At 67.8% G+C, this 56,629-nt stretch carries 53 protein-coding genes (2 of these 53 running past the window's edge); 29 read left to right on the top strand and 24 right to left on the bottom strand.

Features of this window, described 5'->3' with window-relative positions:
• The 5 genes from CHB86_RS15060 to CHB86_RS15040 all read right to left on the bottom strand — a co-directional run.
• Positions 1–483: the 5' portion of an LON peptidase substrate-binding domain-containing protein gene (locus CHB86_RS15060; RefSeq protein ID WP_089233877.1), read on the bottom strand. It extends 150 nt beyond the left edge of the window; 483 of the gene's 633 nt are visible here — the first part of the coding sequence; it begins with the start codon at positions 481–483; its stop codon lies beyond the left edge, outside the window.
• Positions 484–509: 26 nt separating this feature from the next.
• Positions 510–1,433 carry a tetratricopeptide repeat protein gene (locus tag CHB86_RS15055; protein ID WP_089233876.1) on the bottom strand — a complete coding sequence of 308 codons (924 nt, stop codon included), beginning with the start codon at positions 1,431–1,433 and terminating at the stop codon, positions 510–512.
• Positions 1,434–1,501: 68 nt separating this feature from the next.
• Positions 1,502–2,290, bottom strand: a complete 789-nt coding sequence (locus CHB86_RS15050; protein ID WP_089233875.1) for an exodeoxyribonuclease III — start codon at positions 2,288–2,290, stop codon at positions 1,502–1,504.
• A gap of 91 nt (positions 2,291–2,381) precedes the next feature.
• A complete protein-coding gene (locus tag CHB86_RS15045; protein ID WP_089233874.1) occupies positions 2,382–2,834 on the bottom strand; it encodes a hypothetical protein in 453 nt (150 codons plus the stop codon).
• Between the two features lie 376 nt (positions 2,835–3,210).
• Entirely contained in the window at positions 3,211–3,897 is a 687-nt protein-coding gene (locus CHB86_RS15040) for a response regulator transcription factor (RefSeq protein WP_089233873.1), read from the bottom strand.
• A 164-nt stretch (positions 3,898–4,061) separates the two neighbouring features.
• On the opposite strand from CHB86_RS15040, the gene ribA reads away from it, so the two are divergent.
• A complete protein-coding gene (gene ribA, locus CHB86_RS15035) occupies positions 4,062–5,144 on the top strand; it encodes a GTP cyclohydrolase II (RefSeq protein ID WP_089233872.1) in 1,083 nt (360 codons plus the stop codon).
• A complete protein-coding gene (locus tag CHB86_RS15030; protein WP_089233871.1) occupies positions 5,141–5,635 on the top strand; it encodes a L,D-transpeptidase family protein in 495 nt (164 codons plus the stop codon). Before ribA ends, CHB86_RS15030 begins: the two co-directional genes overlap by 4 nt.
• A gap of 29 nt (positions 5,636–5,664) precedes the next feature.
• Here the strand turns inward: CHB86_RS15030 and CHB86_RS15025 are convergent, their stop codons facing one another.
• The 3 genes from CHB86_RS15025 to CHB86_RS15015 all read right to left on the bottom strand — a co-directional run bounded on the left by CHB86_RS15025 (position 5,665) and on the right by CHB86_RS15015 (position 8,974).
• Positions 5,665–6,318 (bottom strand): YggS family pyridoxal phosphate-dependent enzyme, encoded by a 654-nt coding sequence (locus CHB86_RS15025; RefSeq protein WP_089233870.1) that lies wholly within the window; start codon positions 6,316–6,318, stop codon positions 5,665–5,667.
• Position 6,319: 1 nt separating this feature from the next.
• Positions 6,320–7,792 (bottom strand): tetratricopeptide repeat-containing sulfotransferase family protein, encoded by a 1,473-nt coding sequence (locus CHB86_RS25230; protein WP_089233869.1) that lies wholly within the window; start codon positions 7,790–7,792, stop codon positions 6,320–6,322.
• 105 nt (positions 7,793–7,897) lie between these two features.
• Complete coding sequence (locus CHB86_RS15015; RefSeq protein ID WP_089233868.1) at positions 7,898–8,974, bottom strand: porin; 1,077 nt, start codon at positions 8,972–8,974, stop codon at positions 7,898–7,900.
• A gap of 239 nt (positions 8,975–9,213) precedes the next feature.
• Here CHB86_RS15015 and CHB86_RS15010 point away from each other — a divergent pair, with 239 nt between their 5' ends.
• From CHB86_RS15010 to CHB86_RS14990, 5 genes are all read left to right on the top strand, one after another.
• Positions 9,214–9,705: a DUF3576 domain-containing protein gene (locus CHB86_RS15010; RefSeq protein ID WP_089233867.1), complete on the top strand. Its 492-nt coding sequence runs from the start codon at positions 9,214–9,216 to the stop codon at positions 9,703–9,705.
• An 88-nt stretch (positions 9,706–9,793) separates the two neighbouring features.
• Positions 9,794–12,370, top strand: coding sequence for a leucine--tRNA ligase (leuS, locus tag CHB86_RS15005; protein ID WP_089233866.1), 2,577 nt, complete (start codon positions 9,794–9,796; stop codon positions 12,368–12,370).
• Entirely contained in the window at positions 12,357–12,857 is a 501-nt protein-coding gene (lptE, locus tag CHB86_RS15000) for an LPS assembly lipoprotein LptE (RefSeq protein WP_089233865.1), read from the top strand. The genes leuS and lptE overlap by 14 nt, the downstream gene beginning before the upstream one ends.
• A complete protein-coding gene (gene holA, locus CHB86_RS14995) occupies positions 12,854–13,885 on the top strand; it encodes a DNA polymerase III subunit delta (RefSeq protein ID WP_089233864.1) in 1,032 nt (343 codons plus the stop codon). Before lptE ends, holA begins: the two co-directional genes overlap by 4 nt.
• An 81-nt stretch (positions 13,886–13,966) precedes the next feature.
• Complete coding sequence (locus tag CHB86_RS14990) at positions 13,967–14,554, top strand: glutathione S-transferase family protein (RefSeq protein WP_089233863.1); 588 nt, start codon at positions 13,967–13,969, stop codon at positions 14,552–14,554.
• 15 nt (positions 14,555–14,569) lie between these two features.
• Here CHB86_RS14990 and CHB86_RS14985 read toward each other — a convergent pair whose 3' ends face one another.
• Complete coding sequence (locus CHB86_RS14985) at positions 14,570–15,745, bottom strand: TIGR03862 family flavoprotein (RefSeq protein ID WP_089233862.1); 1,176 nt, start codon at positions 15,743–15,745, stop codon at positions 14,570–14,572.
• 106 nt (positions 15,746–15,851) lie between these two features.
• Here CHB86_RS14985 and CHB86_RS14980 point away from each other — a divergent pair, with 106 nt between their 5' ends.
• Together CHB86_RS14980 and mscL are read left to right on the top strand one after the other, a co-directional pair.
• Positions 15,852–16,181, top strand: a complete 330-nt coding sequence (locus CHB86_RS14980) for an HNH endonuclease family protein (protein ID WP_089233861.1) — start codon at positions 15,852–15,854, stop codon at positions 16,179–16,181.
• A gap of 88 nt (positions 16,182–16,269) precedes the next feature.
• A complete protein-coding gene (mscL, locus tag CHB86_RS14975; RefSeq protein ID WP_089233860.1) occupies positions 16,270–16,668 on the top strand; it encodes a large-conductance mechanosensitive channel protein MscL in 399 nt (132 codons plus the stop codon).
• 28 nt (positions 16,669–16,696) lie between these two features.
• On the opposite strand, the gene CHB86_RS14970 is transcribed toward mscL, so the two are convergent.
• Entirely contained in the window at positions 16,697–17,314 is a 618-nt protein-coding gene (locus CHB86_RS14970; protein WP_089233859.1) for an enoyl-CoA hydratase/isomerase family protein, read from the bottom strand.
• Positions 17,311–18,066 (bottom strand): SDR family oxidoreductase, encoded by a 756-nt coding sequence (locus tag CHB86_RS14965; RefSeq protein WP_089233858.1) that lies wholly within the window; start codon positions 18,064–18,066, stop codon positions 17,311–17,313. Before CHB86_RS14965 ends, CHB86_RS14970 begins: the two co-directional genes overlap by 4 nt.
• Before the next feature lie 312 nt (positions 18,067–18,378).
• On the opposite strand from CHB86_RS14965, the gene CHB86_RS14960 reads away from it, so the two are divergent.
• Positions 18,379–19,881, top strand: coding sequence for a DUF2125 domain-containing protein (locus CHB86_RS14960; protein WP_089233857.1), 1,503 nt, complete (start codon positions 18,379–18,381; stop codon positions 19,879–19,881).
• Between the two features lie 79 nt (positions 19,882–19,960).
• Here the strand turns inward: CHB86_RS14960 and CHB86_RS14955 are convergent, their stop codons facing one another.
• From CHB86_RS14955 to CHB86_RS14945, 3 genes are all read right to left on the bottom strand, one after another.
• A complete protein-coding gene (locus CHB86_RS14955; RefSeq protein ID WP_089233856.1) occupies positions 19,961–21,640 on the bottom strand; it encodes an ABC1 kinase family protein in 1,680 nt (559 codons plus the stop codon).
• A 148-nt stretch (positions 21,641–21,788) separates the two neighbouring features.
• Positions 21,789–22,421, bottom strand: coding sequence for a PA14 domain-containing protein (locus CHB86_RS14950; protein WP_089233855.1), 633 nt, complete (start codon positions 22,419–22,421; stop codon positions 21,789–21,791).
• 98 nt (positions 22,422–22,519) lie between these two features.
• Entirely contained in the window at positions 22,520–23,920 is a 1,401-nt protein-coding gene (locus CHB86_RS14945; RefSeq protein WP_245837988.1) for a trypsin-like peptidase domain-containing protein, read from the bottom strand.
• A 150-nt stretch (positions 23,921–24,070) separates the two neighbouring features.
• Here CHB86_RS14945 and CHB86_RS14940 point away from each other — a divergent pair, with 150 nt between their 5' ends.
• The 5 genes from CHB86_RS14940 (at position 24,071) to lpxK (ending at position 28,796) form a co-directional block, all read left to right on the top strand.
• Positions 24,071–25,417 (top strand): TldD/PmbA family protein, encoded by a 1,347-nt coding sequence (locus tag CHB86_RS14940; protein WP_089233854.1) that lies wholly within the window; start codon positions 24,071–24,073, stop codon positions 25,415–25,417.
• Complete coding sequence (locus tag CHB86_RS14935) at positions 25,404–26,195, top strand: inositol monophosphatase family protein (RefSeq protein WP_089233853.1); 792 nt, start codon at positions 25,404–25,406, stop codon at positions 26,193–26,195. The genes CHB86_RS14940 and CHB86_RS14935 overlap by 14 nt, the downstream gene beginning before the upstream one ends.
• Positions 26,196–26,291: 96 nt before the next feature.
• Positions 26,292–26,534: a DUF4170 domain-containing protein gene (locus tag CHB86_RS14930; protein WP_089233852.1), complete on the top strand. Its 243-nt coding sequence runs from the start codon at positions 26,292–26,294 to the stop codon at positions 26,532–26,534.
• Positions 26,535–26,544: 10 nt separating this feature from the next.
• Complete coding sequence (locus tag CHB86_RS14925) at positions 26,545–27,807, top strand: 3-deoxy-D-manno-octulosonic acid transferase (protein WP_176442891.1); 1,263 nt, start codon at positions 26,545–26,547, stop codon at positions 27,805–27,807.
• Positions 27,807–28,796 (top strand): tetraacyldisaccharide 4'-kinase, encoded by a 990-nt coding sequence (gene lpxK / locus CHB86_RS14920; protein WP_089233850.1) that lies wholly within the window; start codon positions 27,807–27,809, stop codon positions 28,794–28,796. The genes CHB86_RS14925 and lpxK overlap by 1 nt, the downstream gene beginning before the upstream one ends.
• An 8-nt stretch (positions 28,797–28,804) precedes the next feature.
• On the opposite strand, the gene CHB86_RS14915 is transcribed toward lpxK, so the two are convergent.
• Together CHB86_RS14915 and CHB86_RS14910 are read right to left on the bottom strand one after the other, a co-directional pair.
• A complete protein-coding gene (locus CHB86_RS14915) occupies positions 28,805–29,458 on the bottom strand; it encodes a DsbA family protein (RefSeq protein WP_089233849.1) in 654 nt (217 codons plus the stop codon).
• Positions 29,455–30,000, bottom strand: coding sequence for a DUF721 domain-containing protein (locus CHB86_RS14910; protein WP_089233848.1), 546 nt, complete (start codon positions 29,998–30,000; stop codon positions 29,455–29,457). Before CHB86_RS14910 ends, CHB86_RS14915 begins: the two co-directional genes overlap by 4 nt.
• Before the next feature lie 82 nt (positions 30,001–30,082).
• Here CHB86_RS14910 and mutY point away from each other — a divergent pair, with 82 nt between their 5' ends.
• The gene (mutY, locus tag CHB86_RS14905) at positions 30,083–31,150 is read left to right on the top strand and encodes an A/G-specific adenine glycosylase (protein WP_089233847.1); all 1,068 of its coding nucleotides are present in this window, start codon (positions 30,083–30,085) and stop codon (positions 31,148–31,150) included.
• Between the two features lie 63 nt (positions 31,151–31,213).
• Entirely contained in the window at positions 31,214–32,347 is a 1,134-nt protein-coding gene (locus CHB86_RS14900) for an alkane 1-monooxygenase (protein WP_089233846.1), read from the top strand.
• Here CHB86_RS14900 and CHB86_RS14895 read toward each other — a convergent pair.
• Entirely contained in the window at positions 32,344–33,384 is a 1,041-nt protein-coding gene (locus CHB86_RS14895; RefSeq protein ID WP_089233845.1) for an aldo/keto reductase, read from the bottom strand. The two genes, CHB86_RS14900 and CHB86_RS14895, sit on opposite strands and share 4 nt — an antisense overlap.
• A 169-nt stretch (positions 33,385–33,553) precedes the next feature.
• Here CHB86_RS14895 and CHB86_RS14890 point away from each other — a divergent pair, with 169 nt between their 5' ends.
• Positions 33,554–34,459 (top strand): AraC family transcriptional regulator, encoded by a 906-nt coding sequence (locus CHB86_RS14890; protein WP_089233844.1) that lies wholly within the window; start codon positions 33,554–33,556, stop codon positions 34,457–34,459.
• Between the two features lie 109 nt (positions 34,460–34,568).
• Here the strand turns inward: CHB86_RS14890 and CHB86_RS14885 are convergent, their stop codons facing one another.
• The 3 genes from CHB86_RS14885 to CHB86_RS14875 all read right to left on the bottom strand — a co-directional run bounded on the left by CHB86_RS14885 (position 34,569) and on the right by CHB86_RS14875 (position 37,113).
• Positions 34,569–35,678 (bottom strand): site-specific DNA-methyltransferase, encoded by a 1,110-nt coding sequence (locus CHB86_RS14885; RefSeq protein ID WP_089233947.1) that lies wholly within the window; start codon positions 35,676–35,678, stop codon positions 34,569–34,571.
• A gap of 94 nt (positions 35,679–35,772) precedes the next feature.
• Positions 35,773–36,405 (bottom strand): ribonuclease HII, encoded by a 633-nt coding sequence (locus CHB86_RS14880; protein WP_089233843.1) that lies wholly within the window; start codon positions 36,403–36,405, stop codon positions 35,773–35,775.
• A gap of 144 nt (positions 36,406–36,549) precedes the next feature.
• Positions 36,550–37,113 carry a hypothetical protein gene (locus CHB86_RS14875; protein WP_089233842.1) on the bottom strand — a complete coding sequence of 188 codons (564 nt, stop codon included), beginning with the start codon at positions 37,111–37,113 and terminating at the stop codon, positions 36,550–36,552.
• A 179-nt stretch (positions 37,114–37,292) separates the two neighbouring features.
• Here CHB86_RS14875 and CHB86_RS14870 point away from each other — a divergent pair, with 179 nt between their 5' ends.
• The 3 genes from CHB86_RS14870 (at position 37,293) to CHB86_RS14860 (ending at position 38,934) form a co-directional block, all read left to right on the top strand.
• Entirely contained in the window at positions 37,293–37,586 is a 294-nt protein-coding gene (locus CHB86_RS14870; RefSeq protein ID WP_089233841.1) for a hypothetical protein, read from the top strand.
• A complete protein-coding gene (locus tag CHB86_RS14865) occupies positions 37,558–38,262 on the top strand; it encodes a winged helix-turn-helix domain-containing protein (RefSeq protein WP_089233840.1) in 705 nt (234 codons plus the stop codon). The genes CHB86_RS14870 and CHB86_RS14865 overlap by 29 nt, the downstream gene beginning before the upstream one ends.
• Positions 38,263–38,343: 81 nt before the next feature.
• Entirely contained in the window at positions 38,344–38,934 is a 591-nt protein-coding gene (locus CHB86_RS14860) for a 2-hydroxychromene-2-carboxylate isomerase (RefSeq protein WP_089233839.1), read from the top strand.
• Here CHB86_RS14860 and CHB86_RS14855 read toward each other — a convergent pair.
• The gene (locus CHB86_RS14855; RefSeq protein ID WP_089233838.1) at positions 38,924–39,697 is read right to left on the bottom strand and encodes a DeoR/GlpR family DNA-binding transcription regulator; all 774 of its coding nucleotides are present in this window, start codon (positions 39,695–39,697) and stop codon (positions 38,924–38,926) included. The genes CHB86_RS14860 and CHB86_RS14855 overlap by 11 nt on opposite strands.
• Positions 39,698–39,878: 181 nt before the next feature.
• On the opposite strand from CHB86_RS14855, the gene glpD reads away from it, so the two are divergent.
• Positions 39,879–41,474 carry a glycerol-3-phosphate dehydrogenase gene (gene glpD, locus CHB86_RS14850; RefSeq protein WP_089233837.1) on the top strand — a complete coding sequence of 532 codons (1,596 nt, stop codon included), beginning with the start codon at positions 39,879–39,881 and terminating at the stop codon, positions 41,472–41,474.
• Positions 41,475–41,586: 112 nt separating this feature from the next.
• On the top strand, positions 41,587–43,077 hold the full coding sequence (gene glpK, locus CHB86_RS14845; protein ID WP_089233946.1) for a glycerol kinase GlpK: 1,491 nt from the start codon (positions 41,587–41,589) through the stop codon (positions 43,075–43,077).
• A gap of 22 nt (positions 43,078–43,099) precedes the next feature.
• Here the strand turns inward: glpK and CHB86_RS14840 are convergent, their stop codons facing one another.
• The 3 genes from CHB86_RS14840 to CHB86_RS14830 are packed head-to-tail and all read right to left on the bottom strand — an operon-like array spanning position 43,100 to position 46,329.
• A complete protein-coding gene (locus tag CHB86_RS14840; RefSeq protein WP_089233836.1) occupies positions 43,100–44,086 on the bottom strand; it encodes an NAD-dependent epimerase/dehydratase family protein in 987 nt (328 codons plus the stop codon).
• Complete coding sequence (locus tag CHB86_RS14835) at positions 44,067–44,747, bottom strand: ABC transporter ATP-binding protein (RefSeq protein ID WP_089233835.1); 681 nt, start codon at positions 44,745–44,747, stop codon at positions 44,067–44,069. The genes CHB86_RS14840 and CHB86_RS14835 overlap by 20 nt, the downstream gene beginning before the upstream one ends.
• 10 nt (positions 44,748–44,757) lie before the next feature.
• Positions 44,758–46,329, bottom strand: coding sequence for a KpsE/RkpR family capsule polysaccharide export protein (locus tag CHB86_RS14830; protein ID WP_245837986.1), 1,572 nt, complete (start codon positions 46,327–46,329; stop codon positions 44,758–44,760).
• A 282-nt stretch (positions 46,330–46,611) separates the two neighbouring features.
• Between CHB86_RS14830 and CHB86_RS14825 the strand changes: the two genes are divergently transcribed.
• The 6 genes from CHB86_RS14825 to CHB86_RS14800 form a co-directional block, all read left to right on the top strand.
• Positions 46,612–47,439: an ABC transporter permease gene (locus CHB86_RS14825; protein ID WP_089233834.1), complete on the top strand. Its 828-nt coding sequence runs from the start codon at positions 46,612–46,614 to the stop codon at positions 47,437–47,439.
• 60 nt (positions 47,440–47,499) lie between these two features.
• The gene (locus CHB86_RS14820; RefSeq protein ID WP_089233833.1) at positions 47,500–49,017 is read left to right on the top strand and encodes a glycosyltransferase; all 1,518 of its coding nucleotides are present in this window, start codon (positions 47,500–47,502) and stop codon (positions 49,015–49,017) included.
• Positions 49,018–49,165: 148 nt separating this feature from the next.
• Positions 49,166–50,731 carry a glycosyltransferase gene (locus CHB86_RS14815; RefSeq protein ID WP_089233832.1) on the top strand — a complete coding sequence of 522 codons (1,566 nt, stop codon included), beginning with the start codon at positions 49,166–49,168 and terminating at the stop codon, positions 50,729–50,731.
• 77 nt (positions 50,732–50,808) lie between these two features.
• The gene (gene glf, locus CHB86_RS14810) at positions 50,809–51,954 is read left to right on the top strand and encodes a UDP-galactopyranose mutase (protein WP_217898323.1); all 1,146 of its coding nucleotides are present in this window, start codon (positions 50,809–50,811) and stop codon (positions 51,952–51,954) included.
• Between the two features lie 40 nt (positions 51,955–51,994).
• The gene (locus CHB86_RS14805) at positions 51,995–53,404 is read left to right on the top strand and encodes a glycosyltransferase family 2 protein (RefSeq protein ID WP_176442890.1); all 1,410 of its coding nucleotides are present in this window, start codon (positions 51,995–51,997) and stop codon (positions 53,402–53,404) included.
• An 85-nt stretch (positions 53,405–53,489) separates the two neighbouring features.
• Positions 53,490–56,629: the 5' portion of a glycosyltransferase family 2 protein gene (locus CHB86_RS14800; protein ID WP_089233829.1), read on the top strand. 907 nt of this gene lie beyond the right edge of the window; the window shows 3,140 of its 4,047 coding nt (coding positions 1–3,140); it begins with the start codon at positions 53,490–53,492; its stop codon lies off the right edge, out of view.

Below are 56,629 nucleotides of genomic sequence, written 5' to 3'. Positions count from 1 at the left end.
CAGCAGCAACTCGTCATCGGCTTCCTTCAGGCTGTCCCAGTCGGTCGACAGCCCGCGGTCTTCCATGAACCGCGCCAGCAGATCGAGGAACGGCTGACGCCGGAACCCCGCGTCCCGCTCCGTGGCGCCGCTATCGCGGGTGAAATCGCTCCAGTCGACACGGGCCCGGATATAGGGCGTGAAGCCCTCGACCTTCTCGATCAGGCGGAAGCGGGAGATCCCCGTAAGGGTAATCATGTACCGCCCGTCCTCGGTCTCGGAAAAGGCGGTGAGGCGCCCGGCACAGCCGATGGACTGCAGGCCCTCGGTCTCCCGCGGCTGCACCATGCCGATCAGACGATGCTCCGTCTTCATCGTGTCATCGAGCATCGCAAGGTAGCGCGGCTCGAAAATGTGCAGCGGAAGCCGGGAACGCGGCAGGAGCAGCGCCCCCGGCAAGGGGAACAGCGCGATGGTGTCGGGCAGGTCGGTCCTGGAGATCATGCAACCAAGGTAGCCGGATCGCGCCGTCAGGCAAATATCATCGAGCTGAGTTTGCGGCGGCCGTTGAGAACCACCGGGTCGGTCGGCTTGAGCGCATCGAAAATCGTGAAGAGCTGCGCCTTCGCGGCGCCGTCATTCCACTCCCGGTCGCGGCGGAACAGTTCGAGCAATTCGGCCACCGCCTCTTCCACCTCGCCATTGGCATGCAGCGCCTGGGCGAGGTCGAACCGGGCCTGATGGTCGTTGGCGTCGGCCTCCACGGCGGCGCGCAGTTCCGCCACCGGACCGGCGTTGGCCGCCTGCCTGGCCAGTTCGAGCTGGGCGCGGGCGGCTTCGACCTCGGGGGCCTTGGCGATCTCGGGCGCGGCGGAGGCGAGCAGGGCCTCGGCCTTGTCGGTCTCTCCGAGCGCCAGGTGCGACCGCACGAGGCCACCGAACGCAGCCGCATTCAACGGGTCCTCGCCGAGGATCGCCGCAAAGGTCTGAGCCGCGTCGACGACTGCGCCTTCGCTCAGCATGCCTTCGGCCGCCTCGACCGCCTCGGCCAGCCCGCCGTCACCGGCCAGCGCGGCAACGCGGTCGACGAAGGCCTTGACCTCGGACTGCGGCAGCGCGCCCTGGAACATGTCGGCCACCTGGCCCTTGTAGAAGGCGACGACCGTGGGGATCGACTGCAGCGGCAACCCCTGCTGGGCGAGCATCTGCGCCAGCCGCTGGTTCTGATCGACGTCGATCTTGACCATCGTCACCTTGCCGCCGGCCGCGGTGACGGCTGCCTCGAGCGCCGGCCCGAGCGTCTTGCACGGTCCGCACCAAGGCGCCCAGAAATCGACGATGACCGGCACTTCCTGGCTGGCGTCGATCACGTCGGGCATGAAGGTGGCTTCGGTGCCGTCCTTGATCAGGCCGGCAGGGGCGCTCTGCGGGGGGGTCTGGCCAAATTCCAGCATCGGTCTCTTCCTTGCATGTCTTTGGGGTTTAGATGGCGCATCGCCCGACACCTTGCAAGGGCGGCGCCTCAGAGATCGAAGGTCGCGAAGACGGGCGCGTGGTCGGAAGGCTGCTCCCAGCCGCGCACGTCCCGCAGGATCCGGCTGGAATGCGCCGCGTTCGAGATGTCGGGTGTCGCCCAGACGTGATCGAGCCGCCGCCCCTTGTCCGCCGCGTCCCAGTCGGGCGAGCGATAGGACCACCAGGAATAGAGATTGCCAGCGGGAATGTCGGCCCGGGTCACGTCCACCCAGCCGCCGGCATCCTGCGTCTCGGCCAGGTGCTCGACCTCGATCGGCGTATGGCTGACCACCTTCAGAAGCTGCTTGTGGTTCCAGACGTCATCCTCGCGCGGGGCGATGTTCAGATCGCCCACGAGGATGGCCTTTTCCGGGCGCTCGGCATGGAACCAGTCCCGCATCCCGGTCAGGTAGTCGAGCTTCTGGCCGAACTTCTCGTTGATCTCCCGGTCCGGCTTGTCGCCGCCGGCGGGGACGTAGAAGTTGTGGATCACCACCCCGTTCGCCAGCCGCCCGGCGACGTGGCGCGCATGGCCGAGCTCCGCGAAATCCATGTCGCCGACATCCTCCATCGGCAGTTTCGACAGGATCGCCACGCCGTTGTAGCCCTTCTGGCCGCGGGCGATCATGTGGGTGTAGCCGAGCGCGGTGAAGATATCGGCCGGGATCTTGTCCACCGGGCTCTTGCATTCCTGCAAGCACAGGATGTCCGGCGCCTCGTCGCGCAGCAGCCGCGCCACGAGACCGGCGCGCAGGCGCACGGAGTTGATGTTCCAGGTGGCGAGGGTGAAGGGCATGGGGCGTCTCCGGCGTCAAATGCCGCGCGACCCTAGCGCCCCCGCACCGCGGCCTCAAGGGCGGCCGGACCACCGGCCCGCCCCTTTGTCCTCAGCAACGGTTGGTGTTCTTGCCCCCCTGGCACTGCAGCCGCGAATTGGCCGGGTCCCTGTCGAGGCTCTCGCTCGGGAAGGACATCCAGCCGCCATTCTCGAAGTCGGGCGTCTCGCCGCCGTTGCCGATGCCCGAATTGGTATTGCGGGCCTGATCGACGAACGCGGCGTGTTCGTCATTCCATTTCGGGTTCCGGGGACGCGCCTCGCGCGACGACTTCCGAGCCTCGCGCTCGGCCCGCCGCTTCTCCCTCCGCTCGGCCCGGGCTTCCTTCCGTTCGGCCTTGCGTTCCGCCCTGGCGTCGGCGTCCTTCTTCGCGCCCTTGATCTCGACGAGATGCGCCATCGCGCCGGTGGCGTGCGTCCGATCCGGCACCGCCCCCGCCTCTGCTCCCTTTGGCAGAACGACGGCAAGAGCGACAGCGGAAGCCAGAATTGTGAACTTGAACATGTTTCCCCCCATTACAGCCGAACCCGCGCAGGCACCCCGCACACACCGCGACAGCGCCCCGCACTTTCGAACCCCGGAAAGGTATCAGCGCAATCGTCTCGCTCAAAAGAATTTGCCGGAACCGTTCACGCCAGCCGAACAGAAGCCAGCTCGACAGCGGGATCGTTTCCAGTTTCGGGAAATTCGGAGCAAGCCGAACGCGGTACACGGAGCTCCGGCCTGTGAATCCCTGGCCCCGCGCCCACAAGAAAAAGACCCGGGCCGAAGCCCGGGCCAGTCCAACAGGGAGGTGCCGCGCCATCACCCCGACGCGACAAGGGGAGACTATCCAGACAAGGTTAACAACTTCCTTCACGGAAGGTGTTAACGTTGGCGATCACGCAACGAGGCGATATCCGCCGGATTCGGTTACCAGAAGACGGGCGTTCGAGGGATCGGGCTCGATCTTCTGGCGCAACCGGTAGATGTGCGTTTCTAGCGTGTGCGTCGTGACTCCAGCGTTATATCCCCAGACCTCGTGCAGCAGCACGTCGCGCGCCACGACGCCGTCGGTCGCGCGATAGAGGAACTTGAGGATGTTGGTTTCCTTCTCGGTCAGCCGGATCTTGCGCTCGTTCTCGTCGATCAGCATCTTCATCGCCGGCTTGAAAGTATACGGCCCAAGCTGGAACACGGCGTCCTCTGACTGCTCGTGCTGGCGGAGCTGGGCGCGGATACGGGCCAGCAGCACCGGGAACTTGAACGGCTTGGTCACGTAGTCGTTGGCACCGGCATCAAGCCCGAGGATCGTGTCGGCGTCGCTGTCGTGGCCGGTCAGCATCAGGATCGGGCATTTCACGCCCTGCTTGCGCATCAGCCGGCAAAGCTCGCGCCCGTCGGTATCGGGAAGCCCCACGTCGAGGATCACCAGGTCGTAGAGCCCGGCCTTGACCTTTTCCATCGCCTCGTGGCCGTTGCCGGCCTCGAACACGTCGAAATCTTCGGTCATCACGAGTTGCTCGCTCAGCGCCTCGCGCAGGTCGTCCTCGTCGTCTACCAGCAGGATCTTCTTCAGCGTGCCCATGGGGTATGCCTCCTTGTGTTCACCGGGAGATGCGGGCGGGTGACCTTTGCGGCAAGATTTGCTGCAAGGATCTCACGGCGATGTGTCAACACCCGCCCGATTGTTTCAGCTTCCGGGCCTCCGGGGAACGTGCTAACGCTCCGCCCCAGAGAAAACGAGCCGCCATGACCCTTGCCCCCTCCCCCGCCGAACGCCGTGCCCGCGCGCGCGCCGACCTGCGCATCGGGGTTCCGGTCTGCTTGCGGGACGGCGACAGCGTGGCGCTTGTCGCCGCCGTCGAATGCCTCTCGCCGGACCGGTTTGCCATGATGACCGCCGAACCGGGTGCGACCCTCGCCATCACCGCCCGCCGGGCCGAGACCCTCAAGGCGCGCGCCTACGACGGAGACCTGGCGCGGATCGCCCTGCCGCGGGATGCCTCGCTTGCCTGGGCGCAGTCTGTGGCCGATCCGGCCGACGACCTGACCGACCCGTTGAAGGGCCCGTTCCGCACCGAGCGCGACAGCCCGGCCACCCTGCACCGCGCCGCCATCGCGCTGGCCAAGGAAGCACGGCTGCTTCCGGCGGTCCTGGTGCGCCCCCTGCCCGACCTGTCCGTCGCGATCACCTCGAACCTGACCATCCTCGACCTGTTTTCCGACAGCGCCCCTTCGAGCGCCCCGCAATACGAGGAGGTCGTCTCCGCCCGCCTGCCGATGGCGCTGGCCCGGGCCGGGCGGCTGCACATCTTTCGCCCGGGCGACGGCGGCGAGGAACACTATGCCGTGGAGATCGGTCAGCCCGACCGCGCGAAACCGGTCCTCGCCCGGCTGCACTCCGCCTGTTTCACCGGGGACATCCTCGGCTCGCTCAAGTGCGACTGCGGCCCGCAACTCCACGCCGCGCTCGCCGCGATGGGCGAGGAAGGGGCCGGCGTTCTGCTCTATCTCAACCAGGAAGGGCGCGGCATTGGGCTTGCCAACAAGATGCGGGCCTACAGCCTGCAGGACCAGGGGTTCGACACCGTGGAGGCCAACCACCGGCTCGGCTTCGAGGACGATGAGCGCGACTTCCGGATCGGCGCGGCGCTGCTGCGGGAGCTGGGGTTCTCCTCGGTCCGGCTGATGACGAACAACCCCGCCAAGATCGCCATGATGCAGGCCCAGGGGATCGACGTCACCGAGCGTGTGCCGCTCAAGGTCGGACACACCCGCGAGAACGCCGCCTATCTCGCCACCAAGGCCGCGAAGTCGGGCCACCTGCTGTGACCCCTCAGGACCTCGTGCTGACCCCGCGCGGCATCCGCTTCATGGGCCGCACCTTTCCCGCCGCCATCGGTAAGGGCGGGCTCCGCGCCGACAAGCGGGAAGGCGACGGCGCCACGCCGCGGGGCATCCACTGCATTGCGGGACTCTATTATCGCCCCGACCGGCTCCTGCCGCCGGCCCCCTGGGCCAGGCCCATCGGCCCGGACGACCTGTGGTCCGACGATCCCGCGGATCCGGCCTACAACACCCATGTCCGGGCGCCGCACGCTTTCAGCCACGAGCGCCTGCGCCGCGCCGATCCGCTCTACGATATCGTCCTGACGACGGACTGGAACTGGCCGGTGGCCACGCCTGGCCGCGGCTCCGCGATCTTCCTGCACAGCTGGCGCAAGCCGCGCCACCCCACCGAAGGCTGCATCGCCTTTCGCCGCGATCACCTCGCCTGGATCGCCCCCCAGGCCGCGCCCGGCACCCGGCTCATCGTTCCCTGAACTTTCAGGATGGCGCCGGTCGCGGCGACCTAGCCGTAATCGCGCTCGCCGAAGATTGCCGAGCCGACGCGGACATGGGTCGCCCCCTGCGCGATCGCCCGCTCGAAATCGCCGCTCATCCCCATCGACAGCCCGTCGAGCCCGTTGCGGGCGGCGATCTTGGCGAGCAGCGCGAAGTGCAGGCTCGGCTCCTCCTCCACGGGCGGGATGCACATCAGCCCCTGCACAGGCAGGTCCAGAGCCCGCGCCTCGGCCACGAAGGCATCGGCCTCCGCCGGCAGCACGCCGGCCTTCTGCGGCTCCTCGCCGGTGTTGACCTGGATGAAGAGCGGCGGGCAGCGCCCCATCTCCTGCGCCAGCCGCGCCAGCGTGGTGGCGAGCTTGGGGCGGTCGAGCGTATGGATCGCGTCGAACAGCTCGAACGCCACCCGCGCCTTGTTGGTCTGCAGCGGCCCGATCAGGTGCAGCTCGACCCCGTCGAACCTTTCGCGGAAGGCCGGCCACTTGCCCTGCGCCTCCTGCACCCGGTTCTCGCCAAAGACCCGGTGCCCGGCCTCGAGCACCGCCTCCACCCGCTCCAGCGGCTGCACCTTGGAGACCGCGATCAGAGTCGTGCTGCCGGCGGGCCGGCCCGCCTCGGCCTCAGCCTTTGCGATCCGTTTGCGGATGTCGTCCAGCCCCATGTTACAGCACCCCTTCCCGCTCCAGCGCCGCCGTCAGCGGCGCGAGCTCGGTTTCGTATTTCACCCAGGCCCGCGCCGAGGTCGTGTAGATCGGCTGGCGCACCTGGCCAATCGACAAGGTCTTCACCTCGCGTTTCGCGGCGTGGAATTCAAGGCAGGCGTCCTCCCATTCCAGCCCTGCCGCCTCGACGAGCGCCCGGCTTTCGGCCTCGGGATCGGCGACCAGCGCCTCGTAGCTGATCTCGTGGAAGCCGCCGGGCAGCGCCTCGCGCCAGAAATCGAGCATCCGCAGGAAGGTCGCGTAATAGGCGGCGAGGTCCTCCAGGTCGTAGGCATAGCGGTGCGTGCCCGGCTTGAACTGGTTCTTGTAGATCGAGAACAGAAGGTCCCGCGGATCCCGGCGCACCACGACGAATCGGGCCGAGGGAATGGCCTGCTTCAGCAGCCCCATGAACAGATGGGACTGGATGCCCTTGTCGGTGACCACGCGATCGAAGGCGACGGCCTTGCGAATGGCGTCCTGGTAGGCCTGCCCGAGTCCCTCGATCTCGGTGCCGGAGAGTTCCGCCGCCGGGCGAAATCCTGTCTTCGGCATTCCGATCACGCCAAAGCAGAGCCGCGGCGAAATGGACTGCTCGCCCGCGGCGGTGACCTGCGAATGACTGGCAAGCACCTGCTCCACCAGGGTCGTTCCCGACCGCGGAAGACCGGTGACGAAGATCGGCGCGAAGTCTTCGCTGGCCGGCGCGGAGGGCGTGAAATCGTGGCCGGAAAAGGCGTCGATCAGCGCCTCCACCTCGTCCCGCCGTTCCGAGACGTCATACTTGTAGAGCTCCTTCGTCGCCCTGTTGGCCGGCGTCAGATAGGTGAAGACCCGCTTCGTCTGGCCGGTGTCTTCCATCGCCTTGGCCAGCGCGAACTGGAGCTGCACCCGGTTGGCGCCCTTCACCCTGGGGTCGGCGTGGGCCTGCTCCATCATGCGGATCACCGGGTCGTCCGCCTTCACCTTCTTGGGCACCACCAGCATCCGGTAGACGTCGCCGCGGAGCGGGGATTTCTTGAGAACGCGGCGCAGCTCCCTGTCCGCCCTGTCGATCTCTCCCATGCGCTGCAGCAGGAACGCCCGGTCGATGCGGAGGTTCTCCGCCGTCGGATGGGTTGCGAGCGCGTCGTCGTAGAGGGTGATTGCGTCCTTGTCCCGCCCGACCGAGGACAGCACCGCCGTCATCGCCGAGAGGATGGCCGGCTCGGCGGGCTTGAGGCGCCTCGCGCGCTCCAGATGCGCCAGCGCCCCGTCGGTATCACCCTGGTCGAACGCGATCCTGCCGAGGTGGAAGTGAACCTCCGTCAGCCGCGGAGCCACGTCGGCAATGGCCTTGTATATGGCCTTCGCCTTTTCGAACTCGCCACTGCGTTGCAGGTCCTGCGCGCGTTTGAATTCGGTGGGGATCCGGGAAGGGTTCAGGGGGAGCATGGGCGATCCGTTCAGGCTTGACTGGTCAAGCTATCGCGCGTGTGCCCCAAAAAGAAAAGAGCGGGCGAATGCCCGCTCTTCCCTCAATTCTATCCGATCCGGAGATCAGAAGGACATCGACAGACCCAGCGAGTAGGAGTCCCAGTCGATATCGCCATTGCTGGTGGCGTCGTCGTCGGCGAAGCCACGGGCGCTCGCCTCGGAGTTGCCGTAGCCGGCCAGAACCGACAGGCCGCCGCCCAGGTCGTAGCCCATGGCCAGACCCCAGCCGGAGGTTTCCACGTCGCCGCTGCCCCGGACGTCGAAGTCGCGCTCGCCGTAGTTGGCTGCGATGCTGAAGGCATCCCAGCTGAAGCCACCGCCGATGGCCCAGTGCGAACCGGACTTCAGGGCATCGCTGTCCCAATCGGAGTAGACGGCACCGATGGAGAAGCCGTTGTCCATTTCGTAGGCAGCCGACAGACCCCAGACGGAGGCGTCTTCACCGAACCCAACCTGGATGTTCGTGTCGTCCGAACCGAAGGTAACCGAACCGTTGTCGGATTCCTGGTAACCGATGCCGAGCTTCAGGACGCCAGCGCCGAGCTCCGGCGACCACTTGGCGCCAACAGCCCAAGCCGGGTCGTAACGGTCACGGTCAGCGGCATCCAGCTCTGCGTCGTTCGCGTCGTCCATTTCGAGCGACACGGCGAAGCCGAAGTCACCGTAGGTGTAGTCGTAACGCAGCACCTGACCGTCGTAGTCACCGTCGAGGTAGGTGTCTTCACGGCCGAAGTGGGCGGTTTCGTCGTCCGCGATGGAGCCGGGGGAGCCAACAGCTGCCGGGTCCTGCATGGCCCAGTCCAGAGCGCCGTCGGTGTCGCCCATGGTCACGGTGCCGAACTCGCCGGAGACGAAGACGGTGAAGTCGGCGTAGCCGGTCACGTCGCCCAGGCCCTGGGTGGAGGAGTCGGACACGTCGTCCAGGTCGATGGTACCACCGAAGACCAGGCCGCCATCGGTTTCAGCCGACAGCGAGAAGCGGACGTCGATGCTCTGCATGAACTGGGGCTCGCGATCGATGTCGCCACCGCCGCCAACCACACCCAGCTCGGCGGAGCCGGAGAGTGCAATGTTATCGTTCGCAGCCGCGGCGCCGGCGAAGGCGACCAGGGCGGTCGAAGCGAGAAGGATCTTTTTCATCGTTTTCCCTCGTGTATCTCAAGAGTTCACCACAACCCGGAAGTCCGAGTTGGGTATGTGCATCTCTCTCGCTCCGCAGCCCCATGATTGCAAGGCGACGATACGATTGGCTGGGCACGCTTCCGGATTTGGTGCAGCTTTGCCACAGTGCCGAAACCCTGCCTGCCGCCTAAGGACTTGTGAGCCTCGGGCCGCTCGGCTAGACCTTCCGGGAACTGAGAATGAGGGGCAGATACGGCATGACCTTTCAGCGCGTGATACGGACCGCCGCTGCAATGGGCCTTTTGGGCCTTCTGGCAGCCTGCAGCGGCAATCCGCTCGACAATCCCGCGCCCTCCAATCTGCCCGACGAGTTCAACCCCGCGCTCGACGAAGACGGCAACGAACGCGAGACGATCTGGGACCTTTTTGTCGGCGTCGACAATCCCAACACGACGCTGGAGGTGAACCGCTACCTCTGGCAGGCCTCTCTCAATGTCCTGAACTTCCTGCCGATCGAACGAGTCGATCCGTTCTCGGGCATCATCGTCTTCGGCTACGGCACGCCCCCGGGCGGCAGCCGGTCCTATCGCGCGACGGTCTACGTTACCGACCCGGCGCTCGACGCCCGCTCGCTCAAGGTGTCGCTGGTCTCACGGTCCGGTCCGGTCGATGCGGACACCGTCCGCGCCATCGAGGATGCGATCCTGTCGCATGCCCGCCAGATCCGGATCGCCCACTCGGCGCTCTGATCCCCGCACAATCGCGCTCTGGACGATGGGCTGCGCGGCGCTTATCAAGCCGCGCAACGCCAATTGATACGTGAGCCGAGGTAGCGCGATGTCCCGCCTGAACCCGTCCGAGATCGAACCGAAGTGGCAGGCGGCCTGGGACGAGGCCGGCTGCTTCGCAGCGGTCCGCGATCCTGCCAAGCCCAAGTATTACGTGCTGGAGATGTTCCCCTATCCCTCCGGCCGGATCCACATCGGGCACGTGCGCAACTACACCATGGGGGACGTCATCGCGCGCTACAAATCCTCCTGTGGGTTCAGCGTGTTGCACCCGATGGGCTGGGACGCCTTCGGGATGCCGGCAGAGAACGCGGCGATGGCCTCGGGCGGCCACCCGAAGGACTGGACCTATTCCAACATCGCCGACATGCGCGACCAGATGAAGCCCCTGGGGCTGTCGATCGACTGGTCCCGCGAATTCGCGACCTGTGACCCGGAATACTATGCCCAGCAGCAGCGCATGTTCATCGACATGCTGGACGCGGGGCTGATCTACCGCAAGGCCGCCGTGGTCAACTGGGATCCGGTCGACATGACCGTGCTGGCCAACGAGCAGGTCGAGCAGGGGCGCGGCTGGCGTTCCGGCGCGCTGGTGGAGCGGCGGGAGCTGACCCAGTGGTTCTTCCGCATCTCCGATTTCGCCGAGGAACTTCTGGAGGCGCTGGACGGGCTGGAGAACTGGCCCGAGAAGGTGCGCCTGATGCAGGCCAACTGGATCGGCAAGAGCCGCGGCCTGCAGTTCGCCTTTTCGCTGATCGACGGCCCTGCCAGCCACGACCGGGTCGAGGTCTACACCACCCGGCCCGACACGCTGATGGGCGCAAGCTTCGTCGGCATCTCGCCGGATCACCCTCTGGCCAAGGCGCTGGAGAAGGACAATCCCGAGATCGCCGCCTTCTGTGCCGAGTGCCGGCGCATGGGCACCTCGGAGGAGGAGCTGGAGAAGGCCGAGAAGAAGGGATTCGACACCGGCCTCCGGGTCCGTCACCCGTTCGACACCGCCTGGGAGCTGCCGGTCTACATCGCCAACTTCATCCTGTTGGACTACGGCACGGGGGCGATCTTCGGCTGCCCGGCGCATGACGCGCGCGACCTCGAGTTCGCCCGCAAGTACGACCTGCCGGTGACCTCCACCTACGCCCCTGCCGACCCCGCCGCAGAGTTCGTCGCGCCCGAAGCCGGCGGCGAGGCCTACGTGCCGTTGAAGTCCGAAAAGGTTCGCTACGTCAAAGGCTTCGCCGGAGACGAACTGCAGACCGGCGAGCAGGGAATCGACACCGCTATCGCGGCCTGCGAGGAGGCCGGCGTCGGCCGCGGCGTGACCAAGTTCCGCCTGCGCGACTGGGGCCTGTCGCGGCAGCGCTACTGGGGCTGCCCGATCCCGGTGGTGCATTGCTCCGCCTGCGGCGTGGTGCCCGAGAAGCGCGAGAACCTGCCCGTCCGCCTGCCCGACGACGTGAGCTTCGACCTTCCCGGCAACCCGCTGGACCGTCACCCGACCTGGCGGGACGTGCCCTGCCCGAGCTGCGGCGCACCGGCAAAGCGCGAGACCGACACGATGGACACCTTCGTCGATTCGTCCTGGTACTTCGCGCGCTTCACCGCGCCCCATGCCGACACGCCGACCATCGCCGAGGAAGCCGACTACTGGATGAACGTCGACCAGTATATCGGCGGCATCGAGCACGCGATCCTGCACCTGCTCTATTCGCGCTTCTTCGCCCGCGCCATGCACCTGACCGGCCACCTGCCGGAGAAGAGCAAGGAGCCCTTCGAGGCGCTGTTCACGCAGGGCATGGTGACCCACGAGATCTACCTGACCCGCGACGAGAACGGCCGTCCGGTCTATCACCTGCCCGAAGAGGTGGAGCGGACCGAGGCCGGCGTTGTCGTGAAGGCAACGGGGGAAGCGGTCGAGGTCGTCCCCTCCGCCAAGATGTCGAAGTCCAAGAAGAACGTGGTCGACCCGGTCGAGATCGTCGCCAGCTACGGCGCCGACACCGCCCGCTGGTTCGTCATGTCCGACAGCCCGCCGGAGCGCGACGTGGAATGGACGGCCGCCGGCGCCGAAGCCGCGTTCAAGCACCTGGGCCGGGTCTATCGCATCGCCTTCGAGCTGAAGGAGGCCGGTGCGCCGGAGGGCGGGGCCGAGGACACCGCGCTGGAGCGCGCCACGCACCGAGCGATCGCCGACGTGACCGAGGGGATCGAGGGCTTCGCCTTCAACACCTCGATCGCCAAGCTCTACGGTTTCACCAACACCATCGCCAAGTACAAGGCGAGCGCCGGCGCCAGGGCGCAAGCGATGCGCGTCATGGCGCAGCTCATGTCGCCGATGACCCCGCACCTGGCGGAGGAAGTCTGGTCGATGCTGGGCGGCGAGGGGCTGGTGGCCCGCGCGCCCTGGCCCAAGGCCGACCCCGCGATGCTGGTGGAGGACACCGTCACGCTGCCGATCCAGATCAACGGCAAGCGGCGCGGCGAGATCGAGGTCGCCAAGGACGCCGACAAGGCCACGGTGGAGGCGCTTGTCCTGGCGCATGACGCGGTCGTCAAGGCGCTGGACGGCGGCCAGCCCAAGAAGCTGATCGTGGTGCCGGGGCGGATCGTCAATGTGGTCGCCTGATCGCAGGGCCCTGCTGGCCGCGCTCGCCGTCACCGGCGGGCTCGCCGCCTGCGGGTTCACGCCGGCCTATGCGCCCGGCGGCAGCGCCTACGCGCTCCGCAACCAGATCCTCGCCGAGGCGCCGAGCTCGACCGAGGAATACGCCTTCGTCGTCCAGTTCGAGGACCGGCTGGGGCGGACCAGCGATGCCGCACCCTACCTGCTGACCTATTCGATCACGACCGAGACCGACGGGCTGGCGGTGACCTCCGACCAGGAAACGCTGCGCTACAACCTCTCCGGGGAGGTCCGGTTCACCGTGACCGACCGTGCGAGCGGCGCCGTGCTGACCTCCGGGCGGACCGAAAGCTTCACGTCTTATTCCGCGATCGGCACCACTGTCGCGACCCGCGCCTCGGAGAAGAGCGCCAGCGAGCGGCTGATGGTGATCCTCGCCGACCAGACCGTGTCGCAGCTGCTCGCAACAGCCGGAAGCTGGCAGCCGTGAAGCTCTCGCCCCGCGACGCCACAGCCTTTTTCGCCAAGCCCGACCCGCGCCGCGCCGGCATCCTGATCTACGGCAACGACGCCATGCGCGTCGCGCTGAAGCGGCAGGACATGGTCGGCGCGCTGATCGGCCCGGCGGGTGAGGAGGAGATGCGGCTGACCCGGCTCTCCGGCGCAGAGCTCCGGCGCGACCCGGCGGCGCTGATCGACGCGGCCAAGGCCGTCGGCTTCTTTCCCGGCCCGCGCGTGGTGCTGGTCGACGAGGCCGGCGACGGCAATGCCTCGGCCTTCGAGGCGGCGCTCGAGGAATGGCGGGAGGGCGATGCGATGATCGTCGCCACCGCCGGACAGCTTCCGGCCCGCTCGAAGCTGCGCAAGCTGTTCGAAGGCGCGGGCAACGCGTTTTCCGCCGCGATCTACGACGACCCGCCGAGCCGCGCCGAGATCGAGGCGGAGCTGAAGCGCGCCGGGCTGGCGCAGGTGTCTCCCGAGGCGATGGGCGATCTCGAAGCCCTCGCCCGCGCGCTCGATCCCGGCGACTTTCGCCAGACGCTGGAGAAGATCGCGCTCTACAAGATCGACGACAGCGCGCCGCTGTCCAGCGCCGAGGTTGCAGAGCTTGCCCCGGCCACGATCGAGGCCGCGACCGACGACATCCTGCACGCCGTCGCCGAGGGCAAGGCCAACCAGATCGGCCCGCTGATGCAGAAGCTCTCAGGACAGGGCGAGTCCCCTGTCGGCCTGATCATCGCGGCGTCCCGCCATTTCCGCGCCCTGCATGCCGCGTCGGCGGATCCGAAGGGTCCGGCCGCCGGGCTCTCGCGGCAGCGCCCGCCGGTCTTTGGCCCCCGCCGGGACAGGATGATCCGGCAGGCGCAGGACTGGGGCATGCCGCGGCTCGAACGCGCCCTGCCCCTGCTGGTCGATACCGACCTCGCCCTGCGCTCCGCCGGCCAGACCGCGCCGCAGATGGCGCTGGTCGAGCGGCTGTTCATCCGCCTCGCGATGCTGCGCAGCGCCCGCCTCTGACCCTGTCCACCGAGGGCTTTACGCTACAGGCGGGGCGTGCCAGCGTGGCGCGAGGAATGCCCCGGGGGAGGACAAGGCGGAATGTACACGGTGATCGGCAACGTCCGGAGTCGCGCGCTGCGCGTGCTCTGGATGCTGGAGGAACTCGGCCTCGACTATGAGCACGTCGGCGCCCCGCCGCGCTCCGAGGACGTGATCGCGGTGAACCCTGCCGGGAAGGTCCCGGTGCTGGTGGTGGACGGAACGCCGGTGACCGATTCGACTGCGATCCTGGCCTTTCTGGGGGACCGCCACGGCGCGCTGACCTTCCCCGCCGGCACGCTCGACCGGGCGCGGCAGGACAGCATGACCCAGTTCCTGCTCGACGAGTTCGACGCCGCGCTCTGGATGGCCGCCCGCCACAGCTTCATCCTGCCGGAGCAGTTCCGCGAGGGCGCCATCAAGCGCAGCCTGAAATGGGAGTTCGAGCAGAGCCAGAGGACGCTGGTGGCCCGGATGGCGGAGGGGCCGTTCCTGATGGGCGAGACGATGACGGTGCCGGACATCATCCTGACCCATTGCGGCAACTGGGCCGATGCCGCCGGCTTCCCGATCACCGAGCCTCGGCTGGCCGAATACCTCGAGCGACTGCGGCAGCGTCCGGCGCTGAAGCGCGCGATGGCGCGCTGATCCGGTGCGGCGGGGTCACCTCCCGGCCGCGGCGCGCCCGGCCCAGCGGCCGGTCGCGAGGCAGGCCGTGAGCAGGTAGCCACCGGTCGGGGCCTCCCAGTCCAGCATCTCGCCGGCGACATGGACGCCGGGAAGGGCCGTCAGCGCCAGACCCGCGTCGACCGAGGACCAGAGCACGCCACCTGCGGTGGAGATCGCCTCGTCGAGCGGACGCAAACCGGCGTGGCGCACCGGCAGTGCCTTGACCACGCGGGCGAGCGCCTCGGGCGCCTCGGGCAGCGGGCGGGCGAATTCCATCAGAAGCGCCTGGCTCACCGGGTCGAGCCGGAGCGCCTTGCGCAGGTGGTTGCCCATGCTCTGGCGACCACGCGGCCGCGCCAGCCGCTCCGCCACCTTCTCAAGGGTCCAGTCGGGCAAAAGGTCCAGCGTCAGCGCCGCCCCCTCGCGCACCGGCCGGCAGATCGCGTAGACGCCGCTGCCCTCCAGACCGCGGGCCGAAACCACGCATTCGCCGCGGGACCGGACGTCGCCGGCGCTGAGGGCGATGCCCTTGACCGGCGCCCCGAAATGCCGGGCCATCGGCGCCGACCATTCGACCACCAGCCCCGCGTTGGCCGGCGCGAAGGGCGCGAGGCCGACCCCCGCCGCTTCCAGCCAGGGCGCCCAGGCCCCATCGGAGCCGAGCCGGGCCCAACTCGCGCCGCCGAGCGCCAAGACGGTGCGCGCAGCCTTCACCTGCCGGACCCCGTCCGGCGTATCGAACACCGCCACACCGCCCTCCCAGCCGCGCCAGCGCCAGCGGGTGCGCAGCGTCACGCCCTTGCCCGCCAGCCGTGCGGCCCAGGCGCGCAACAACGGAGAGGCCTTCATCGCCACCGGAAAGACCCGGCCGGAAGTGCCGGTGAAGACGGGCTGGCCCAGGGCCTCGGCCCATTCGCAGACGGCGCGAGGACCGAACTCCGCCAGCATCGGCGCCAGACGCGGCGCGGCCGGCCCATAGGCGTCGAGAAAGGTCTCCGGGTCTTCGTCCTTGGTCAGGTTCAGTCCGGATTTCCCGGCCATCAGGAACTTGCGCCCGATCGAGGGCTTGGCCTCGGTCACGATGACGGGCACGCCGCTGTCCGCGATCGCCTCGGCCGCCATCAGCCCCGCGGGGCCCGCGCCCACGACCAGTGCCTGCACCTCTTCCATGTCCCTGCCTTGCCCCGCCCTGCCTTGCGCGCCATCTTCCTGCAGTGCGGCGTCCGCCGCAAGCCGGGGCCAGCGCGCCCGAAGGCCCAGACCAGGAACGACCGCCATGCCGGAGCAAAGCGACACCGACCCGACCACGCCGATCTGCCCGCTCTGCGACCGCCCGATCCCGCCGGGGGTGCGGCAGAGCCTGCACCACCTGACGCCTAAACTGCGCGGCGGCAAGGGCGGACCGACGGTGCTGCTCCACCAGATCTGCCACAACGAGATCCACGCCACGCTGAGCGAGACCGAGCTGGCGCGGACCTATTCGACCATCGCCGCCCTGCGCGCCCATCCCCGGCTCGCCAAGTTCATTTCATGGGTCTCGAAACGCCCGCCAGAGTTCCATTCGCGCACGCCCGGCAAGCGCCGCAGCCGCTTAACGTATAGGTAAATCTAACGAGTGACAGGGCTACGCGCATGGGGCATATGGCGTCCACCCCGCGGAGACGGGGAAACGAGACAAAAAGGACAGCATCCCCATGCTCAACGAATTCAAGACTTTCATCGCCCGCGGCAACGTCATGGACATGGCCGTCGGTATCATCATCGGCGCCGCCTTCACCGCAATCGTCACCTCGCTGGTCGACGACCTGATCAACCCGATCATCAGCCTGTTCACCGGCGGCATGGATTTCTCCGGCCTCGGGTTCCGCCTCGGCGAGGGCGAGGGCGCCGCGACCTTCGCCTACGGCAACTTCATCATGGCCGTGATCAACTTCCTGATCATCGCCTGGGTCGTGTTCCTGCTGGTCAAGGGCGTGAACCGCGTCAAGGAAATGGCAGAGGGCCCGAAAGAAGAAGAAGCCCCCGCCGAGCCCGAGGTGACCGAGAAGGACATCCTGCTCGAGATCCGCGACGCGCTCAAAGCCCAGAACTGAGCCGCTTCATTCCCGGCGTCCCGGACGTTCAGCCCGGGATCATCCCCTTGATGCCGGCGCGGATTTCCGCCGGCGCCGCGCGCACCGCCTCGGTCAGTTCCTCGACCGTGGCGGCCAGCGCCTCCGGCTCGACCAGCCGGTCCACGAGCCCCCAGGCCAGCGCCGTCTCGGCGTCGATCTTCTGGCTGGCCATCAGGATCATGCGGGTGCGGGCCGGCCCGATCAGCGCCGCCATCCGCTGCGGATCCGACGGCTGCGGCAGGAAGCCGAGCTTCATCACCGGATAGAATAACTTTGCCTGCGGCACGGCGATCCGGATGTCGCAGGCCAGCACCATGCCGAAAGCGCCGCCCGCGAGCGTGCCGTTCAGCGCCGCCACGGTCAGGCAGGGCAGGCCGGCGATCCGCGCGCTGACCCGCTCCCACACCCCCGCCGTCGCCAGACCGGCGCGCGCCTCCTCAAGATCGGCGCCAGCGGAAAACACCTTGCCCTCGCCGGTCAGAACCAGCGCGGCGATGCCCGCCTGCTCGGCCTCTGCGGTGATGCTCTCGATCTCGCGCAGCATCTCGCGGGTCAGCGAGTTGGCCTTGTCCGGCCGGTTGAGGCGGAGGGTCCAGACGACATCCTGCTTGTCGAGGGCGATCATTCAACAAGCCCCACGCGGCGGCGGATGTCCTCGTCGCGCAGGCTGACCTCCTGCCCGACGAACTCGTCGGCCTCGACCCCGCACAGCCACAGAAGCGCCTTCGCCGGCCATTCCGGCGGGATGTGGTCCTTCCAGTCGAGCTTGCTGACCGGGTTGACGCCGCTCGCCTTGATCACCCGCTGCATCTCGGTCTGCACGGTTCCCGGCGAAAGGCCGAGCGCGCGGATGCCGAGATGGGCGTATTCCTTGTCGAGCGAGCGCGTCAGCATCGCAGCCCCGGCCTTGGAGGCGCAATAGGCGCTCCAGCCCTCCACCGGGCCGTGCGCGGCCCCGGAGCTGACGGTCAGCACGGTGCCCGCGCCCTGGTCCAGCATCACCGGAAGCGCCGCGCGCATCCCGTGGAAGACGCCCTTCAGGTTGATGTCGATGGCCTGGTTCCAGGCCTCGGGATCGGCATCGGCCAGATGGGTGATCGGCTCCACCACGCCCGCGTTGTTGATCAGCACGTCGAGCCGCCCGAAGGTCTGCACCGTCGCGCTCACCGCCGCCTGCACCTCCCAGTAGCGGGAGACCTCGCAGGGGATCGCGAGCGCGGATTGCCCGATCTCGCCGGCCAAGGTGGCCAGCGCCTCGTTGCTGCGCGATACCAGCGCCACGCTGGCGCCGGCCTCGGCAAAGACCCGCGCGGCAGCGGCGCCGATCCCGCGGCTGGCCCCGGTGATGAGCGCCACCTTCCCAGTCATGTCGGTCATGTATCGCCTTTCCGTATCTTCCAAGTGCAGACATCGCATCCCGCCGCGCGGGCGGGGCTCCTGCCCTGTTGGTAGCGTCCGAGAGATGGCTGCGCGAGAGTTTTCGCACGCCCATCGGCCGCACCCTGGGCATGGCAGCCTCACCGGACCATAGGGCGAAAGCGGCTGACCGGCCGGCTTTCCGTCACGTCGCCGTTACCGGGCCCCTCTATTCGCGCCGAACCGCGGCACGGCGCGGCGCCGCCCCTTGACCCTCTCATGGCGCTCGCAGAGAGTCGCGGCGAGTGATTTCCAAGGGAAGGGTGTTTCCTCATGAAACAATGGATTCTGGGCGGGGTCTCCGCCGCCGCTCTCTTTGCCGCGCCCCACGCTGGCTGGAGCCTGACGGCACAACAGGCCTGGGAGGACTGGAAGGCCGCGGCCGAGAGCTACGGCCAGACACTGACCACTTCCGGCGAAGCCATGATGGACGGCACGCTGACCCTCAGCGGCGTCACCGTGACATCCGAGGCCGATGACATGACGGTCGAGGGCACGGTCGAGGAGATCGCTCTCGCCGAGCAATCCGACGGCAGCGTCCTGATCACCATGTCCGAGACGATCCCGATCGTGGTCTCCGGCATCGACGAGGTCGGCGACAAGGTCGATCTCACGCTGACGCTGACGCAGAACGGCACGCAGATCACCGCCAGCGACGCGGACGGCGGCACCGCCTTCGCCGTTGCCTCGCCCACGATGTCGGCCGAGGTCACCGAGCTGATGATCAACGACGAAGCCCTGCCGATGCAGCTTCTGATGACGCTCGCGGGGCTCGACGGCAGCTATTCGGTCTCCGGCGCGGCGCCCGGCGCCATCGAGTCGGCCTTCACAGCCTCCTCCTTCGACATCACGCTGGACATGCAGGACCCCGAAGGCGCGGGGACCATGGCGCTCAAGGCGACCGCCCAGGACATCGCCACCTCCACCAGCGGCCAGAACATGGACCTGTCGAACAGCGACGACATGGCCAAGATGCTGGCCGAAGGGTTCGCGACCTCGGGCGAAGGCACCTATGGCCCGGTCACCTTCACCATGGACCTGCAGGACGAAGCCGAGACCGTCCAGGCCAGCGGCAGCCTGACCGGCGGCCAGGCGCGGTTCTCGCTCGATGCCGAGCGCATGGTCTACGACGTGGCCTACGAAGGCGCCGACCTGACCATCTCCGGCAGCCGGATCCCGATGCCGCAGGTCACCGCCAAGATCGACCGCAGCGCCACCACCTTCGAGATCCCGGTGCAGCAGAGCGACGCGCCCGCGCCCTTCGCGCTCCGGGTGGCGCTCGAGAACCTGAGCCTCGGCGAGGAGATCTGGTCGATGTTCGACCCGGCCGCGGTGCTGCCGCGCGACCCGGCGACGCTGATCCTCGATCTCGGCGGCAAGGCGCGCTGGCTGGTCGATATCTTTGACGAAGAGGCGATGATGGCCGCGGCGATGCCGGGCGAGGTCGAGGAAGTGGCGCTGAACGAGCTGCGGCTCGACCTCGGCGGCGCGGAGCTCACCGGCGACGGCGCCTTCACCTTCGACAACAGCGACCTCACCACCTTCGACGGCATGCCCCGCCCCGAGGGCAAGGCCAACCTCAAGCTGGTCGGCGGCAACGCGCTGCTGGAGAACCTGACCCGGATGGGCCTGATCCCGCAGGAACAGGTGATGATGGTGCGGATGATGACCGGCATGTTCGCGCGGCCGGGCGCCGGGCCGGACGAGCTGGTCTCGGAGATCGCCATCGACGGCAGCGGCATGCTGACGATCAACGGAGCGCCGCTGCCGTTCTGATCCGGCCCCGACCGCCTGAAAGCCCAAGCCCTGCCGCCCGCCGGCAGGGCTTTTTGCTGCGCACCGGCCGGGCCCGCGCCTAGCGCCGGCCGCCCGAGCGCCAGGTGCTGTAGACCAGCCAGAAGCCCCCGACGACCGAGGCGGCGAACCCCAGCATCGCAAAGACCGAGAGCCCCACCGGCAGCCGCGTGCCGGAGACGCTCATCACCAGCGAGGAGCCGATGATCAACGCGGCGATCACGATCGCCATGGAAACCCGCGTGACCGCCCGGTCGAAGCGGTCGACATGCTGCTCCAGCCGCTGCACGTCGATGCCGAGCGTCAGGCGGCCCCGCTGCGCCATGTGGAGCAGCTTGCGCAGGTCCCGCGGCAGGCCGGTCACCAGCTCGATCCCTTCCGCCGCGCCGTCGCGCGCCTTGCGCGCCAGCCGGTCCGGCGAGTACCGCTGGAGCATCTGCCGCTGCAGGAACGGCTGGGCCACCGCCACCATGTCGAATTCCGGATCGAGCTGCCGGCCCATGCCATCGAGCGAGGCAAAGGCCTTGGCCATCAGCGTGAGGTCGGACGGCAACGTCAGGTTGTGGTCCCGCATCGCCGCAAAGAGATCGCGGGTGAGCGCGCTGATATCGAGCCGCTCGAGCGCAACGCCGTGCACCCGGTCTATGAAGGCGTCGATCCGGCCCTCGAGCGCGAGGTTCTGCCGCTCGTCGGCATCCGCCCAGGCGAGCAGGATCTCCGTCACCTTGTCGGCGCGCCGCTCCACCATGCCATGGAGCAGGTCCACCATCTCGTCGCGCCGCTGGCGGCTGAGCTGGCCGACCATGCCGAAATCGATGAAGACCAGCTTGTCGCCGGGCAGGTAGAAGACGTTGCCGGGATGCGGGTCGGCGTGGAAGAACCGGTCCTCGAACATCATCTTGAGCACCGCGTCGGCGCCCCGCCGCGCGATCCGCCGCTTGTCGAACCCGCCGGCGTCGACCGCCTCCCGGTCGCTGCCCGGAACGCCGTCGATGAAGGCCTGCACGTTCATCATCTCGCTGCTCCAGTCCCAGTACACTCTGGGCGTGGAGATCGCGGGGTCGTTCTCGAAGGCCTTGGCGATGGTCTCGGCGTTGCGGCCCTCGATGGCGAAGTCGAGCTCGGAATGGATCGAGTTGGCAAACTCGCGGATGATCGCCTCGGGCTGGAACCGCGCGACATCCTCGAAACGGCGGGCGGCGAAGCGGGCAATGCGGGTGAGCAGCCGCAGATCGGCGTCGATGACGCCGCGAATGCCGGGGCGGCGGATCTTGATCACCACCTCCTCGCCGCTCGACAGCCGGGCGCGATGGGTCTGCGCGATCGACCCTGCGGCGAGCGGCACGATGTCGACCCGCTCGAAGACCTCCTTCAGCGGACGGCCCAGTTCCGCCTCGACCTCGACCACCAGTTCGTCGAAGGGAAGCGTGGGCACGTGGTCGCGGAGCTTTTCCAGTTCGCGGATGTACTCGGGCGCCAGAAGGTCCACCCGGGTCGACAGGATCTGGCCGAGCTTGATGAAGGTCGGTCCCATCTCCTCCAGCGCCCGCCGCATCCGCTCCGGAGCCGGCAACTCGCCAAGCCGCCCGCTGTCCTGCCGGTGCAGCACCTCGCCGGCCTTTTCCACCACGCGGTCGATGCCCGCATAGCGCAGAAAATCCCCGAAGCCGTAGCGGAGCAGGATGGTGGAAATCTCCGTCAGGCGGCGCAACTCGCCGGGAGAGCCGGGCAATGGGGGCAAGGCACATCTCCGGAAATCGGGACCGGCGGCGGCGCGGACCAAGCCGCCGGCGTCTCACGACGTGTTAGCTCGAGACCGGGCCGCGGTCCATGCCGGGTTCGGAATGGCACCCTGCCGCCAGGTGCGGGGACGATCCTTGCCGGGGGCGTCAGGCGCGGCGGCGCGCCCGGCGGCGGGCAGCGACGCCCAGCCCGGCAAAGCCGGCCAGAGCCAGCGACAGGCTGGCAGGGAGCGGAACCGGTTCGAGCGTAGCGCCGTTCAGAGCGGCTTCGATCCCGCCCGACCCGGTGTTTTCCCAATAGACCAGCTCGAAATCGTAGAAGCCCGCCGTGAAGCTGCTGTCGACCACGGTCGTGGTCCTGAAGCCGCGATTGCTGGCGAACTCGGCGACCCGGATGCCGTCCACATCCAGCCAGAAACCGTCGTCGGACGAGACCGAGAAGGTCTGCGCACCGCCACTCAGGTAGATCTGACCGGTGAACCGGAAGACGGAAGTCTCGAAGGGGGTGGCATTCGACCCCGTGAGGGAGGCGCCGTCGACGCCGAGGAACTGCTCGACGGTCGTCGTGGCGGACGGAAACGTGTTCCTGTCGCCGTTCGGGTAATCGATCCCGCTCGAGGTAAAGAGCGCGGTGGGCGAGGACAGGATGGCCGCTTCGGCATCGGCGATCCCCGAGAGCGACCCGGTGTCCCAGAACTCCCCCTGGAAGGTGACTGCGCCGGCTGCCCCCGACGAAAGGGCAAGCGCGGTGATTGCGGCTGCGGATGCTTTCAAACTCATGACCGTCCCCTCGCGACCCGGCGCGTGCCGGGCCGTCCTCTTTCTCCCTTCCCAATGTATCCCGCAACACTGCGGGATTGGCAAGAATCTCCCAGCCTCTACCGCCGCAACTGTAGCCGCAATGTGCGGTTGCCGCGTCCGATCTCGAAGTCCCACTGCCGGGTTCCGGTCCGCGCCGCTTCGGTGACCGTCGCCGCGGTTTCGATCGGCACGTCGTTCACCCGGCGGAGCACGTCGCCCGGACGCAGGCCGAGCCGCGCGGCGGGGCCGTCCGCCCGGACCACGATCACACCGGAAGCCGAGAGCGGCAAATCCAGCTCGTCGATCAGGCGCGGGGTCACCTCGGCCACCAGCAGCCCGGCGAGCGGGCTCTCGCCGCCGATCCGCACCGGCTCCGCCTGCCCGCCGTCCGGCGCCGGGCCGACCTCGACCGAGATCTCTTCGATCGCACCGTCCCGCAGGAAGCCCACCGCCAGCCGGTCACCGAAGCCCTGGGTCAGCAGGCGGTATTCCAGCTCGGCCTCTGCGTTGACCGGCAGGCCGCCGATGGTCAGCACAACGTCTCCCGGCCGAAGCCCGGCCAGGGCAAAGGGGCTCTCGGGGTGGATCTCCGACACCAGCACGCCTTCCGGGCGATCCTGCCCTAGGGCGAGCGCAAGGTCGCCATCGACCGGCTGCACCGCGATCCCGGCCCAGGGATGGACGAAATCCGCCTGCCCCTCGCGGGCCTGTTCCACGTAGCGCTGCACGAGGTTCGACGGGATCGCGAAGCCAATGCCGTTCGACCCGCCCGAGCGGCTGAGGATCGAGGTGTTGAGGCCGAGCAGCCGCCCCGACATGTCGACAAGCGCGCCGCCCGAGTTGCCGGGATTGATCGGCGCGTCGGTCTGGATGAAATAGCCCGGCCCGTTGCGCAGCGCCGAGGAGGCGCGGGCGGTGGCGGAGACGATCCCGCTGGAGACGGTCTGGCCCACGCCGAACGGGTTGCCGATGGCGAGCACCAGGTCGCCCACCTCGACCGCATCGGAATCGGCGAAGTCCAGCGCCGGCAGATCCTCCGCCCCCTGCAGCCGGATGACCGCGATGTCGGCGTCGCGGTCGCTCAGCAGGACCTCGCCGTCGAATTCCCGCCGGTCGGCGAGCACCACGCGGATGTCGGTCGCTTCCTGCACCACGTGGTAGTTGGAGACCACGATCCCCTCGGAGGCGACGATGACCCCGGAGCCGAGCGAGTTCTGAACTCTCGGCACGCTCTGGCCGAAGCCCTCGAAGAACTGCGAAAAGAACGGATCGTTCGCGAAGGGGCTGGCGCGGCGCTCGCTGACCCAGGAGGCATAGATGTTCACCACCGCGGGGGCGCTGCGCTTGACCACGGGCGAGAACGAGAGCTGCATCTCGGCGGCGCTCTCGGGCGGGCGGATCTGGGCGGCCGCGGGGGGCGCGGTGGCGGCAAGAACCGGGATCATCATCACAAGGGCAACGCGCAGGACAGACCGCATGGGTGTGACTCCTTTTCGTTCCTGTACCGGGGCGAATGTGAATATGCGAAGCGATCCTGCGCATTCAACCTCTGCCGAGGCGGCAAGCCGCTTGCACGCCCGGGCGTTCCGCCCTAGCTCCTGACGGTGTTGCTACTTGCGAGGACCCCGATGGACAAACCACTCGACACGCTCACCGAGGCCCTGCTTGCGGCCGCGCGCAAGGCTGGCGCGGAGGCCGCGGACGCGATCGCCATCGACGGCACCTCGATCAGCATCGACGTGCGCGGCGGCGCGCTGGAACAGGCGGAGCGGTCCGAGGGGATCGAGGTCGGCCTGCGGGTGATCCTCGGAAAGCGGCAGGCGTGCGTCTCCTCCAGCTCGGTCAAGCCGGAGACGCTGACCGAGATGGCCGAGCGGGCCGTCGCCATGGCCCGCGAAGCGCCGGAAGATCCGGGCGTCGGACTGGCCGAGCCGTCGCAGCTCGCCACCGACACCGATTGCAGCGTCCTCGACATGGACGACCCCGAAGGCGAACCCCTGCCCGAGGACATGGAACGCGCCGCCCGCGAGGCCGAGGCCGCAGCGCTGGCGCACGAGGGCATCACCCGGGTCAATTCCTGCTCCGCCGGCTACGGCCGCAGGCGCGTGCACCTGGCGACGACCAACGGATTCTCCGGCGGCTACACGCGCACCGACTCGGCGCTCTATACGATCGCGATCACCGGCGAAGGCACGGCGATGGAGCGCGACTACTACGGCGAGAGCCGCTCGCACCGCGCCGACCTGCCCTCCCCAGAGGAGGTCGGGCGGATCGCGGCGGAGCGCACGCTGGCCCGGGCCGGCGCCCGCCGCCCCCCCACCGGCACCTTTCCGGTGCTGTTCGACGAGCGCATCGCCTCGTCGCTGGTCGGGCACCTGCTCAGTGCGATCAATGGCGTAGCCATCGTGCGCGGCGCTTCCTGGCTGCGCGACGCGGTGGGCGAGCAGGTGCTGCCCGACGGGATCTCGCTGACCGAACAGCCACGGCGCAAGCGCGGCCCGGCCTCGCGGCTTTTCGATGCCGAGGGCCTGCCCACTGCCGAGCGCGAGATCGTCCGCGACGGGATCCTGCAGGGCTGGGTGCTCGACCTTGCCAGCGCCCGCAAGCTGGGGCTGGGAAGCACGGCCAACGCGGTGCGCGGCACCTCGGCCCCGCCCGCGCCGTCGGTCTCCAACATCGCGCTCACCCAAGGCAGCGCCAGCCGTGGCGACCTGCTGTCCCAGATGGGGCGCGGGCTGCTGGTGACCTCGATGATCGGCTCCACGATCAACCCCACGACGGGAGACTATTCGCGCGGCGCCTCCGGCTTCTGGGTCGAGAACGGCGAGATCGCCTGGCCGGTCAACGAATGCACCATCGCCGGCAACCTGCGCGACATGCTCAAGCGGATCGTGCCCGCCAACGACGCGCGCCCGCACCTGTCGCGGGTTGTGCCGTCGCTTCTGGTCGAGGGGCTGACGCTTGCCGGGGAGTGACCTCCGGCTGCTGCTCGACGCAGCGGTTGCGGCGGGCGAGATCGCCTGCCGCCATTTCCACACCGATCATGCGGTCTGGGAAAAGGACGCCGGCCAGGGCCCGGTGACCGAGGCCGACCTGGAAGTCGACCGGATGCTCCGGGCGCGGCTGACCGGGGCGCGCCCCGACTATGGCTGGATGTCGGAGGAGAGCGAGGACGAGCCCGGCTCCCGCCTCGCCCGCCCCCGCACCTTCGTGGTCGATCCGATTGACGGCACCCGCGCCTTCACCGAGGGGCACCGCACCTGGGCGCATTCGCTGGCTGTGGTGGACGCCGGGCAGGTGACGGCTGCGGTGGTCTACCTGCCGATGCTGCAGCGGCTCTTCACCGCCGAGCGCGGCGGAGGCGCGAGGCTCAACGACCGCCCGCTGCATGCCAGCCAGCGCGAGCGGCTGATGGGCGCGGACATCCTCGCCGCGCACCCGACGCTGGAAGCCGCCCACTGGCCGGGAGGGCTGCCGCCCGTCACCCGGCACTTCCGGTCCTCGCTGGCCTATCGGCTGAGCCTCGTCGGTCAGGGCCGGTTCGACGCCATGCTCACCCTGCGCGACAGCTGGGAATGGGACATCGCCGCCGGCAGCCTTATCGCCGAGGAGGCCGGCGCCCGGGTTTCCGACCGGACCGGCCGGCCGCTGGTCTTCAACAGCCTTCGCAGGCAGGCCAGCGGCGTTGTCTGCGCAAGCCCCGGCGTGCATGGCGAGATGATCGAGCGGCTGAACGCCCGCGCCACCATCTGACCGCCCGCCGCGACGATACGCGGGCCCAGCTTGGCTTGACGGACGGGCGGTTCCGTCTAGGGTGCCGCGAAACATTATTCAGGCCCGGAGGATTCCATGGTTCAGCGCCTTCACCTCGTCTTTGGCGGCGAATTGATCGACCCGTCAAAGACCGCGTTCAAGGACGTGGACGACATCCACATCGTCGGCATGTTCCCCAACTACGCCTCGGCGCATGACGCCTGGAAGGAACACGCGCAGAAGACGGTCGACAACGCCCACATGCGCTACTTCATCGCCCACATCCATCGCCTGCGGGACGAGGAAGCCGAAGCCTCCTCGACCGAAGAGCTGGGCTGAGCCGGCTCCCTTGGACGCGCTGACGATCCCCCGGCTGCGCGCCCGCCTGCACGGGCCGGCGCTTGCGCGCAGGCTCGCGATCGAAGCACAGCGCGGAGGCGAGGAAGGCCGCGCCGCCGCCGAGCGGCTGGGCCGGACCGAGCGCAGCCGTCCGCGCGGCACGCTCCTGTGGGTCCATGCGCCCGACGGGATCGACCCGGCCGCCCTGCTCTCCCTGCGCGACCGGCTCGACGATGACCTCGACGGGCCGGCGATCCTGCTGACCTCGGAGAGCGCCCCCGACCTGCCCGCAGGCACACCGGCGGACGCCATCCTGCACCAGCACCCACCCATCGATACCCGCAGGCCGGTGGATCGGTTCCTCGACTACTGGATGCCCGACGCGGCGATCTGGATCGGCAGTGTCGACCAGCCGCTTCTGCTCGACGCCTGCGCCCGCCGGGCCATTCCGCTGTTCCTGCAGAACGCGGTTGCGCCGACACCCGAGGGAACCCGCGCGCGCAACCTGCAACGGCGCCTGCTCGGTCTGTTCGACCGGATCTTCGCGACCGATTCCGGTCAGGCCGAAGCGATCCGCTCGCTCGGCGCGATCCCTGCACGGATCGAGGTCACCGGACCGCTGGCCCGGATCCACCCTCCGCCCCCCTGCGTGGAATACGAACGCGAGGCGCTTGTCTCGGCACTCCAGACGCGCCCGGTATGGCTCGCCGCCTGTCCCGCCGCCCCGGAGATCGACGCGGTGCTCCGCGCCCATGCCCAGGCACTTCGCAGCGCGCACCGGTTGCTGCTGATCCTCGTGCCGGTGGCCGACCACCTCGGCCCCGAACTCGCCCGCAGCCTGACGGGCATGGGCTGGAACGTGGCGCGCCGGGACGCGGGCGAGGACCCGCAGGGCAGCACCGACGTCTTCATCGTCGACTGCCTCGAGGAACTCGGGCTCTGCTACCGGCTGGCCCCGGTCACCTTTCTCGGCGGCACACTGCTCGGCGCCGAGGTGCCGGACGCGCTGGACCCGGCAACGCTCGGCTCCGCGATCATCGCCGGCCCGCAAGGCGGCAGCCAGGCCGCGACGCTGGCCCAGCTCGAGGCCGCCGGCGCCTGCTATCGCATCGGCACCCCCGACGCCCTCGGGCAGGCGGTGATCGAGCTGCTCTCGCCCGAAACTGCCGCGTCGCTGGCGCTCGGAGCCTGGGACATCGCCTCCGAAGGGGTGCAGGTCGTGGAACGCCTCGCGATGCAGGTGAGCTCGGCCATACGGAACCGGGGCAGCTGATGCGCGCGCCCGGCTTCTGGCACAATCCGCCGAACGCCCCGGGATGGCAGGCGCGCCTGCTGGCTCCGCTCGGGGGGCTCTATGCGGCCGGCACCGCACGGCGGCTGTCGCGCGGCGAGGGCCACCGCGCGGGCATCCCGGTGATCTGCGTCGGCAACCTCAACGCCGGCGGCACCGGCAAGACGCCGACCGTCATCGCGCTGGCCCAACGGCTGGGAGACGGCACCCACGTGGTCAGCCGTGGCCACGGCGGCAGCCTGGCCGGCCCGGTGCAGGTGGACCCGAACAGTCACAGCGCCGACGAGGTGGGCGACGAGCCGCTGCTGATCGCGGCCTTTGCCCCGGTCTGGGTCGCCCGCGACCGCGCCGCCGGGGTGCGCGCGGCGGAGGATGCCGGTGCGCGGCGGATCCTGCTCGACGACGGGTTCCAGAACCCCGCGGTCGCCAAGGACGCCTCCATCATCGTCGTCGATGCGGCGCATGGGTTCGGCAACGGCCGCTGCATCCCGGCAGGGCCTCTGCGCGAACCGGTGGCGACCGGCCTGCCGCGCGGCGACCTGTTGCTCAGCATCGGCTCCGAGCCGATGCAGGTTCGGTTTCGCGATCTCTGGGGCAATGCGGTGGCCCGCGCCGGCCTGCCCCATGCAACGGGCGCTCTGAAACCGCTGGCCACCGGGATGGACTGGGACGGGCTGCGCGCGCTGGCCTTCGCCGGGATCGGTCACCCGGAGAAGTTCTTTGCCACGTTGCGCGGGCTCGGCGCGGAGATCCTGCGCGCCGAGGCGCTGGAGGATCACCAGCCGCTTACCCCGGCGCTGATCTCGCGGCTGGAGGCCGAGGCGAAGCTGCTCGGCGCACAGCTCGTCACAACGGAAAAGGACGCCGTGCGGATGCCGGCGTCCTTCAGGCGGAACGTGCTCACCGTCCCGGTTCGGCTGGAGCTGGACGACTGGGCGCCGCTCGACGCCCTGACCGCCCGGCTCGGCTGAGCCTCAGCTCACTCCTCCAGCTTCTCGTCGAGAAGCTTCGAGAAATCCGCGTAGCTCATGTTCGAATACTTCTCGCCGTTGATAATGAAGCTCGGGGTGGCGTTGATGTCGTGCTCCTTGGCGTTGGCTTCCCACCAGTCCACGAGCGATTGCGCCTTCTCTGCGTCCTGCATGCAGGCGTTGACCTGATCGTCGGTCAGCCCGGCCCGGCGGCCGATCCGGCGGAGATTGTCGGCCACTTGAGCGGGCTCGCCGCTGGTCCAGGCGGAGATGTCCTCGAACACCAGGTTCTGCACGCCGAAGTAGCGCATCGGATCGCAGCGCGCGACCATGCTGGCCCAGAGGCCGTAGCGGTCGAAGTAGACGTCCCGGTAGGTGAACTGGATCTTGCCGGTGTCGATGTAGTCCTTCTTGAGCTGCGGGAAGACCGTCTTCTCGAAATTGGCGCAATGGCCGCAGGTGAAGGAGCCGTACTCGATCACCTTAACCGAGGCGTCCGGGTTGCCGATCGACATCTCGACGATCTCCGAGCCCGTCGCGGCATTCGCTGCCGGCACGAGGTCCGCCATGCTGACCGGCGTGCTGGCCTGCTGGCTCATCCAGTATCCGGCGCCGGTCGCGGCGACGGCGGCCACGGCCGCCATGGAGAGGTAACGTTTCATTCGGGTGTCTCCGATTGTCTCTTTTTTCTGTTGAAAACCTGCGCCCCGAGGGAGGCCAGCGCCTTGCGGAGCGTGTCGTCCGCCACCCCGTCCGCCAGTTCGGCCGCGCGTTGGCGGCAGCCCTCGTCCGGCGTGATCGGCGCCGCCTTCCGGGCCGTCGCGAACTCGACCTGGCCCTCGGCAAAGCCGGTGGGCGCAGTCTGCGTGATGCGGATGCGCGAGATCGCGGCATAGCCGTAGACGGCGTTGACCTTCTCGCGCAGGCGCGGCTCCTGCATCTGGAGCATCGGCGCGTGGGCGCCCGTCGTAAGCACCGTCAGGGTCGCCCCGAATCCGCCCTTGCCGTAGCCGACCGACACCGGGCGCGCCACCGCGGCGATCTCCTCGCCGACGATCTCGGCCCAATGGGTCAGCAGCCGCGATTCCGAGAAACCCCGCTTCTCGGTCGCCTGTCGAATGCGGGTGCCGAGCAGGCTCGAAGTCCGCTCGAAGCCGCGCATCCGTCGGCTGGGTTTGGTCGGATCGGTCGTGCGCGGGGTCATGGCCTGACTTCTGCTCTGGTTGCGCCTATCTTACCCACTGGCCCGGCGGGGGCCAGAGGCGCAGTGGACGGGGGCATAAAGATTGCGTGACGAGATCGCGAGCGAGGCCGGCACGGCATTGCTGGACTGGTACGACGTACATGCGCGGGACCTGCCATGGCGGGTCTCGCCCTTGGCGCGCCGCGACGGCGCCGTGCCGGATCCCTACCGGGTCTGGCTGTCGGAGGTGATGCTGCAACAGACGACCGTGGCCGCCGTGCGGGAAAAATACCTGCGCTTCCTGGCGCTCTGGCCGACCGTGGAGGCGCTAGCGGCAGCCGAGGACAGCGACGTCATGGCCGAATGGGCCGGGCTCGGCTATTACGCGCGCGCCCGGAACCTGCTGAAATGCGCCCGCGCTGTGGCCAACGATCACGGCGGACGATTTCCCGACGAGGCGGACGCCCTGCGCGAGCTGCCCGGCATCGGCCCCTACACCGCAGCCGCCATCGCCGCCATCGCCTTCGACCGCCCGGAAACGGTCGTTGACGGCAATGTCGAACGGGTGGCGGCGCGGTTTTTCGACGTGGACACGCCGCTGCCCGCGGCCAAGCCGGAGCTCACGCGGCTCGCCGGACGGCTGACGCCCGCAAGGCGCCCGGGCGATCATGCGCAGGCGATGATGGACCTCGGCGCCACGATCTGCACCCCGACGTCGCCGGCCTGCGGGATCTGCCCGCTGATGGCGGGCTGCGCCGGACGCGCCGCCGGACGCGCCGCGGAGCTTCCCCGCAAGACCCCGAAGAAACCCAAGCCAATACGCCAGGGGATCGCCTATGTCGTGCGTCGGGCAGACGGGGCGCTTCTGCTGGAGACCCGGCCCGACCGCGGGCTGCTGGGGGGCATGCTCGGCTGGCCCGGCACGGAGTGGAATGACGCGCCGAGCCCGGCGCCGCCGCTCGAGGCCGACTGGCGCCCGCTTGGTGGCGAGGTCCGGCATACCTTCACCCATTTCCACCTTCGGCTCGCCGTGCTTTTGGCCGAGGTGCCCGCCGACGCCCGCCCCGACCGCGGCAGCTTCGTCGACCGGCACGAGTTCCGCCCATCCTCCCTGCCGACGGTGATGCGCAAGGTCTGGGACCTTGCGTCAGGGCAAACCGGTCGCATTTGAAACGGGCCGCGGCCAGGCTTAGGCTGCGGCGCGACGGGGCACAGGCCCCTGCGGAGGTTCGAGATGATACCCGCTCAACAGGTTGCGCAGTTCCAGAGGGCGGCGCCGTTCTGGCTGTCGTTGCTCATCGTGCCGCTGGCCATTCTGTCGGCGACGCGCGGCGGGATCTGGGTGGCCTCGCTGCCGCTCTATGCCTGGGGCCTCTTCTCCTTTCTCGACCTGCTGACCGGGCTCTACGAGGAGAATGCCGACCCGCAGACAGGCGACCGCGACCTCTTCTGGTATCGGCTGATCACCCTGATCTGGGCGCCAATCCAAGTCTGCCTGCTGTTCGGCCTGCTGGCCTATGTACCCGACGCCGACCACCTCAACCGGACCGAGAAGATCACCGTGTTCTTCGGCATGGGGCTGGTCGCCGGCACCACAGGCATCGTCTATGCCCACGAACTCATGCACCAGTCCAACCGGCTCGAACGCTGGCTGGGCGACATCCTGATGGCCTCGGCGCTCTACAGCCACTTCCGGACCGAGCACCTGCTGGTGCATCACCGCTACGTCGGCACCCCGCGCGACGCGGTCACCGCCCGCTACAACGAGGGGTTCCATCGCTATTTCGCGCGCGTTCTCCGCGACTGCCCACGTTCCGCCTTCGAGGCCGAGGCGGCGCTGCTGGCCCGCAAGGGGCGGCGCTGGCACGACCTGTCGAACCCCTTCTGGCGCTATGCCCTGCTGCAGGCGGGATTCCTCGGTGCGGCGCTGCTGATCGGCGGATGGCCGGGGCTCGGGTTCTTTCTCTGGCAGGCCTTCGTCGCGATCTGGCAACTCGAGCTGGTCAACTACGTCGAGCATTACGGGCTGACCCGAAAGCACCTGGGCGACGGCCGCTACGAGCACGTCCAGCCCCGCCACAGCTGGAACGCCGCGCACCGGGCGACCAACTGGCTGATGATCAACCTGCAGCGGCATTCCGACCACCATTACAAGCCCGCGCGCCGCTTCCCGCTGCTCCAGAGCTACAGCACCGACGAGGCACCGCAACTGCCATTCGGCTATCCGGTCATGGGGTTCGTCGCGATGGTGCCGCCGCTCTGGCGGCGCCGGATGAACCCGCGCGTGCGAGCGTGGCGCCGCCAGTTCTATCCCGAGATCGAGGACTGGACGCCCTACAAGCTCGGCACCACGCCGATGCCGCGCTAGCCGCGCGCATCCTCCATCATGTGGGCGCGGTATTCGCCCTGACGCTCGAGCATCCAGCCCGGGTATTCCGCCGGAAGCCGGGTCACCGCGTCGAGCGCCGCAAGCTCCTCGGCGGCAAGCGAGACGTCGGCGGCGCCGATGTTGTCGATCAGCTGGTCGACCCGCTTCGCGCCGAGGATCACGCTGGTCACCACCTTCTGGTGCAGCAGCCAGGCCAGCGCGACCTGCGGCACCGTGCAGCCCTTGGCGGAGGCAATCTCGCGCATCACCTCGATGGCGTCATAGGCGCGTTCCTTGTCGATCGGCGGGAAGTCGAAATTGACCCGCCGGCCCTCGGCCGTCTTGCCATCGCGGTCGAACTTGCCGGAGAGGAAACCGCCCGCGAGCGGGCTCCAGACCATCAGACCGATGCCTTCGGACAGAAGCGCCGGCGCCACCTCCCGCTCCAGGTCGCGACCGGCAAGGGTGTAGTAGGCTTGCAGCGACACGATCGGCGCGAGTTGCCGGGCCTCGGCGATGCCCACGGCCTTGACGATCTGCCAGGCGGCCCAGTTCGACAGGCCGAGATACCGGACGTGCCCCTGGCGGACCAGCGTGTCGAGCGCTTCCAGGGTCTCGACGATCGGGGTCGCCGGGTCGAAGCCGTGGATCTGGTAGAGATCGATATGGTCGATCTGCATCCGCTTCAGGCTGGCCTTGGCCTGGTCCATGATGTGCCCGCGCGACGAGCCCCGCGCGTTCGGCCCCTCGCCCATCGGCCCGTGCACCTTGGTGGCGATCACAACGTCCTCGCGGGCGACCCCGAGGTTGCGGAGCGACTGGCCGAGGATCTCCTCGCTCCTGCCGGTGGCATAGATGTTGGCGGTGTCGATGAAGTTGATGCCGGCGTCGAGCGCGGTGCGAACGAGGCTGTCGGCCTCTTCCTGCTGCAGCTGGCCGATCTGGCCCCACATGTCATCCGACCCGCCGAAGGTCATGGTTCCGAGGCAAAGCTCGGAGACGAAAAGGCCGCTGTGGCCGAGGCGACGGTAGCGCATGATAACATCCTCTCAAGAAATCGCCGGGCCCGGGGGGGCCGCGGCATGACCCCTATCTGGGGCACGAGGCCCCTCGCCCGCCACGCCGATCCTCGCGAAATCCTGCACGATCCTCTCAATCGGCCAACATCGCCCTGTCATGGCGCGCGCAATCGGGTAGCCTGACGCCATGGAAAACGCCCGCCTCGACACCCTGAAATCCCGCGCCCTCGGGCTCTGGCAAGCCCACGGCCGCGAAACCCCGCTTCCCGGCCTGTTGCTGGCTGTGACCGAAGCGCCGATGGGGCCGATCCACGGCGTCTACCGCCCCTCGCTCTGCATCGTGCTGCAGGGAGCCAAGGTCAGCCAGCTCGGAGATCGCAGCTTCCGCTACGACGAGGGGAAATGCCTGATCACGTCGCTGGAGGTGCCGATCCGGGCCGAGATCGTCGATGCCTCGCCCGAGAAACCCTATATCGCCGCCGTGCTCGACATCGACCCGGGCTGCGTCGCCGAACTGCTGCTCGAACAGGCCCGCACCGAGCCCGCCGCCGCCCCCGAGCCTACGGCGCTCAACGTGCAGCCCCTTGCGGAAGAGCTGATCGACCCGATGGAACGGCTGATGGCGCTGGCCGAGCGGCCGCAGGACATCCCGGTGCTGGCGCCGATGATCCGGCGCGAGATCGTCTGGCACCTGCTGAACGGGCCGCACGGGCCGATGCTGCGGCAGATCGGGCTGGCCGACAGCCGCACCGCACGGATCGGACAGGCCATCGCCTGGGTGCGGGAGAATTTCACCGAGACTCTCAACGTGCCGGACCTCGCGGCGCTGGCCGGCATGAGCGCGGCGACCTTCCACCGGCACTTCAAGGCTGCCACGCAGATGACACCGGTGCAGTTCCAGAAGAAGCTGCGCCTGCAGGAGGCCCGGCGGTTGCTGCTGGCGGAGGGGGCCGACGTCTCGCAGATCGGCTTCGCCATCGGCTACGAAAGCCCGTCGCAGTTCAGCCGGGAGTACCGCCGCATGTTCGGCGCTCCGCCCGGCCGCGACGGCGCCGAGATCCGCCGTAGCGTCGTCCCCGGCATTCCCGCCTGATCCGACCCGCCGAAACCAAAAAATGCCCCGCCTTGAGACAAGGCGGGGCCAGTAGGTGCCGTTCGTGTCAGGCCACAGGCACCGGCGGTAACTTCGGAATGTCAGGAATTCAGGAGGGGCGGACCTGCATCTCGGCGCGGATCTGCTGGCGCAGCACGTCGATCGGCACAGGCTTGCCGTCGCGCTTGAAATGCCAGTAGGTCCAGCCGTTGCAGGAGGGCGCGCCCTCGAGCGCGGCGCCGACCTGGTGGATCGATCCCCGCGTGTCATTGGCGATCAGCGTGCCGTCGGCACGGATCTTGGCCGCCTTGCCGTTTGGCGAGGTCAGAACTTCGCCCGGGCGCAGCATGCCGCGCTCGACCAGCTGGCCGAAGGGCACGCGCGGTTCGGCGCGCTTGGAGGTCGTCACCTGCAGCGCCTCGCGCTCCAGCCGGCGGACATTGGCGATCCGCTTCTCGGCGACCTTGCGATAATCGGCCTCGCGCTCGATGCCGATGAAATCACGGCCCAGCATCTTGGCCACGGCGCCGGTGGTGCCGGTGCCGAAGAACGGGTCGAGCACGACATCGCCGGGGTTGGTGGTGCCCACGAGCACCCGGTGCAGCAGGCTCTCGGGCTTCTGGGTCGGGTGCGCCTTGTCGCCCTTAGCATCCTTCAGACGCTCATGCCCGTTGCAGATCGGCAGGACCCAGTCGGAGCGCATCTGCACGCCCTCGTTGAGCGACTTCAGGGCCTCGTAGTTGAACGTGTACTTGCCGTTCTCGGACTTGCTGGCCCAGATCATCGTCTCGTGGGCGTTGGTCAGCCGCTTGCCGCGGAAGTTCGGCATCGGGTTCGACTTGCGCCAGACCACGTCGTTGAGAATCCAGAAACCCGCATCCTGCATCCGCGAACCGACGCGGAAGATGTTGTGGTAGGAGCCGATCACCCAGATCGCCCCGTCGGGCTTCAGCAGGCGCCGCGCCTCGGCGAGCCACTTCTCGGTGAAGCTGTCGTAGGCTGCGAAGGAAGAGAAGCTGTCCCAGGCGTCGTCCACGGCGTCGACCATGGAATTGTCCGGGCGGTGCAGCGTGCCCTTGAGCTGCAGGTTATAGGGCGGGTCGGCAAAGATGAGATCGATTGACCCCTCGGGGAGCTTTTTCATCTCCTCGATGCAGTCACCGGCAAGGATCGTGTTCAGCGGCAGCGTCGGAGCCGCTGCTTTCGTCGTCGTTTTCATCATGTCTGCCTCTGTCCCGCGCCCTGTTTTTGGTGGGCGTCGTGTTGAAGACAGAATGATTCATCGGCGAATCGCCGTCAAATTCTTTATTGAATCAAGGGCTTGGCGATTTCCCTTGATACAAGATATTGCGGACGGGCGCGAAGGAATGTCTATGATGTGGGGTCACACCAAGATTTTGAAGCGCCCGTTTGTGCTCCGGAGTCGGGTATCCGGCGTTGTGTTCCCAGCCGTAGCCGGGGTGTTGTTGCGCCAAATCCACCATGATGCGATCGCGCGCCACCTTGGCCACAATCGAGGCCGCGGCGATTGACAGACAGCGCGCATCGCCCTTGACCAAGGTCTGCCCGGCGCAGGGCAGCGCGGCCGGCAGGCGGTTGCCGTCGACGAGCGCGAGGTCGGGAACGGGGCTGAGCTGCGCCACGGCCCGCACCATTGCGAGCTGCGCCGCGCCGAGGATGTTCAGCCGTTCGATCTCCTCCACGTCCACATGAACGATCGCCACCTGCGCCGTCGCCAGGATCGCCTCGGCCAGCACTTCGCGGCGGCGGGCGGAGAGCATCTTGCTGTCGTTCAGGCCCGCGGGGATCGCGGCCCGGTCCAGCACCACGGCGGCGGCGGTCACCGGGCCGGCCAGCGGGCCGCGCCCGACCTCGTCGACGCCCGCGACGCAGCGCGCGCCGGCCTCCCAGGCGGCAATCTCGAATGTCAGGTCCGGTGTCGTCATCGCCCCACCCTCGCCACCACGCAGCCGGGCGCAAGACGAAAAATGGCGGGAGGCACATGCCCCCCGCCAGTCAGGCGCGGCTTGCAAGTTGTCGCCCGCGCCCTGCTCCCGGGAACCGGCCTTGTACCGGCCGGCGCCCTGGCCTCAACGAATGCGGTAGCCGTTGCTCTCCAGGCAGCCGCGGTTCCAGACCCGGCGGTTCTGGACATCGCCCGGCATGTCGAGAATGCGCTCGCACTGGTTCGGCAGGCTCGTGGTGCGGACGCCCTCGCTCTCAAGGCAGTTGCGGGTCAGGAACACCCGGTTGTCGCCGTCGACGCGGAACGTGCGCTGGCAGGCGCTCGGAATGACGCGCTGCACCTCTTCCACGCGCGTGGGCTTGCGCTCGGGTTCGCGGGTCACGACACGGCGGTTCGGCTCCTGGACGATGACGCGACGCGGCTGCGGCTGGACCTCGACATTGCGCGCGGGCGCCGGACGCTTGATCACCTTGGTCACGTCTCGGTGGACATGAACTTCCTTCTTCTTCTTGTCGTCGTCATCGTTGGCCTCGTCGACGGCCTTGGCGATCAGCGCGACGGTGCCGATGCCGAGCAGGATCTTGAGAAGGTCGTTCTGGTCGATCCCCTGCGCGGCGGCAGGCGTGGGCGCAATGATGCCCAGTGCGAGGGTTGCGGAAAGGGCGGTGGCGGCAATGCTCTTGAACATGGTGTGCTCCTGATCTGTTCGGGCGGTGCGAAGCCTGCGGACAGGTCCACGGGCGGTGTGATCCGACCATCCGGGCAAACCGCGAAATCGGGCAATATCGGCCGGGCGTTATCGGATAACGCCCCCGTCCGGAGCCTTGCGTTATTGAATATCCGCGCGATCCGACCCAGTGTCGGCGCATGAGACACGCACCCTTCCTTTCCGCCCTCGCGGCGGTGCTGACGCTGGCGGCCGGGCCCGCCGCGGCCGGCTGCTACGCCGATTACAAGGCCAAGCGGGACGACCCGCTTCGGCTGCATTACGGCACCATCGAGCTCAACGGGGACGCCTGCACAAAGGCGGCCGCGGAACGCCAGATCACCCGACGTATCGCATCGGACGGCTGGACATTGCTGACCGTTCTCGGTGTCTTCGACGAAAGCGGGCTGGACGAGAGGAAAGAGAGTGCCGGAAAGTTCCATCTCCGTTACTGAGACGCTGCGCGCCGGCAACCGCGTGGTCACATATGGCGTCGCGGCCATTGTCGGCATCCTCGTCCTGGCGGCGGGCCTGCTGTTTCTCAACCTGCCGGATGCGGACGCGTTCAACGCCCGCGTCGAGCGGATCTTCGTCGAGAACAACGACCTGACCTCGCAGGCCGAGATCAAGCTGCTGGAGATCCTCGCCGAGAGCGGGACCTCGTTTGCCGACGTGCTGCAAAGCTACCGCCAGATCATCTTCGTGCTGCTGGTCTTTGCCGCCGCGCTGCTGGTGGCGGCGCTGGTGCTGCTGCTGATGATCGTCGCGCTCAACCGTCGCATGGGCGAGATCGAGCGGCAGGGCATCCAGGTGACGGACCTGATCATCAGCCGCGAAGAGCGGATCGTTCTGCTGAACAACATGGAGTTCAAGCTGACCGAGGCCGCGATCGAGACGCTCGCGGTGCTGGCCGAGGCGCGGATGGACGAGGAGGTTCTGACAGGCGCGCAACTCGAAGCCATGATCCAGGGCCGCCGACCCGAGGATTGCGAGGAGGCGGCCGGCGCGACCCGGATCAAGCGGCTGCGGGATTCGCTCGGCAACCAGATGGTCAGCGAATTGCTGGTCCGCAACATCGCTCGCAAGGGCTATGTGCTGGCGATCAACAAGGACGTGATCCGGATGGTCTGACCCCGGCCGGGCCGAGTTTTCTGGCCCGCTTCACCCCGCTCATGTACCCTCGGCCGCGACGCAAGCGCAGGAGGGTCGGCCGTGGCGGTGATCGATTTCTGGTACTCGATTGGCAGCACTTACAGCTACCTGACCGTCATGCGACTGCCCGAGGTTGCCAAGGCGTCCGGTGTCGCGTTCCGCTGGCGCCCGTTCAACGTCCGGCATGTTATGGTCGAACAGGGCAACATCCCGTTCAAGGGCAAGCCGGTCAAAAGCGCCTACATGTGGCGCGACATCGAACGCCGCGCGGAGCGCTATGGCCTCACGCCGCGCTTCCCGGTGCCCTACCCGCTCGAGGGGCTGGTGCTCGCCAACCAGGTCGCCATCCTCGGGGTCGAGGACGGCTGGGTGCAGGAATACACCCGCGCCACCTATCGGCGTTGGTTCGAGGCCGGGGAAGCGGCGGGCGAGGAGCCGAATCTGAGCGCCAGCCTCACCGAGATCGGCCGCGATCCGGAGCAGGTGCTGGCAGACGCGCAGTCGGAGCGGATCGTCCGCGAGCTTCAGGCGGCGACGGAAGAGGCGATGGATCTGGGCATCTTCGGCTCGCCCAGCTTCGTCGTGGATGGAGAGGTCTTCTGGGGCGACGACCGGCTCGACGACGCGCTGGAATGGGCGCTCAAGCTCTGACCGCCTGACCTACCTTCACCTCCGTCCCCCAGTCCCGGCACAATTGGCCGAGCGCGGGCGACAGCGGCACGTCGGTAAAGAAGATGTCGATCTCGCTCAGCGACGCGATACGGGCCGGCGCGGTCCGGTGAAACTTGGAATGGTCGGCCACGAGAAAGCTCTCCCGGGCCTGGGCGAGGATCTTGCGAGAGACGTTCACCTCCTCGATGTCGTAGTCCAGCAGGTCGCCATCCTGGTCGAGCGCGGAACACCCGATCACCGCGACATCGACCTTGAAATGCTCGATCGCCCGCGTCGTCAGCGCCCCGGTCAGACCGCCATCCGCCCGCCGCAACATGCCCCCGGCGACCATGATATCCGCGTCCGGATTGGCGACGAGGATGTTGGCGACGTTGATGTTGTTGGTGATCACCATCAGGTTGCGGTGCTGCAGCAGCGCCCGGGCCACCGCCTCGGTACTGGTGCCGATGTTCAGGAAAACCGAGCAATCGTGCGGGATCGCGGCGGCACAGGCGGCGGCGATCGCGGCCTTGGCCTCGGTGTTCAGCCCGCGTCGATCCTCGTAGCCGATGTTGCTGACGCCCGACGGGAGCATCGCACCGCCGTGCACGCGATCCAGAAGCCCGGCCTCGGCGAGCTCGGTCAGGTCGCGGCGTATGGTCTGAAGCGTCACGCCGAAACGCTCTGCCAGCTCCTCCACCGTCACCTTTCCGTGACGGCGGGCGAGGTCGAGGATGTCGGTTTGTCGAAAACTCTGCGCCATGCGCGAAATATGTTCGAAATTGTGCGCAGACGGAAGTCCCTTGTGATTTCCACCCCAATCCGATCCGCATCTGCCGAAAATAGCGCAAAACCGAACGCAAACGAACATATTCGTTTGACCGACTCAGGCGCTTCGTGGTTTTAGTCCTGATGACGGACTGAACTTCGGACCGGAGCGGGACATGACCCAGAACGACGCGGCCAACGGCACTTTCGACCTCTTCATCATCGGCGGCGGGATCAACGGCTGCGGCATCGCACGCGACGCCGCCGGGCGCGGGCTCCGGGTCGGGCTGGCGGAGATGGACGACCTCGCCTCCGCCACCTCCTCGGCCTCCACCAAGCTGTTCCACGGCGGGCTGCGGTATCTCGAGTATTTCGAGGTGCGGCTGGTGCGCGAGGCGCTGGTCGAACGGGAGGTTCTGCTCCGGGCGATGCCGCATATCAGCTGGCCGATGCGCTTCGTGCTGCCCTACCACGAGGACATGCGGTTCGACGGGGACTCCCCCGCTTCCCGCCTGCTCGGCTGGACCATGCCCTGGACGCGCGGACAGCGTCCGTCCTGGATGATCCGCTCCGGGCTCTTCATGTACGACCACCTCGGCGGGCGAAAGATCCTGCCGGGCACCACCGCCGTCGATCTCACGAAGGATCCGGTCGGCGCGCCGCTGAACGAGAAATTCCGCAAGGCCTACGAATACAGTGACTGTTGGGTCGAGGATTCGCGGCTCGTGGTGCTCAACGCGCGCGATGCCGAGGCGCGGGGCGCGCAGATCATGACCCGCACCAAGGTCACCGCCGCGCGCCGCGAGAACAATGGCTGGACGATCACCCTGACCGACACCGAGACCGGCGCCACGCGCGAGGTCCATGCAGCCATGCTGGTCAATGCCGGCGGCCCCTGGGTGAAGCAGGTGATCGAGGGCGTGCTCGACATCGACACCCGCGAGAACGTCCGCCTCGTGCGCGGCAGCCATATCGTGACCCGCAGGCTCTTCGATCACGACAAGTGCTATTTCTTCCAGGGCGGCGACGGTCGGATCGTCTTCGCGATCCCCTACGAGACGGATTTCACCCTGATCGGCACGACCGACAAGGAACACGCCGACCCGGAGTCCAGGCCGGTCTGCACTGAGGAGGAGCGCGATTACCTGATCGCGCTGGCTTCGAGCTATTTCAAGGAGCCGATCAAGCAGGAAGACGTCGTCTGGAGCTATTCCGGCGTCCGGCCGCTCTATGACGACGGCGCGAAATCGGCCACGGCCGCGACCCGCGACTACGTGCTGCGCGTCAACACCGACGGCGGCGCGCCGCTGCTCAACGTCTTCGGCGGCAAGATCACGACCTATCGCAAGCTCGCCGAAGCCGCGATGGAGAAGATCGCCGCCCACGTGCCCGGCGGCACCGGCAAGTGGACGGCCAATGCCCCGCTGCCCGGTGGCGATTTCCCGGTCGACGGGGTCGAAGCCCTGATCGCCGACCTGAGCGCGGCCTTCCCATTCCTCGACGCGGCCACTGCGAGGCGACTGGTGCGCGCCTATGGCACCGAGGCGCGGCAGATCCTCGGCGAGGCGGCGACCGTGGTAGATCTGGGCACCGATTTCGGCCACGGGCTGAGCGAGCGCGAGGTCGCCTGGCTGATGGACAAGGAATTCGCCCGAACCGCGGACGACGTTCTGTGGCGGAGGAGCAAGCTGGGGCTGCGCTTCTCGGACGACGAGGCGGCTGCGCTGGCGCGCTGGATGAGCGCGCGGCGGGAGACCGCTGCGGCAGACTGACGAAATCGGCTTGGGCAGGTTTTCGGTTTCGCCGGAACGTGCCAGTCTGCAGACCATTCAGGAGGAGGTCGGCGCCCGACAGGCGCCGGCGAAGGACAGACAGGGCAGGAACATGACCCACATTCTCGCCATCGACCAGGGCACGACCTCGAGCCGCGCCATCTTGTTCGACCGCGACATGAAGATCGTCGCCGTCGCGCAGGAGGAGTTCACGCAGCATTTCCCGGCCTCTGGCTGGGTCGAGCACGCGCCGGCCGACATCTGGGACACCGTGCTGCGCACCTGCCGCGCGGCGATCGACAAGGCCGGCATAGGCGCCACGGACATCATGGCGATCGGCATCACCAACCAGCGGGAGACGACCCTGGTCTGGGACAAGGAGACCGGCGAGCCGATCCACAATGCCATTGTCTGGCAGGACCGCCGCACCGCACAGATCTGCGAGACGCTGCGCGCCGATGGCCACGAGGCGATGGTGACGGAAAAGACCGGCCTGCTGCTGGACCCGTATTTCTCGGGCACCAAGCTGAAATGGCTGCTGGACACCGTGCCGGGCGCCCGCGACCGGGCGACGGCGGGCGAGTTGCTCTTCGGCACTGTCGACAGCTTCCTGATCTGGAAGCTGACCGGCGGCGCGGTCCATGCGACCGACGCCACCAACGCCGCGCGCACGCTGCTCTACGACATCCACAAGGGCGGCTGGAGCCGGTCGATCTGCGAGATGCTCGACATCCCCTCCCGGATGCTCCCCGAGGTGCGCGACTGCGCCGGCGATTTCGGCGAGACGCTGCCCGAGATCTTTGGTGAACCGATCCCGATCCTGGGCGTCGCGGGCGACCAGCAGGCCGCCACCATTGGCCAGGCCTGTTTCGAACCCGGCATGCTGAAGTCGACCTACGGAACCGGCTGCTTCGCCCTGCTCAACACAGGCGACACGCCCGTCACCTCGCGCAACCGCCTGCTGACCACGATCGCCTACCAGTTCAACGGCACGCCGACCTATGCACTCGAAGGCTCGATCTTCATCGCGGGCGCTGTGGTGCAATGGCTGCGCGACGGGCTCAAGATCATCAAGACGGCGGCGGAATCGCAGGACCTGGCCCTCGCCGCCGACGATTCGCAACAGGTCATCCTGGTGCCCGCCTTCACCGGGCTCGGCGCGCCCTACTGGGATTCCGACTGCCGCGGCGCGATCTTCGGACTGACCCGGAACACCGGCCCGGCCGAGCTGGCACGTGCGGCGCTGGAAAGCGTCGGCTTCCAGACCCGCGACCTGCTGGAGGCGATGCAGGCCGACTGGCCCGCCGAGGACGCCCGCGCGGTGCTGCGGGTCGATGGCGGCATGACGGCGAGCGACTGGGGAATGCAGTTCCTGTCCGACATCATCGGCGCGCCGGTCGACCGGCCGGAGATCCTCGAGACCACCGCGCTCGGCGCGGCCTGGCTGGCGGGAATGGAAGCCGGGCTCTATCCGGATCAGGAGGAGTTCGCCAAGAGCTGGTCCTGCGACCGCCGCTTCGAGCCGGATATGGCGGAAGACCGGCGCGATGCGCGCTACGCCGCCTGGAAACGGGCGGTTCAGGCGACGATGTCCGCCCGCTAGGCGGAAATCGGCGGCGCCGGCGTCAGCCCGGCGCGCCCTGACGAGCGGCGAGACGGTCCGCGCGGCCCGCAAGCATCTCGGCGATCCCGGCCTCGAAGGGCATTTCCACCCGGAACCCGATGGCCGTTTCCGCGAGCGTCGGGTCGCCGGTGGAATGCCGGATGTCGCCGGGCCGCTCCGGACCGAAGGAGATCGGCGCCCGCGAATTCGCCAGGCGGTTCACCAGCCGCGCCAGCTCGAGAATCGAGATCCCCTGCCCGGAACAGATGTTGATCGCGGCGAAATAGCCGCGCTCGGCCTTGCAGGCCACCTGCATGGAGCCACTGAGCGCGCGCGCCACGTCGTTCACGTGCACGAAGTCCCGCGTCTGGCCACCATCTCCGTTGACGCTCAGCGACAGGCCGCTGCTGGCGCTCTCGACGAAGCGGGTCAGAACGCCGGTATAGGGCGAGCGCGGCGCCTGACCGGGGCCGAAGATGTTGAACGGGCGCAGCGCCACGCAGCGCGCGCCGCGCTCCCGCGCCGCATCCTGCAGATGCTGCTCGCTGCCCAGCTTGTCGGTTGCATAGGAAGACATCGGCGCCGGCGTCGCATCCTCGTCGATCGGCAGTGTGACCTGCTCGCCATAGACCGCCGCCGAAGAGGTGAATACGAAGGGCAGGTCTCCCGCCGCATCCAGAAGCGCCGACGTCCCGTGCAGGTTGGTTCGGCGCGTCGCATCGGGGTTGCGCGCGCAGAGTTCCACGGAGGCGACGGCGGCGAGGTGAAAGACCCCGGTCGCGCCGTCGAGCGCCCGGTCGACCGCGACCCTGTCGCAAATGTCGCCGCGGATCAGTTTTACGTCAGGCGGCAGCCGGGTGGGATCGCCCGAAGAGAGATCGTCGAGCACGACCACCTCCGCGCCCTGCTCCCTCAGGAGCCGGCACAGGGCCGCACCGATGAAGCCGCAGCCCCCGGTAACCAGGAAACGTTCGGCCTTCGATGGGCGCTCAGACTTCGTCTTCTTCATCTTCGGTGCTGTTCATGTTGTATTGGTGGTGCGCGATCGCGTCCTCGACCCTGTCGTAGTATACCAGCTTGCCATTCTCCAGCACCGCACCGGAAGTGCAGATGTCACGCAGCGTCTTGATGCCGTGGCTGACGACAATCGCGCTGCTGCGGCCGAGCCGGTCGAGAAAGTATTGCTTGCTCTTGGCGCGGAAGGCCGCATCCCCCACGGCGGTGCTCTCATCCACAAGATATGTGTCGAAATCCACGCCCATCGAGAGCCCGAACGCCAGGCGGGACTTCATTCCGGAGGAATAGGTGCGCACCGGCATGTGGAAATGGTCGCCCAGCTCGGCGAAATGGGCGACGAATTCCAGCAGGGCGTCGGTTTCGACCCCGTAGACGCGGGCGATGAACCGGATGTTCTGGGCTCCGGTCAATTCGCCGTGGAAGCTGCCGGAAAAGCCGACCGGCCATGAGATGGTTCCATCGGAGCTGACCATGCCGCTGTCGGCGTTCATGGTGCCGGCGATGATCTTCATCAGGCTCGACTTGCCCGCGCCGTTGCGCCCGAGCAGGGCAACGCTTTCGCCGGTCGGAAAGACGGCGTTCACGTTGTCGAGGATCACCTTGCGGCGCCCGGCCGTGTAGAAGGACTTGGTCAGGTTCGTCAGTCGGATCAAAGCGCGCGTCCTAGCGACGGTCCCGGATACTGTAGTAGATCAGCGCCCCGACCGACCATGCGGCCAGCGCGAACAGACCGAACACACCCAGCAGCATCTCGCGTTGCGGATATTCCGAGCTCTGCGCCAATGTCGGTTGCGTGTAGGCGGCGAGATAGCGGGTCTGGCGTTGAGCTTCTGCCTGCGCCGCGTCGAGGTTGGCCCGGGCGGCGAGATAGGATTGCTCGGCGAACTCTCGGTCCACGATCAGCGATTCGTATTCGCCCACCAGCGACGCAAAGGCCTGGGTGCCGGCGCTGGTCTCGCCGATGCCGATCTTGCTGCGCTCGTCGGCGATGCGGTTCTCGATCACGGTGATCCGCTGCTCCGCCTGGCGGATGCGCGGATCGCCCTCGCGGGTGTTGTCGAGCAGCAGGTCCAGTTCGATCAGGGCTTCCGCCAGCTGGCTTTGCAGGGTGGTCAGCAGGCCCATCTGACCCTGCACGTCGATCGCCGGGTCGACGATCTGGGTGCGGGCGCGGAATTCGGTGAGGGCAGAACGCGCATCGCGCAGCCGCTGTTCGGCCAGCCCCAGTTCGTCGCGGGCATAGCGCGTCGTGTCGTCGCGCGCCACGGCGGTCAGCTTGTTGATCGTGTTGGAACTTTCGTCGAAGATCGCCTGCGAGATCGTCCGGGCGTCCTCCGGCGTGAAGGCCAGGACCCGGATTTCGATCAGCCCCGAGGCGCCGTCGTAATAGATCGTGACCATGCGCCGCCAGTAGCTGACCAGCTTCTCGATCGGCGCCTCCGGATCGATGGTGAAGTACCAGTCGTTCTCCGGCTTGGAGTAGAGACTCCGAAGATCGAGCTTCTCGTCGATCATCTCCACGAGCGCCTGGCTCTGGATGAATTCGTAGAGGATGTCGGTGTCCGACGTGTCGGCGCCACCGAAGCCGGCGATGCCGCCGATCACCTCCGCCGCATTCGCCGCCTCTTCCTTGCGCACGGAGAAGCCCATGCTCGACGCGTACTGGTCGGCGGCGCGCTCGTAGAGATACCACGCGGCAACGGCCACCGGTGCGATCACGAAGAGTACGAAACTCAGGAGAATCCCGATGTGGCGCTTCTGGCGCCGCGCGGCGGGCGCGGGCGGCATCACCGGAATCGGCGGCGCACCAGGCCGCGGCGGCGACACGGTCAGCGGGTCGACCTTCGCACGCCTGCGCCGACGGCGGCGCGCGGCGCGGCCCCCATCGCCGGAATTGCCCTGATCGGCTTCGTTCGCCGTTTCAGCAACAGGCGCGGCGACGGCCTCGGCCTCCGAAGAGGAACGGGCCGAGACGAACATCGCCCCGGCAGAGCCAGCACCGGCCTCGGACGCAGCCGACTCATCGCCTGCCTTGCCGGCACGGCCCCGGCCCTTGCGCGGACGCACGACGGCTTCGGCGCCCGGCCCCTCGAGCGCGGCTTCCTTGGCGGCGGATCGCGCCGCTCTGCGGAGCATCCGCTTCCGGTTGCGCTTCTCGCCGGCATCCTCGGAGGATTCGTCAGTGGCCTCAGCGTGTTCCTGGTCGTCCACGGCCTCCGAAGCGGATTCGGGCACGGACCCCTCCGCCTCCGGCCGTGACTGCGGGCTCGACGGATCGCGCAACGGCGGTTCCTTGCGCAACACTTTCAGCACCGCACCCTCCGAGGGTACGCCAACCTTGGGCACCTTTAGCCTGTCGGTGTCTTTTCCGGACGTCGGCGCTTGAGCACTGCGAGGCTCGGCTGCTTCGTTTTTGCTCACTGTTCGTTCCTGCAAAGCAACAAAAGCCATGGTAGACTTTCGCTCCTTCCTACATAGTCCGGCCAAGTTAATCCAGTGGCGCAATCCGACGGCCCCATGACAGACACTTCACCAGACACATCGTCCCTCATCCTCAAGCCCGCCTCCCGGCCGCGCCCCTTCAAGACGCCGCGCACCGTGCTGGCGCTGATGATGCGCGAGATGCAGACGACCTACGGACGCAGCCCGGGTGGATATATCTGGGCCATTCTCGAACCCGTGGGCGCGATCGCGATGTTCACGCTGGTCATCGCGGTCGGCCTCAAGATCCGCACGCCCTCGCTCGGGTCGAACTTCCCGCTGTTCTACGCTACCGGCTTCCTGCCATTTGCCCTCGCGATGTCCACCGCGCGAAAGATCTCGTCCTCGCTCAGGTATTCGCGGTCGCTGCTGCAATATCCCGGCGTGCAGTTCACCGACGCGATCATCGCCCGGTTCCTGTTGAACTTCCTGACCCAGCTGATGGTGTTCTTCATCCTGATGGCGGGCATCCATATCCTGTTCAACCTCTCCACGATCCGCGACGTGCCGGCGATCGCCCTGTCGCTGGGACTGGCGGCGATCTTCGGGCTGGGAATCGGGACGATGAACGCCTTCCTGTTCTCGATCTCGCCGCTGTGGGATTCTGCCTGGGGCATCCTGACACGGCCGCTCCTGCTGCTGTCCTGCGTGCTCTACATCTTCGAGGAGGTGCCCTGGCAGTACCAGGACATGCTCTGGTACAACCCGCTGGTGCACATCATCGGCCTGATGCGGCGAGGCTTCTTTGCCACCTATGACGCCACCTACGCCTCCCCGATCTACGTGCTCGGCCTCGCGATGGTCTTCCTTGTTCTGGGACTTCTGTTCCTGTACCGGTTCCACCGCGACATCCTGAACCGCTGACGGCGCGGCCCCGCTGGCCGCCAACGCCGTCGCGCCATCCCGGAAGGACCGCCCGCCGGCATGAAGATCCTTTACTACAACTGGGTCGACTACCTCGACGATCAGAAGCGGGGCGGCGGCGTCAGCCAGTATCAGCGCAACCTGCTGACCCATCTCGACCAGCAAGGCGATGTCGAGTGCCTGTTCCTGTCCAGCGGGCTCGCGCACGATCTCCGCAACCGCAAGCCGCGCTGGAGCCGTGCGACGCATGGCATGGCCAAGGACAGGCACCGGCGGTTCGAGATCGTCAATTCCGGCTGCATGTCGCCCTCGCATCATTCCTTCGGCCACCCCGCGCAGGTTTCCGATCCGGCCACCGTGGAGACCTTTGCCGATTTCGTGGCCTCCCAGGGCCCGTTCGACGTGATCCACTTCAACAACCTCGAGGGAATTCCGGCCGAGGTTCTGGAACTCCGGAAATCGCTGCCCGGGACGCGGTTCGTGCTCTCGCTGCACAATTACTATCCGTTCTGCCCGCAGGTGAACTTCTGGCACCGCGAAACCGCCCATTGCGACGATTTCAACGGCGGCGCGAACTGCATCGACTGCCTGCCCTTCAAGCCCGACCCGCGGATGGTGCGGCTGGCCAATTCGGCGAGCTTCACCCTGCAGAAGGGCGGGATCGGGCCGGGCACGAAGCTCTACGACCACGGCGCACGGCCGGCGATGCGGGCCGGCATCAAGGCGATCCGCAAGCTGGCCTCGGCACGCCGCCGCGCGGCAGCGGCCGAGGCGGCCTCGGCCCCGCAACCGGCAGCCCGCGACGCGTCGCAGCGGGCCGAAGCGTTCCGCGCGCGCCGGGCGCGCTTCGTCTCGCTGATCAACGAGAACTGCGACGCGGTTCTCTGCGTCTCGGACCGGGTCCGGCAGATCGCGCAGGCCCATGGGATCACACCGGGCCTGCTGCACACCAGCTACATCGGCTCCGACCACGCCGCGCTCTTCACCCGCACGGCCCCGAAGGAGACCCTGCTGCGCCCGGACGGCACGGCCAAGATGGCCTATCTGGGCTACATGCGCCGCGACAAGGGATTCTACTTCCTTCTGAACGCGCTGGAGGCGCTCGACGACGATCTCGCGGCGCGGCTGCACCTGGTGTTTGCCGCCGCCGGGCGCGATCCCGAGGCGCTCGCCACCTTCGACCGGCTGCGCGCACGCTTTGCCTCGCTGACCTGGCACGACGGGTATCGGCACGACGAGATGGACGGAATTCTCTCCGACACCGACTTCGGCATCGTACCTGTGCTCTGGGAAGACAACCTGCCTCAGGTCGCGATCGAGATGCACAGCCGCCACATCCCGCTGCTGACCGCCGACCGCGGCGGGGCGCAGGAACTGGGGCGCCACGCGGGCATGGTCTTTCGCTCGGAGGATATAGAGAGCCTTCACGGCAGGCTCGCCGAGATCCTCGACGGCAAGATCGACCTGCAGACCTATTGGGCGGGCGCCATGACTCCGGTCTCGCTCGATGCACATATCCGGGAGTTGCTCGGGCACTATGCAGATGCGGCGCACACGTCGCATTCGGCCTCCGGATGAGGCGGCTTCGCGCCGAAATCGGAAGCTACGGCATTGCACCGCTGCGTGCAGTCGCTACACCCAGTAAAAACACGACGAGCAGGGCGCGGGGCATCGACATTTCCTGCAGCGCCGGTATCAGGACAAGAACGATGGCGGGCATTTGAAGATGAAAATTCTCTACTACAACTGGGTCGACTACCTCGACACAGAGAATCGGGGCGGCGGCGTTTCGGTCTACCTGAAGAACCTGATGACGCATCTCGGCGCGAAAGACGGCGTCGACGTCCGTTTCGTGTCCTCCGGGATCTCCTACGACATCCTCGAACCGAAACCCCGCTGGGAAAAGGTGCAGCACGGGCCGCGCAAGGACCGTGACCTGCGGTTCGAGATCATCAACTCCGGCGCGCTGGCCCCCGGACACCATTCCTTCGGCCATGACGCCCAGATCGAGCACCCGGCCACGGTCGAGGCCTTTTACGACTTCATGGAAAAGAACGGCCCGTTCGACATCGTCCATTTCAACAACCTCGAGGGCATCCCGGCGTCCCTGGTCGGACTGAAGGAACGTTTCCCCGAGACCCGGGTGATCCTGTCGCTGCACAACTACTTCCCGGTCTGCCCGCAGGTGAACCTGTGGTACCAGGAGCGCGAGAACTGCATCGATTTCCGCGGCGGCGAGAAATGCGGGGATTGCCTGGAATGGCAGCCCTACCCGGACGAGGTGCGGCTGGCGAACGCCGTCGCCTACCGCTTCAAGAAGGCCGGCATCGAGCCCGGCGGATTTCTGTTCCGGCGTGGCTTCGGCCTGGCGGTGCGTTTCTGGTCCAAGGCTCTGCGGGTCTCCAAAAGCTGGTCGAAGAGCAGCCGCGACGTGCTGGCCTTCGGCCGCACCTCCCGCGATGGCAACGTGGCGGTCAGGGGCCCGCTCAAGCCGGTCAAGGGCTATGCGCAGACGTTCGGGCCGCGGCGCGCCCGGGTGGTGGAGATCATCAACCAGAACTGCGACCGCGTCCTGTGCGTCTCGGACCGGGTTGGCGTGGTCGCGGCCAAGTTCGGGATCGCACCGGAGCTGCTCCAGACCAGCTATATCGGGACCAAGCACGCCGAACTCTGGGAAAAGACCACCCCGAAGCAGTCACTATTGAATTCCGATGGCACGCTGACCCTCGCCTACATGGGCTACATGCGGCGTGACAAGGGCTTCTACTTCCTGATGCGCGCGCTCGCCACGCTTCCGAAATCACTCGCGGAGCGCGTGCGCGTCGTGGTGTGCGCCCGGACAGGCGACCACGAGGCCGTGCAGCTGATGCACAAGGCCTCCTCCAACGTGAAGGAGATCCTGCACGCCGACGGCTACAAGCACGACGAACTCGACAAGCTGCTGGCCGAGGTCGATGTGGGCGTCGTGCCGGTGCAGTGGGAAGACAACCTTCCCCAGGTCGCCATCGAGATGCACGCCCGCCACATCCCGCTGCTGACCAGCAACCTCGGCGGCGCGCAGGAACTGGGCAACACGCCTGAGATGGTGTTCCGCGCCAACAGCTTCGAGAGCTTCCACCAGCGTATCCGCGCCATTCTCGAGGGCGAGATCGACCTCGATGCCTATTGGGCCAACGCGATGCCCCCGGTCTCGATGGAAAAGCACGAGGACGAGCTTCTGGGCATCTATCGCGACCTCATCGACGGCCGCGGCCGCACGCTTCCGGTTGCGGAGGCCGCCGCGGCTGAGTAGACCGCGGGCGGCCCCTCGCCCGGCGCGATGAGGCCGGGCGAAGGCGGAAACAGGAAAGCGAGCAGATAATGACCAAGATGAACCTGCTGATGGTCGGCGCCGGCCTGTCCGGCGCCGTGATCGGACGGATGATGGCCGAGGAAGGACACAGCGTCACGATCGTCGACGCGCGGGATCACATCGCCGGCAATTGTCATACCGAGCGGGACGCCGAGACCGGCGTGATGGTCCACGTCTATGGCCCGCACATCTTCCACACCGACGATGCCGAGGTCTGGGAGTACGTGAACCGGTACGAGACCTTCCTGCCCTACAAGAACAGGGTGAAGACGACGAGCCAGGGGCGGGTATTCTCGCTGCCGATCAACCTGCACACGATCAACCAGTACTACGAGAAGACCATGCGCCCCGACGAGGCGCGCGCCTTCATCGAGGAAATCGCCGACAAGTCGATCGAGGATCCGCAGACCTTCGAAGAGCAGGCGCTGCGCTTTGTCGGGCCCGACCTCTACGAGGCCTTCTTCAAGGGCTACACGATCAAGCAGTGGGGCTGCTCGCCCACCGAGTTGCCAGCCTCGATCCTCAAGCGCCTGCCGGTGCGGTTCAACTACGACGACAACTACTTCTTCCACAAGTTCCAGGGCATGCCCGAGAACGGGTATACGCAGATGGTGGAACGTATCCTCGACCATCCCGGTATTACCGTGCACCTGAACACCCGGTTCACCCGGGAACAGGCCGCCGAATACGATCACGTGTTCTATTCCGGCCCGCTCGACGGCTATTTCGACTACGAACTCGGTCGGCTCGGCTACCGGACCCTCGATTTCGAGAAGTTCACCGACACGGGCGACTACCAGGGCTGCGCGGTGATGAACTATGGCGACGTGGAGGTGCCCTACACCCGCATCACCGAGCACAAGCATTTCTCGCCCTGGGAAGAGCACGAGGGCACGGTGTGCTATCGCGAGTTCTCCCGCGCATGCGGCCCCGACGACATTCCCTACTACCCGATCCGCCTGATGGAGGAGAAGGCTATGCTGGGCACCTATGTCGAGAAGGCGAATGCCGAAACCGGCGTGACCTTTGTCGGGCGTCTCGGGACCTACCGCTACCTCGACATGGATGTGACGATCCGCGAGGCGTTGGACACCGGCCGCGCCTTCTTGCAACATGCGGCGAGCGGGACGCAGATGCCGGCATTCGCCAAGCCGCCGCTCTGACGCCGGCGCGCGCGCAGCGCAACACGACGATGGGGGGAAAGTGACGCCGACCACACCTCTGGGCCAGCACGGACCGGACCCGATGGTTTCGATCATCGTTCCGGTTTACAACGTTGCTGGCTATGTCGGCGCCTGCCTGGACAGCCTGATGCGACAGACCTTCGAGGATTTCGAGGTCATCGTTGTCGACGACGGCTCCACTGACGACAGCCTCATCGCGGTCTGGAACGCCATCGGGCTCGATCCCCGGTTCCATGTCGTCACGCGACCGAACGGGGGCCTGTCGGCGGCCCGCAACACCGGTCTCCGCATCGCGCGCGGGGCCTATATCGGCTTCATCGACAGCGACGACCGGATCGCGCCGAGCTACCTCGCCAACCTGCTCGGCGCGTTGGTGGAGACGGGCGCGTACTGGGCTGCCTGCGGGGTGCGCTTCTGCCTCGCCAACGGCACCGCCTTCGACCATCCGGCGATCCACGGCCGGACCCATCCCGCCGTCGACCATCCAGGGCCGGCGATTTTCCGGCTCGACGACTGGACGGACGTGATCCCGCACTTCCCCTCGGCCTGGAACAAGCTCTACCGGCGCGAACTGATCGCCGGGATGGAGTTCGTCGAGGGGATCTACTACGAGGATCACCCGTTCTTCTACGAATGCGCCCGGCGGACCGACAGGCTGGCCTATGTCCCCGAGCCGCTCTACTGGCAGACCCAGGGGCGCGAGGGGCAGATCACCCGCGAGAGCTCCGAGCGCGTATTCGAGCAATTCGACGTGCTCGAACTGATCGACCGGACGATGGCGGCCTCGCAGCGCCCCGGGCGGGAACGGGCGATGGCCCGCATCGCCACGCGTCTCGTCTTCGAGCGCAGCCTCGCGATCTCCGACCCGGACTTGCGGGCACGCTTCGCCGAGGCGGGACGGCGCTATTTCGAGCGCCGCGGCCTGACCTACGCCCCCGACTGGGACCGAGACATCAGCCGGCTCTGGGGATTGCTGATCTCCGGCGAGCTGCCGCTCGGCATCGTTATGCGGGCCGAGGAACCCGACGAGCGGCTTGCGCGCACGCTGGCCTCGCTCGCCCGCTCGCCCTTTCGCGATTTCGAGACCATCCTGCTGTACACCGATGACCCGGAGGACGAGGGCGCCCGACACGCGGCGCTGCTGGCGGCCACGGCCGAGACCGACCGCTGCACCGTGTTGCGCCACGCCCCGGACGCCGCGCTACCGGCACTGGAACAGGCCGCCGCCGCGACCGACGCCGTCTTCCTGCTGTTCCTGACCGCAGGCGACACGCTGCCGGAGGACAAATCGCTCCGCGACACGCTCGAATGGATGGTCCGCAAGGAGGCAGACCTTTGGGCACCGCCGCCTGAAACGCAGGCGGGGGCCTTCCCCTACCCGGTGTTCCGGCGGGCCTACCTTTGCGATGCAACTGCAGGTTGGTCCTGAACACACCACTGATGCCCGCAGGTCGATTGTGCCTCCCTGCCCTTTGTGGTCATAAGGCGACGACGGAGAAGAAGGAGCCCCAGACATGCTGCTTGGCTTTCGAGCGACAGGCGACGCCCGGTGGGAATGCATTCTGGAATTCGACCGGGTCGACTATGCCAACCTGTCCTTCTTCGATGCCAACGGCCAGGACATCCCCTTTCATGTCTCGTTTCGCCAGGCCGACGGGATTCTGGCCTTCAACCGGCTGAACGGCGGCGTCTGGGGTGAGGAAATCCTGACCCCCTGCGCGCTCGCGCCACGCGGCGACAGGGTCCGGATCGACTTCTCGCAAGGAAGCGCAGCGCTCTTCCTCAACGACACCGAGATCCTGCGCGAGACCATCGACGAGGCGGTGCACTTGCACTGGTTCGACCTCCACGGCGCGGCCCGCGCGGTGCGGGTCGGCGGTGCGGCAGAGACCTGCGCCACCGGGGAACTGGCGCTCTCCGCGCCGTTCACGCTCACCGGCTGGGGCGTGCAGGCGGGGGTCGAGTCGCAGGACCTGCGGATCGAGGCGGCGGGCCTCGACGGCGGCGTTCCGCTGCGCACGCTCGCCCGTCCCGACATCGCCGCGGCCGCAGGCGCCTCGAACGACCGGCTGGGGGTGATTGCCGTGCTGCCGGGCCGTGTCTGGTACGGTGTCGCGGCCGGCGAGAGCCTGTCCCTCCAGCTGACCTGCAACGGCAGCCCCTGCGGCGCGCCCCTGCAAATGACCCGCGAGGAACTGGTCCGGACAATCGAGGGGATCGCCGCCGACGAACGGGCCGGCGCCTTCAGCCTCGTCTCCGCGGTCGAACACGCGGCCCGCGGCGGGATCATCCCGATGCTGAGCGAGGCCGCCCGCCGGCGGCTGAGCCAGGCCATCGACGCCTATGCCCTGGGCGACCTTCTGAACCCCGAAGAGCTGGTGCTGGAGGGGGACGCCGATTTCACGCCCCCGATCGAGGTCGACCCGAACGTCGTCGCCGTCGAGATCGTGCAGAAAACCTTTTCCGGCAAGCTGCGGGCCATGGCGAAGCAGGATCCGGCCGCGATTTTGCAAGACCCCGAGTTCGCCGAGGGATTCGACGGGCTGACCGGTGAGCAGCAGCGCCTTCTGGTCATGCGGCTGGCGGAGGTCTTTGCGGGCAGCGACCAGGTCGAAGCGCTTGTCCCGCTCGCAGAGCGCTGCGCGCTGCGTGCGCAGGCCGACGCGATTGCGCCCTGGGAGAAGTCTTTCCGCCTTCCCTTCGACGTGCTGGCCGAAGACGCGGACGCGGTCTCTGAGTTCTTCCAGTGGTTGAGCCAGCGGCCGGAGGGCTGGATCTCGACGCAGGCGCTCTCCTGGTCGATCCGCAAGATCGCCACCGACTGCCCGGCGTTCCTCACAGATACGGCGCGAGAAACCGCGGCGCGGGCCTTCGTGGCCTACGTCGAATGGCACGCCTGGGACTACTGGGGCCGCGGGGCCTGCACGCGGCTCACCGAGGCGATCATCACCCTGATGGAGCAGTCGCACCTGTTCTCGACCTGGTTCGAGGACTGGCTGGTCGACCGCGTGCTGCGCAGCCACTGGCTGTCGCCGCAGTTCTGGAGCGCCTTCGACTCGCGCGAGGGGTTGGCGAGGCTGCGGCACGACGGGCGCATCCATGCCGCGCGTGCGGCCTATGACGCCGCCGTCAAGGCCGTGCGCGAGGGCTCGACGGGCTCCGGCCTGACCGCGCTGCCTCCGGCCAGCGCCATCGACGGCGAACGCCTGATGCGGGAACTCGCGCCCTCCGGCTGGAAAGGCGACCGCCTGGCGTCGCTTGCCCCGCACCGGCTGCTCGACCTGGCTCTGCGCCGCGCGGCGCTGCCAGGCGGCAATGCGGCCGAGGCCGGCCCGCCAGAGCAGATCGTCCGCGCGATCCGCTCCGTCTCGCCGATGCTCCCGCGCAGCGAATACCTCGAACTGCAGGAAAAGGTCGGCCGGGAAGCGGCAGAGCTGTTGTCCGACCTCGGAACGCCCGAGGCCGGCCATCGGCTTGAGGCGCTGAAGCCGGAGCTGCGCCTGCTTTCTGGCCGCCGGGCCGGATACAATGGCGTGGCTATCGCCCTGAGCCTTCTTGGCGCGGCCCTGCGCGCCGGCGACAATGCCCTGGCCTGTCAGGCCGCGGATCTCTCGCGGGGCCTGATCGACGCCGTTCCGCCGAAGCAACGCGGGGCGCTGCAGATCTCGCCCGCCGTCCGCATGGCTGTCTTCGGGTTGCGGCAGACGGCAATCGCCTGCGATTCCGCGCTGGCCCGGGAACTCGTCGCCCTGCTGCCAGAGGCGGAAGCCGCCGTTCCCGGCCCCGCGGATCCGGCCACGGAGGCCTGCCTGTCCCGCGACGGCCGCGCGATGTTCTTCGATACCGTGGTGGTCGTCATCTCCTGCCGACCGCTGCTCGAGACCCGGGTGAAGGCGCAGCGCGAGACCTGGCTCAAGGACCTCGCCGCCCGCGGCATTCCCTATGTGATCGTCGTGGGCGATGGCGACGACCGTCTGGAAGGCGACGTGCTGCACGTCGATGCGCCGGACAGCTACGAGGGACTGCCGCGAAAGGTGCTGGCCGCCGTGCGATGGATCTATCGCAACACGCCCTTCAGCCACATGCTGAAGATCGACGACGATTGCTCTCTCGATGTCGACCGGTTCTTCCTGACCCAGAGCTACCGGAAGTTCGCCTATTACGGCCGCCGCCTGCACCGCACCGCCGGTCAGACCGACCGCACCTGGCACCTGACGCGCGCCGCCGTCGACCCGTCGCAACTCGACATCGACCGTTCGCCGGAGCCCTCGACCTATGCAGAGGGCGGCACGGGCTACGTGCTGAACCGGACGATCATGGACGTTCTGCTGCACAACGCGGAGACGCCGGAAGGCGCGCGGCTGATCCTCAGCTCCATCATGGAAGACAAGCTGGTGGGCGACCTGCTGGGGATGACCGGCATCCTGCCGGACTCGGAGGATTACGACGCCTGCGTGCTGCGACGTTCGCATTCCAAGGGCGTTCCCGTCAGCCGCTGGGAGAACGCCTTTCTGCCAAGTGCGGCGAGCCCGGCCAAGCTCGTGCATCTCGATACGCCCGACCTGCAGAACTGGGCGGCCGAGGTGCGCGGGACGGGCGAACTCTGGCCCAAGAAGGCGTGGCCCACCTATGACCCGGCCCGCATCGGCTGGAA

The organism is Tropicimonas sediminicola (assembly GCF_900188335.1).
In the GTDB taxonomy this organism is placed as follows: domain Bacteria; phylum Pseudomonadota; class Alphaproteobacteria; order Rhodobacterales; family Rhodobacteraceae; genus Tropicimonas; species Tropicimonas sediminicola.
The sequence above is the reverse complement of the archived record's forward strand: the minus strand, read 5'-3'. Positions and strand labels throughout refer to the sequence as shown.

Coding starts and splice junctions, on each gene's coding strand:
- CHB86_RS15055 (WP_089233876.1), bottom strand. CDS start 1,433: ATGCTGGAATTTGGCCAGACCCCCCCGCAGAGCGCCCCTGCCGGCCTG.
- CHB86_RS15050 (WP_089233875.1), bottom strand. CDS start 2,290: ATGCCCTTCACCCTCGCCACCTGGAACATCAACTCCGTGCGCCTGCGC.
- CHB86_RS15045 (WP_089233874.1), bottom strand. CDS start 2,834: ATGTTCAAGTTCACAATTCTGGCTTCCGCTGTCGCTCTTGCCGTCGTT.
- CHB86_RS15040 (WP_089233873.1), bottom strand. CDS start 3,897: ATGGGCACGCTGAAGAAGATCCTGCTGGTAGACGACGAGGACGACCTG.
- ribA (WP_089233872.1), top strand. CDS start 4,062: ATGACCCTTGCCCCCTCCCCCGCCGAACGCCGTGCCCGCGCGCGCGCC.
- CHB86_RS15025 (WP_089233870.1), bottom strand. CDS start 6,318: ATGGGGCTGGACGACATCCGCAAACGGATCGCAAAGGCTGAGGCCGAG.
- CHB86_RS25230 (WP_089233869.1), bottom strand. CDS start 7,792: ATGCTCCCCCTGAACCCTTCCCGGATCCCCACCGAATTCAAACGCGCG.
- CHB86_RS15015 (WP_089233868.1), bottom strand. CDS start 8,974: ATGAAAAAGATCCTTCTCGCTTCGACCGCCCTGGTCGCCTTCGCCGGC.
- CHB86_RS15010 (WP_089233867.1), top strand. CDS start 9,214: ATGACCTTTCAGCGCGTGATACGGACCGCCGCTGCAATGGGCCTTTTG.
- leuS (WP_089233866.1), top strand. CDS start 9,794: ATGTCCCGCCTGAACCCGTCCGAGATCGAACCGAAGTGGCAGGCGGCC.
- lptE (WP_089233865.1), top strand. CDS start 12,357: ATGTGGTCGCCTGATCGCAGGGCCCTGCTGGCCGCGCTCGCCGTCACC.
- CHB86_RS14990 (WP_089233863.1), top strand. CDS start 13,967: ATGTACACGGTGATCGGCAACGTCCGGAGTCGCGCGCTGCGCGTGCTC.
- CHB86_RS14985 (WP_089233862.1), bottom strand. CDS start 15,745: ATGGAAGAGGTGCAGGCACTGGTCGTGGGCGCGGGCCCCGCGGGGCTG.
- CHB86_RS14980 (WP_089233861.1), top strand. CDS start 15,852: ATGCCGGAGCAAAGCGACACCGACCCGACCACGCCGATCTGCCCGCTC.
- mscL (WP_089233860.1), top strand. CDS start 16,270: ATGCTCAACGAATTCAAGACTTTCATCGCCCGCGGCAACGTCATGGAC.
- CHB86_RS14970 (WP_089233859.1), bottom strand. CDS start 17,314: ATGATCGCCCTCGACAAGCAGGATGTCGTCTGGACCCTCCGCCTCAAC.
- CHB86_RS14965 (WP_089233858.1), bottom strand. CDS start 18,066: ATGACCGACATGACTGGGAAGGTGGCGCTCATCACCGGGGCCAGCCGC.
- CHB86_RS14960 (WP_089233857.1), top strand. CDS start 18,379: ATGAAACAATGGATTCTGGGCGGGGTCTCCGCCGCCGCTCTCTTTGCC.
- CHB86_RS14950 (WP_089233855.1), bottom strand. CDS start 22,421: ATGAGTTTGAAAGCATCCGCAGCCGCAATCACCGCGCTTGCCCTTTCG.
- CHB86_RS14945 (WP_245837988.1), bottom strand. CDS start 23,920: ATGCGGTCTGTCCTGCGCGTTGCCCTTGTGATGATGATCCCGGTTCTT.
- CHB86_RS14940 (WP_089233854.1), top strand. CDS start 24,071: ATGGACAAACCACTCGACACGCTCACCGAGGCCCTGCTTGCGGCCGCG.
- CHB86_RS14930 (WP_089233852.1), top strand. CDS start 26,292: ATGGTTCAGCGCCTTCACCTCGTCTTTGGCGGCGAATTGATCGACCCG.
- lpxK (WP_089233850.1), top strand. CDS start 27,807: ATGCGCGCGCCCGGCTTCTGGCACAATCCGCCGAACGCCCCGGGATGG.
- CHB86_RS14915 (WP_089233849.1), bottom strand. CDS start 29,458: ATGAAACGTTACCTCTCCATGGCGGCCGTGGCCGCCGTCGCCGCGACC.
- CHB86_RS14910 (WP_089233848.1), bottom strand. CDS start 30,000: ATGACCCCGCGCACGACCGATCCGACCAAACCCAGCCGACGGATGCGC.
- CHB86_RS14900 (WP_089233846.1), top strand. CDS start 31,214: ATGATACCCGCTCAACAGGTTGCGCAGTTCCAGAGGGCGGCGCCGTTC.
- CHB86_RS14895 (WP_089233845.1), bottom strand. CDS start 33,384: ATGCGCTACCGTCGCCTCGGCCACAGCGGCCTTTTCGTCTCCGAGCTT.
- CHB86_RS14890 (WP_089233844.1), top strand. CDS start 33,554: ATGGAAAACGCCCGCCTCGACACCCTGAAATCCCGCGCCCTCGGGCTC.
- CHB86_RS14885 (WP_089233947.1), bottom strand. CDS start 35,678: ATGAAAACGACGACGAAAGCAGCGGCTCCGACGCTGCCGCTGAACACG.
- CHB86_RS14880 (WP_089233843.1), bottom strand. CDS start 36,405: ATGACGACACCGGACCTGACATTCGAGATTGCCGCCTGGGAGGCCGGC.
- CHB86_RS14875 (WP_089233842.1), bottom strand. CDS start 37,113: ATGTTCAAGAGCATTGCCGCCACCGCCCTTTCCGCAACCCTCGCACTG.
- CHB86_RS14870 (WP_089233841.1), top strand. CDS start 37,293: ATGAGACACGCACCCTTCCTTTCCGCCCTCGCGGCGGTGCTGACGCTG.
- CHB86_RS14855 (WP_089233838.1), bottom strand. CDS start 39,697: ATGGCGCAGAGTTTTCGACAAACCGACATCCTCGACCTCGCCCGCCGT.
- glpD (WP_089233837.1), top strand. CDS start 39,879: ATGACCCAGAACGACGCGGCCAACGGCACTTTCGACCTCTTCATCATC.
- glpK (WP_089233946.1), top strand. CDS start 41,587: ATGACCCACATTCTCGCCATCGACCAGGGCACGACCTCGAGCCGCGCC.
- CHB86_RS14840 (WP_089233836.1), bottom strand. CDS start 44,086: ATGAAGAAGACGAAGTCTGAGCGCCCATCGAAGGCCGAACGTTTCCTG.
- CHB86_RS14825 (WP_089233834.1), top strand. CDS start 46,612: ATGACAGACACTTCACCAGACACATCGTCCCTCATCCTCAAGCCCGCC.
- CHB86_RS14820 (WP_089233833.1), top strand. CDS start 47,500: ATGAAGATCCTTTACTACAACTGGGTCGACTACCTCGACGATCAGAAG.
- CHB86_RS14815 (WP_089233832.1), top strand. CDS start 49,166: ATGAAAATTCTCTACTACAACTGGGTCGACTACCTCGACACAGAGAAT.
- glf (WP_217898323.1), top strand. CDS start 50,809: ATGAACCTGCTGATGGTCGGCGCCGGCCTGTCCGGCGCCGTGATCGGA.